Below are 52,922 nucleotides of genomic sequence, written 5' to 3'. Positions count from 1 at the left end.
CGAGTTGATGACCCGCGGCGAGTCCATCCGCGGCGTCGTGCTGTACTGACCTCCACGGCGCCGGAAGGAGGGGGGAACCCTGCCGCCCGGCGCCGCGTTCTCCGGACCGATCCAAACCGCACGAGGTCCCGGAACCCATGATCCGCCACCTGACCCTGCTCGGCCTGCTGCTGGCCGGCGCCGCCCTGCCGAACCCCGCCGCGGCGCGCGAGCCGAACCGGGACGAGGCCGCCGCCATCGCCCAGGCGCTGGGCGCCGCCGGATATCGCGACTGGCGGAAGGTGGACAATGCCCGCATGGCCGATGGCAGCCGCCACGACTTGGTGCTGGAGCGCGAATCCCTGCGCATCCTGCACCGCGAACGCGAAGGCTGAGGGAGCACCGCCATGAGCATCGATGGCCTGGACGACGACACCATCCGCCGCCTGCTGCTGAACACCCGCCGCATCGCCGTGGTGGGCGCCTCGGGCAACCCAATGCGGCCCTCGAACGGCGTCACCGGCTTCCTGGTGGGGCGCGGCTTCGAGGTGACGCCGGTCAATCCCGGCCTGGCCGGGCAGACACTGCACGGTGCCACCGTGGCCGCCTCGCTGGAAGACGCCGCACCGCTGGAGCTGGTGGACATCTTCCGGCGCTCCGAGGAGGCCGGAAAGGTGGTGGACGAGGCGATCCGCCTGGGAGCCAGGGCGGTATGGATGCAGTTGGGGGTGGTGGACGAGGCGGCCGCGGCGCGGGCGCGGGCCGCCGGCCTGGTGGCGGTGATGGACCGCTGCCCGGCCATCGAGTGGCCACGGCTCGGGCTGTCCGCCGGTGCCTGAGGCTGAGCATCTCCAAAAGATGTACAGATTGTAATTTCTATCTTGAAAGCCACTGCTGTCCGGTCCAAGTCCGGTGACGCGTCCGGGGCCGCAGGGTTCCGGGCGAGGTGACGCCACCGTCTGGAAAGGCCCCTCAGGGGAACGGACATGACCGAAGAAGAACGCCGCATCATCTCCGCCTTCGTCGAGCGCATCGCCGGGGTTTCCGCCCTGGCGCCAGCAGCCTCGCCCTGGGGCGGCGGCAGCGTGCCGGCCACCCAGGCCCGCCCGCCCCTGCCGCCGGTGGATCCGGAGGCGGACCGGCTGATCGGCGACCTGTTCGCGCGCTACCCCGAGGCGCGCTACCGCCTCACCCAGACGGCCTTTGTGCAGGAGCACGCGCTGGTGCAGGCGCAGAACCGCATCCAGGACCTGGAATGGCAGCTGGAAAACGCCCAACGCCAGGCGCAGGCCCAGCCGCAGCAGCGCGGTGGCGGCCTGTTCGGCGGCATGTTCGGCGGTGGCCAGCAACAGCAACGCTCGATGCCGATGTCCCCGCGGCCGCAGCCGATGATGCCACCCCAGGGCATGAACCCCGCCATGATGCAGCAGGGCCGCGGCTCCGGCTTCCTCGGCTCGGCGCTCACCACCGCGGCCGGCGTCGCCGGCGGCATGGTGATGGGCAACATGCTGATGGGCATGTTCTCCGGCGGCGCCGCCGAGGCGGCGACCAGCGCGGTGGACCAGGCCGGCGCCTTCGGCGAGGAAGCGGTCGGCGCGGCCAGCCCCTGGACCGATCCGGGCGCTGCCGACCCGGGCGCCAGCGATGCCTATGCTGACCACACCGGCTACGCCGATGATGGCGGCTTCGCCGATGACAGCGGCTTCAGCGACGACGAGGACATCTGATCCGAGGCCGGCCCGGCGCCCTGCGCCGGGCCGGATCGCATGGCATCTTCTGGCATGGCAGCCCGGCGCCCGCGTGGTTTGACAGGGCTGCCGCCGGCGCGCAGCCTCGGGCTCCTTCGCTTGCGCAAGAAGTGACCCGAGGAACGCCATGTCCCAAGACGGCGAAACCGCCGCTGCCCTGCCCCGCCCGAATCGTGACTGGCGCATCATCGGGCTGATCGGCACCGGGCATTTCCTGTCGCATTTCTACATGCTCTGCTTGGCGCCGCTGTTTCCCGTCTGGCGCGAGGAATTCGGCGTCTCCTATGCCGCGCTCGGTCTGTCCGTGGCGCTGATGAGCGCGGTCACGGCGCTGCTGCAGACGCCGGTCGGCTTCCTGGTGGACCGGCACGGGGCCCGCCCCTATCTGATCGGCGGCACGCTGATCATGGCGCTGTCGATCTCCGCCATGGCCTTCGCGCCCAGCTACTGGGTGATCCTGGTTCTGGCCCTGCTGTCCGGCATCGGCAACAGCGTGATCCACCCGGCCGACTACGCCATCCTGGCCGGCAGCATCGACAAGGCGCGCATGGGCCGCGCCTTCGCTTGGCACACCGTCACCGGCAATCTGGGCTTCGCCCTGGCGCCGCCGGTGATCGCGCTGCTGTCGGTGGCCATCGGCTGGCGCGAGGCGCTGCTGCTGGTGGGCCTGCTGGGCATTCCGGTGATCGGCGCCATCCTGCTGCAAAGCCGCATCTTGGTGGACCAGCCCAAGGCGCGGGACAAGACGGGCGGCGGCGCCTCGGTGCTGTTCAGCCGCACCATGCTGCTGTTCTTCGCCTTCTTCCTGCTGTCCTCCATCGCCGGCTCGGGCATGCAGGCCTTCCTGATCACGGTGCTGGACCAGCTCTGGGGCATTCCCGTGGCCCTCGGCGCGATGGCGCTGACCGGCTATCTGGTGGGCTCCACCCTGGGCGTGCTGGTGGGCGGCTGGTTCGCCGACCGCTACAGCCAGCACGCCCTGTTCGTGGTGTCGCTGACCCTGGCCGCCATGGCCCTGATCCTGGCGCTAGGCGTGCTGCCGGTGTCCGGTCCGATGGCCATCGCCGTGGCGCTGGCGGCGGGGCTGGCCCTCGGCGCCAGCCGCACGCCGCGCGACGTGATGGTGAAGGATGCGGCGCCGCCGGGACAGATCGGCAAGGTGTTCGGTTTCATCTCCGCCGGGCTGCCGCTGGGCGGCACGCTGACCCCCCTCTTCGGCCTGCTGATGGATGCCGGGCTGGCGCATTGGGTGCTGCCGCTGGTGGCCGGGATCCTGGCGCTGTCGCTGTTGTGCATGGGCACGGCGCGCGGCAGCGCCCGGGCCGCGCGGCCGCTGCCCGCGGAGTAGGATGCCGCTCGCCCTGCTGCTGGAGGCGCTGAACTGGATCGGCGCGGCCGCCTTCGCCGCTGCCGGCGCGCTGACCGCGTCCCGCAAGCAGATGGACCCGGTGGGCTTCGTGCTGATCGCGGCGCTGACCGCCTTTGGCGGCGGTTCGCTGCGCGACGTGCTGCTGGGCCGACCGGTGATCTGGCTGAGCACCCCGGGTCCGGCGTTGATGGTGGCGCTGGTCGCCCTCGGCGTGTTCTTCGCCGCGCCGCATCTGGAGCGCCGCTTCATTCCGCTGCTGTGGGCCGATGCCGTCGGCATGGCGCTGTTCGCCGTGCTCGGCGCCGAGGCGGCGATCGAGGAAGGCGCCAGCCTCTGGGCCGCCATCCTGCTCGGCACGGTCACCGCTACCTTCGGCGGCGCGTTGCGGGACGTGGTCTGCGGCGAGGTGCCGCTGATCCTGCGGCGGGAGATCTACGCCACCGCCGCCGCGCTGGGCGCCGCGCTGTTCGTGACGCTGCAGGGGCTGGGCGCGCCGCGGGATGCCGCCGTGGTGTGCGGCATGGCCGCCGCCTTCGCCCTGCGCGCGGCTGCACTGCGGCACGGCTGGTCGCTGCCTGCCTACCGGCCTCGCCCCGGGCGCGATTATCCCTGAAATCTGCTGCGCCGCGCAATCGGCGCTTGGCAAGCGGCCACGCCTGCGGCACCTCCTGCCGCAACATGACCCCTGTTGATTCCTTTCTGGCCGCGCAGGGCTATGCGGCCGCCACCCGCAGCCCGCTGCCGCAGGATGCCGGCCACCGCCGCTACACCCGCCTCGGTGGCGGCCCGCGCCCGGCCCTGCTGATGGATTGCACCGACGCACCCAGGGTGGGCGTGACGCCGGAGGAGGACCTCCTCCCCTTCCTGCGCCTGGCCCGGCACATCGCCGGGATCGGCCTCTCGGCCCCCGCCGTGCTGGCCGAGGACCTGCCGCACGGCCTGCTGCTGGTGGAGGATCTCGGCCCCGACACCCATGCACGGCTGCTGGATGCCGGCGCCGATCCCCGCCCGCTCTATGAGGCCGCTGCCGAAACGCTGGCCGCCCTGCACGCCGCGCCGCCGCCGGCCGGCCTGCCGCGCTGGGAAGCGGAGCGCATGGCCGAGACGGCGGGGCTGACCTTTCTCGACTGGTGGTGGCCCGCCACCTTCGGTACCAGGCCGGATGGCGCCATCCGCGCCAAATTCGCCGAAGCGATGCGCGCCATGCTGGCCCCCTTCGCCGACGCGGGTTGCCTGGTGCACCGCGACTACTTTCCGGCCAACCTGATCGACCTGCCGGACCGGCCGGGACCGCGCCGCACCGGCATCCTCGACTTCCAGGACGCCGCCGAGGGCCACCCCGCCTACGACCTGGTCAGCCTGGTGGAGGATGCCCGCCGCGACGTGGCGCCGGAGGTGCGGGACGCCGCCATCGCCCGCTACCTCGCCGCGCGGCCGGACCTCGAGGCGCCCGCATTCCGTGCCGCCTTCGCCGCCATGGCGGCGCAACGCCACCTGCGGGTCGCCTCGCTCTGGGTGCGGCTCGACCGGCGCGACGGCAAGCCGGGCTATCTGAAGCACGGGCCGCGCTGCTGGGCGCTGCTGGAACGCGCCTTGCAACACCCCTCGACGCGGCCGCTGGTGGAGTTCCTTCATCGCCATGTGCCGCGCGGGCTGCGCCGCAACCCGGACCCTGCCGCCGCGAAGGATCTGCCCGCGTGATCACCCTCCACTCTGCCATGGTGCTGGCCGCCGGCCTCGGCACCCGCATGCGGCCCTTGACCGAGGCGACGCCGAAGCCGCTGCTGAAGCTGGCCGGGCGCTCGCTGCTGGATCACGCCCTGGACCGCATCGCCGATGCCGACATCCGCGACACCGTGGTCAACGCCCACTGGTTTCCCGAGCAGGTGGAGGCCGCCTGCGCCCTCCGCCGCGACCCTCCCAAGGTGCTGCGGGAGGACACGGTGCTGGAAACCGGCGGTGGCGTGCGCAACGCCCTGCCCGATCTCGGCCCCGATCCCTTCCTGGTGGTGAATGGCGACGCCTTCTGGCTCGACGGCCCACGCCCGGCGCTGGAGAAGCTGGCCGAGCGCTTCGATCCCGACAGCATGGACGCGCTGCTGCTGGTGATGCGCGCCGCCTCGGTCGAGGGCGAGGTCGGGCGCGGCGATTTCCGCATGGACCCGATGGGCCGCCTGCTGCGCCCGCGAGAGCGGGAGATCGTGCCCTACATGTTTGCCGGGGTGCAGATCGTGCATCCGCGCCTGTTCGAGGATGCCCCGGACGGCGCCTTCAGCACCAACATCCTGTGGGACCGCGCCATCGAGACGGGGCGGCTCTACGGCCTGGTGCATGACGGCGCCTGGTTCCACCTCTCCACCCCCGCCGATCTGCGCAAGGCGGAAGGGTTGCTGGCCAGCAACCTGGTGAAGCCGCAGTTCTGAACCACCGGCCCGAAGGAGGCGCCAGGCGGCTGGGCGGCGCGATCAACTTCGGCAATCCCGCGCTGGCACAGCCCGGTCCGGTCGCCGAGCCCGGCCGCCGCCATGGTGGCCCCGCGCCGCAAGGCGCCGCAGGGTCCCCGGCGGGTAGCCCGGCCGTTCTCAGGCCGTCGTGGCCGGCGCCTGCACCACACTGGTCCAGCCATGCGGGTCGGCCGCTTCGCCATACTGGATGCCCATGATGCTGTCGTAGAGCTTCTGGGTCAGCATGCCGGTGTGGCCGTTGCCGATGGAGATCTTCTCGCCCTTGTAGCCCAGCTCGCCCACCGGGGAGACCACGGCGGCGGTGCCGGTGCCCCACATCTCCCGCAGCGTGCCGTCGCGCCCGGCCTGCATCACCTCGTCGATCGAGATGCGGCGCTCGGACACGTTATGCCCCCAGTCGCGCAGCAGCTGCAGGATCGAGTTGCGGGTGACGCCGTCCAGGATCGTGCCGGCCAGCGGGGGCGTGATGACCTCCTCGCCGATCTGCATCATGATGTTCATGGTGCCGACCTCGTCGATGTATCTGCGCTCCACGCCGTCTAGCCACAGCACCTGGGTGTAGCCGGCGCGCTCCGCTTCCTGCTGGGCGGACAGGGAAGCGGCGTAGTTAGCGGCCGTCTTGGCCTCGCCCAGCCCGCCCTGCACCGCCCGCACATGGGTGTCGGTGGCCAGGATGCGGACCGGCTTCACGCCTTCCTTGTAATAGGCGCTAACCGGCGAGCAGATCACGAAATAGGTGTAGCGGTGGGCCGGATGCACGCCCAGCATCACGTCCCGCGCGATCACGGTAGGGCGGATGTAGAGCGATGTGCCACGGGTGCGCGGCACCCACTCATGGTCGGCGGCCACGATCGCCTCGAAGGAGCGGCGGATCAGATCCGCGTCCATCTCGGGGATGCACAGGGCACGGCAGGATTTATTCAGCCGCTCCGCGTGGCGCTGCGCGCGGAACAAGCGGATCTGGCCGTCGCGGCCGCGGAACGCCTTCAGCCCGTCGAACACCGCCTGGCCATAATGCAGCACCGATGTCGCCGGATCCATCACCAGCGGCTCGTAAGGCACCACGCGCGGGGCGTGCCAGCCCTTTCCGTCCTCGTAATCCATCAGGAACATGTGGTCGGTGAACACCTTGCCGAAGGACAGGGTGGCGTCATCCGGGCGGGAAGCCGGGCGCTGGGTGCGTGTCACAGGGATCGGCGTGTCGTTCTGGGAAGTCATGGCGTTTCTTCTCGCAGGATTGTTGCGTCTCTGAGGCCAGTATCGCAACACCTGCACAGGTTAGCCTCCGGAACCTTCACATTCCACCCATGCGCCCAGGTTCTGATAGGTCAGGCAGGCTGACGGTTCTGCCGATCGGTTGGCATGGTGGAAGATCTTGTTCCGCTGTGAATTCCCCGCATGATGACGAATCCGTGTCAGCCTGCCGCCCGCAGCGGCTTGACCTCGCGCCGCCGCAGGCAGAGGAACGGCGATCCAGTGGTCCCTGCCGTCATGGGGCCCTCACAGGACCGGGAGACCAGATCCTTGCACCACGGCGCCACCCCATCCGGCGGAGCGGACGAGCCCCGGCAGACCTTCGGTACCGCCGACATGGCGCCGATGGAGCGTGCCAGCGCCGTCACCCGCTTCTTCATGTCGGTCGTTGCCTGGGCCGAGCGGCTGAATCTGAAATATTCCAAGGTCGGCAATCCGCCGGTCTACAGCAACGGCACCTTCCCCTGGGCCGCCGAGGTCGAGCGCGAATGGCCCCTGATCCGCCGGGAGCTGGAGCAGGTGCTGGTGCGGCAGAGCGAATTGCCGAGCTTCCACGACATCTCCACCGACGTGCAGACCATCAGCAAGGACAGCGCTTGGAAGACCTTCTTCCTGGCCGGCTACGGCCTGTCCTCGGCCGAGAACATCAAGCGCTGCCCCGAGACCTGGCGGATCGTGCAGAAGATCCCGGGATTGAAGACGGCCATGTTCTCGATCTTCGAGCCGGGCAAGCACCTGCCGGCGCATCGCGGCCCCTATAACGGCGTGCTGCGGCTGCATCTTGGCCTGATCGTGCCGGAGCAGAGCGACCGCCTGGCGATCCGCGTCGATAAGCAGGTCTGCCATTGGCACGAGGGACAGGCGCTGATCTTCGACGACGCCTACGAGCACGAGGCCTGGAACCACACCGACAGGACCCGGGTGGTGCTGTTCGTGGATTTCGTGAAGCCGCTGCGCTTCCCGGCCCGGCTGGTGAACTGGATGCTGCTCAACCTGGCGGTGTTCACCCCCTTCATCCGCGAAGGGCTGGACAATCACAAGGAATGGGAAAAGAAGTTCTATGCGGAAGCGGAGCAGCTGCGGAACCGTCCCAACTGAGCCTTCCGTGTCCAGAGAAGGAATCGCTGATGTCCCGCTTCACGGTTGACCACATCCATCTCCGCTCGCCCGATCCCGATGCCGCGGCGCGCTTCTACGTGGAGATGCTGGAGGCCACCGTGGCGGACCGGCTGGAAGGCCCCGATTCGCTGCGCGTGGTGGTCGACCTCGCCGGGCTCAAGCTGTTCATCGAGCGCGTGCCGCCCGGCACCGCCACCGTGCCGCCGCCGCCCTTCATGGGGCTGGAGCATCTGGGCTTGTCGGTGAAGAACATCGACGCCGTGGCCGCCGAGCTGAAAGGCAGGGGCGTCGAGTTCACGCTGGAGCCGACCTCGCCCAAGCCCGGCATCCGCATCGCCTTCTTCAAGGCGCCGGACGGCGTGCGGATCGAGATCCTGGAGCGCAGCTGATCCCCGCTTCCGCGGCGTGACTTGTGCGGCGCGGCATCGGACACTGCGCCGATGCCACCCCTTCCGCTGAAGCGCCCGCCCCTCTGGCTGCTGGTGCTGGTCACCACCTCCGGCACGCTGGGCATCCACATCCTCGTCCCCGCCCTGCCGCAGGCCGCGGCCGAGCTGGGTGTCGGCAACGGCACGGCGCAGCTCGCTATCAGCCTCTACATCCTGGGGCTGGCGCTGGGACAGCTAGTCTACGGCCCACTATCGGACAAATTCGGGCGGCGGCCGGTGCTGCTGGCCGGCCTCGGCCTCTACACCGTCGCGGGCCTCGTCGCCGCGCTGGCACCGGATGCCACCTCGTTGATCGCGGCGCGGCTGCTGCAGGCGCTGGGCGGCTGCGCCGGGCTGGCGCTGGGCCGTGCCATCGTGCGCGACACGGCGGAAACATGGGAAGCCGCCTCCCGACTGGCGACGCTGAGCATGGTGGTGTCGGTAGGGCCGGGCATCGCTCCGCTGATCGGCACGCTGTTGTCCGAGTCGGTGGGATGGCGCTCGATCTTCGTGCTGCTGGCGGCGCTGGGCGCGGCCACCATGGCGCTGGTGGTGTGGCGCCTGCCGGAAACCCGCTCCGGGCGGCGGGGCCGCAGCGCCGCCGCCCTGCTCGCCGACTACACGGCGCTGCTGCGCTCGCCACGCTTCCTGGGCTTCGCCATCGGCGGCGGCTGCGCCACCACCTCCTGGTACGCCTTTCTGGCGGCGCTGCCCTTCATCCTGGTCCAGCAGCTCGGCCGCCCGGTGCGGGAGGTCAGCTTCTGCTACATCCTGCTGGTGGCCGGCACCGCCTTCGGCAACCTCCTGGCCAATCGCCTGGTGGCGCGCTTCGGCTTCCGACCGCTGATCCTGGCCGCCAGCCTCACCGGGGTGGCCGGCGCCGCCTTCTACCTCGTGGTGGTGCTGGGCGGCTGGATGAGCATCGTGTCAGTGCTGCTCGGTCCGCTGCTGTTCACCCTCGGCATCGGCCTGGTCAGCCCCCTGGCGCTGACCCAGGCGGTGAGCGTCAACCCGCAGGTGATCGGCTCGGCCTCGGGCCTGTATGGCTGCACCCAGATGGCGGTGGGGGCGCTCTGCGCGTCCCTGGCGGGGCTGGGGCGCGATCCCGCCCTGGCCTCGGCGGTGGTGCTGATGGGCGCGGCGCTGCTCGGACTCGGCGCCTTCGCGGTGGCGCTGCGCCGGCCGCGCTGAACCGCGGCCGGCAGCGATCAGCCCATCTCCCTGAGGCGGTGGATGGCGGGCGGCGTGGCCAGCAGCTCGTCGAACCGCGCGATCAGCTGCTTCATGTGTGGCTGCCCGAAATGCGCATCCAGCGCGGCATCGTCGCGCCATTGCTCGCGCAGGATCAGGTGGTCGGGCTGGGTGGAGTCGGCCAGCAGCGTGTATTCGTGGCAGCCATCCTCGGCCCGCGTCGGCGCCAGCACGTCGCGCAGCGCCTGACGCAGCGCATCCTCCTGGCCGGAGCGGGCGGTGAATTCGGCGATCACATGCAGCATCGGGCAGCCTCCCTGCGGGCCGGCCTTGTTGGTGGCTTCGCGGCGCGCCGGCCCGGGCCTAGTCTGCGCGGCATTGTTCGATGGCGGCAAGGAGCCAGCGATGACCACGGAGAAACGGGCGATGCGGATCGCGGTGCTGAAATTCTCGCATGAGACCGTGACCTTTCTGCCCTTTGACACCACCGCCGAGGATTTCATCTTCCCCGGGTCCCCGGCTTCCGGCGAGGCGCTGCTCGGCTCCGAGCCACAGGGCTACATCGGCGGTTTCGTCCAGGTGGCACGCGAATATGACGGCGTGGAGCTGGTCGGCATCGAGAGCCCGCTGGATTCCAAGCGCGGCTCCGGCTCCGGCTGGATCACCAAGGAAGCCTTCGAGCGCTTCGTCGGCCGCATGGTGGAGGAGTTGCGCTCGCAGGGGCCGTTCGACGGCGTCTACCTGTCGCTGCACGGCGCCATGGGCGTGCGCGGCGTGCCCCGCCCCGAGGCCGAGATCGCCCGCCGCGTGCGCGAGGTCGTGGGCCCGCAGACGCTGATCACCGCCACCTTCGACCCGCACGGCAATGAGGACGAGGAATTCCTCCGCCACGCCGACATGGCATTCACGGTGAAATATTACCCGCATTACGACGCGCACCTGCAGGGGCAGCGCGCCGCGCGCATGCTGGTGCGCGCCATCCGCGGCGACTTCAAGCCGAGCCACGCGACGGTGAAGGTGCCCATCATCTCGCCCACCGTGCTGCAATGGACCGGCGGCAGCTCGCCCTGGGCCGCGCTGGTGCAGCGCGCCCTGGTGTGGGAAGCGCGCGAGCCGGACGTGTACGTCAACGTGTTCTTCGGCTTCCCCTGGTCCGACGTGCCGGATGCCGGGATGTGCTTCCAGGTGATCACCGACAACCGGCCGGAGCTGGCGCAACAGGTCGCCGACGACATGGCGCGCTTTGCCTGGCGCCAGCGCGAGGCGCTGCTGAACGCCGCCAAGATCTGGCGCATCGGGGAAGGCGTGGCGCGCGCCGCCGCAGCCGTGGCCGAGGGCAAGACCCCCGTGGTGCTGTGCGACCACAGCGACCGCTCGGGCTACGCCACCTGGCTGCTGCGGGCCATCCTTGACCAGGGTCTGAGCAACGCGCTGGTGGCGACGCTGGCGGACGCCGCCGCGGTGGAAGCGCTGCTGGCCGGCGGCATCAAGGCGGGCGACGAGTTCGACATGGCGCTGGGCGGCCGGGCCGATGAATCCTCGGGCGAGCCGGTGCGCATCCAGGGGCGTGTGCGGCAGGTGGTCGAGGGGCCGCGCCGCTCCTCCACCCAGACCTGCATCAGCATCGAGTTCGGCGAAGGCAATCTGCTGGTCCTGACCCCGTTCCTGACGCAGATCATCGAGCTGCACACCCTGCACGGGATGGGCATCGACCCGGCCGTCTTCGACGTCATCGCGATCAAGTCGCGCGTGCATTTCCGCCGCGGCTTCGACGACAACGGCTTCGCCCGGGAAATCCTGCTGGTGGAGCCGGACCAGCCCTTCCTCGGCACCGTGAGGCTGGACGGGCTGCGCTACGAGAACCTCACGCTGGGGAACTACTACCCCTATGGCAGCCCCCCTTTCGGCTGACGTGGGTCCCGGGCGGAGCGCTCAGCTCCGCTCCACGGCCTGGGCCGCCGCGTCCAGCGCCGCCGCGATGCCCTCGGCGGTGGCCTGGTCGAGCGGTCCCTGCCGCAGCCGCAGGCGCAGCGCCACCTTGAGGTTCTCCATCGCCCGAACCACCGGCGCCGGCACGCCGCCGCGGCCGCCTTCCCCGCCGGAGCCGATGCGGGCGAACAGCGTGTCCACCGCGGCGCGGTTGCCGGCCAGGAAGGTCTCCCCTTCGGCCGTCAGCCGGTAGCGCTTGCGCCCGGCCGCCTCGGCCTCGACCACCGCGTAGTCCATGTCCTCCAGCCAGGAAAGCATGGGGTAGATGACGCCGGGACTCGGGCTGTAGCTGCCCCCCATGCGCTCCTCGATCGCCTTGATCAGCTCGTAGCCGTGGCGCGGCGCGTCCGCGAGCATGGCCAGCACTAGCAGGCGCAGCTCCCCGTGGTCGAACAGCCGCCCGCCGCGATGGCCGCCGCCACGGCCGCCTCCTTGATGGCGCTCCTGCGGATGATGATGCCGGCGATGCCCGCCGCCCTGCCGCCAGAACAGATCCCCAGGGGTGTTGAAAGCATGGCCGTGATGGCCGCTCCGATGATGTCTCATGCAGCCGATATGGATCGAGATATATCGCCGTTCAAGATATATCTTGATGGGTTTTCTCCAGGAGTCACAACCCGCCCGTCGCGGCAGCGCGCTCCGGATGAAGCTCACAGCCGCCGAAACCGCCGCCGCCATTGTCGCGCGTGCTTTCCCCCGACCCTGCACGCGTGCTAACCCGCTGATCCCAAAGGATCACCAAGCTCCCTTGCCCAGCTTCCGCTTTCTGCACGCCGCCGACTTGCACCTGGACAGTCCGTTGCGCGGCCTCGATGCCGATCTGTCCGCTCCCGCCGCCCGCATCCGTGGCGCCAGCCGGGAAGCATTGTCGGCCCTGGTGGACCTCGCCATCGAGGAGAAGGTGGATTTCGTGGTGATCGCCGGCGACCTGTATGATGGCGACTGGTCGGATTTCCGCACCGGCCAGGCGCTGGTCGCCGCCCTGGCGAAGCTGACGCGGGCCGGCATCCGCGTGGTCGCCATCCGCGGCAACCACGACGCCGAAAGCCAGATCACCCGCGACCTGCGGCTGCCGGAAGGCGCCACCCTGCTCTCCACCCGCCGTCCGGAATCGCTGGTGCTGGAGCAGCACGGCGTGGTGCTGCACGGGCAAAGCTTCGCCAGCCGCGACATCACCGACAACATCGCCATGAGCTACCCGGCGCCGCGTGCCGGCCTGTTCAACCTGGCGCTGCTGCACACCGCCGCCACCGGCCGCCCGGGCCACGCCTCCTACGCGCCCTGCACCGTGGAGCAGCTGGCGCGGCACGGCTACGACTATTGGGCGCTCGGCCATATCCACACGCGGGAAGAGGTGCTGCGCGATCCCTGGATCGTGTTTCCCGGCAACCTCCAGGGCCGCCACATCAACGAGGCCGGCGCCAAGGGCGCCAGCCTGGTCACGGTGCGCGACAACCATGTCGTCGCCGTGGAGCACCGGACGCTGGATGTGGTGCGCTGGCAGCGCGTGCTGGTGGATTGCGCCGGCGCGGCGGATGACGGCGCCGTGCTGGACCGCGTGCTGCGCGCGGTGGGCGAGGCGGTGGATGCCGCCGGAGGCCGCCTGCTGGCGCTGCGGCTGGAATTGTTCGGCGCCACCGCCGCGCATGCCACCCTGTCGCGCGACCGCGCCGGCACCCTGGGGCGGCTGCGCGCCGCCGCGCTGGAAGCGGCGTCGGAGGAGGATTTCTGGATCGAGGCGGTGCGCCTCGACACCCGCCCGGCGGCCATGCCGGTGGCGCGCTCGGATGCCGCCGGGCGGCTGCTGGCGGCGATCGCCGCGCCGCCGCCCGAGGCGCTGGAGGAGCTGGCCGACTATGCCGCGCAGCTGCTGTCCCGCGCGCCGGGGCTGCGCGATGCGCTGGGTCCCGATCATCCGGCGGTGCAGGCGGCGGACGGCCGGCTCGGCGCCGAATGGCTCGACCGCGCGCGCGACCTGCTGTTGACCCGGCTGGCCGAGGATTGAGATGCGGCTGACCCGCCTGCAATTGCGGCAATACGGTCCCTTCGCCGACGCGTCGCTGCGCCTCGACCCGGCGCCCGGCCGCGTCAACCTGGTGCTGGCGCCGAACGGCGCCGGCAAGTCGGTGCTGCGCGGCGCGCTGGGCGACCTGTTGTTCGGCATCGGCGCGCAAACGCCGATGGGCTTCCGCCACGGCTATGCCGGCATGCAGATCGCCGCCGAGGGCGTGGCGCCGGACGGCAGCCGCTTCGGCTTCACCCGCCGCAAGGGGCGTGCCGGCACGCTGCTCGGCCCGGATGACGCGCCGCTCGATCCCGCCCTGTTGCCGGGCCTGCTCGGCGGTGCCGACCGACCCCTGCTGGAGCGGCTCTTCGCCCTCGACACCGCGCTGCTGCGCGAAGGCGGCGCCGGGCTGCTGGCCTCCGGCGGCGCCCTGGCCGAGGCGCTGCTGCAGGCGGCCGGCGGGCTGCGCCAGGCGCGCGCCCTGGGCCAGGAACTGGCGGCGGCACGCGACAAGCTGGCGCCCACCCGCAAGGCGGCGCAGCGCCCCTTCTATGAGGCGCTGGATCAGCTCCGCTCCAGCCAGACTGCGCTGCGTGGCAGCCTGCTGCGTCCGGCGCAATGGCGGGAGCGGGAACGCCTGCTCGCCGAGGCCAGCAGGCGCCGGTCGGCCGCCCGCGCCGCCGCCGCTGCCGCCGCCGCCGCGCTGCGCCGGCTGGAACGGCTGCGGCGCCTGGCCCCCGCGCTGCGCCGGCACGACGCGGCCGAGGCGTGGCTGGCGGCGCATCCGGACGCGCCGGTGCTGCCGGAGGATCTCGCCGGCCGTCTGCAAGCGGCGCGCGAGCAGGCGGCGCAGGCGGCGCGCGGCGCCGAGGAAGCGGCGCGGCAGCATCGGCACCTGCTGGCCGAGGCTGCGGAGCTGGCGCCCGACGTCGCCTGGCTCGGCCGCGCCGACCGGATCGCCGCGCTGCGCGATGCCGCCGGCACGGCCGAAAGGGCGCGGCAGGATCTGCCTGCCCTGCGCCAGGAGCAGCGCGACGGCGAAGCCCGGCTGCGCGACAGGCTGCGTGCCCTGGGCGTGGCGGATGATGCCGACGTGGCAGCGCTGCTGCCGCCCCAATGGCTGCTGGACAAGGCGCGGCGCCTGCTGCGCGAGCACGCATCGCTGGCGGAGGCGGAAGCGCGTGCGCCTCAGCTTCTGCAGCGCCAGCGCGACCTGCTGCGCGAGGCTGAGGCCGCCCTTGCCGCGCTGCCGCCGCCGCGGGACCTGGAGGCGCTGGAAATGCTGGTGGCGACGCTGCGCGCCGAAGGCGACCCCGCCATCCTGATGGCCCGCGAAAGCCGTGCCGTGGCCGAGGCCGAGGCCGCCTGGACCAGCCGCGCCGCCCGCCTGCCCGCCGCCTGGCGCAGCGCCGGCATGCTGCGCGCCCTGCCCCTGCCGCCCGGTGACGCGCTGTTGCGGCTGGGTTCCGCGATGGCCGAGGCCGAGGCCGCCTTGCGACAGGCCGAAGCGGTGCTGGCGCAATGCTCCGAAAACCTTGCCGGGAGCGAAGCGCGCCGCGCGGCGCTGGAGGCCGCCGGCACCCTGCCCGACGCCGCCGCCCTGGCCGCGGCGCGGAACCGCCGGCAGGAAAGCTGGCTTCGCCTGCGCCGCGCGGAAGCGGGCCCGGCCGAGGCCACGGCCTTCGAGGTGCTGGTGGCGGAAGCCGACCGTATCGCCGACCTGCGCTTCGCCGAAGCCACCCGGCTGCGCGATGCCGAGGTGCTGGCCGCCACCCTGGCCCGCGACCGGGCGGAACACGCGGCGGCCCTGCGGCACCGCGATGCCGCATCCCAGGCGGCGGAGGCCGCGAACCAGGCGTGGGGCACCGCGCTGCATGCGCTGCAGCTGGAGGCCGCCATCCCTCCGGCGGCGTTGCAGGCCGCGTTGGCGGCCCGCGAGGCCGCGCTGGATGCCGCCGAGATGCTGGACCGGCAGCGCGCCGCCGCCGCCGAGCGCGCGGAACGGCAGGCGGCCGGCGCGCTGCGCCTGTGTGCCGCCCTGGGAGAGCCGGTGCCGGCGCCGCTGGTGGTGGCGCTTGACCGCGCCGAAGCGGCGCTGCGCGCCGGCCGCGCCGCCGACAATGCGCGCGCGCAGCAGCAGCGCCTTCTGGCCGATCGCCGGCAGGCGCTGGCCGAAGCCGAGCAGGAGGCGGCATCGCAACGCAGGCGCCTCCTGGCCTGGCAGGCGGAATGGCGCAGCGTGCAGTCAGCCCTCGGCCGCCCGCCGCAGGAAAGCCCGGATGACGGCGCCGCGGTGCTGGACCTGCTCGGGCAGCTGGGGCCGCTTTTGCAGGGCGCGGCGGCACTGCGGGTGCGCGGCACGGCGCTGCAGGCGGAGCTGGCGAGCTTCGAGGCCAGCTGCCGCACCCTGTGCGCCGAGCTGGGCGAGGCGGAGCCGGCGGACCCGGTGCTCGCCGCCCGTCGCCTCGGCGCGCGGCTGCAGGCCGAACAGGCGCTGCAATCCCGTCGCGATACTTTGCAGCAGCAGGCGGAGAAGGCGGCCCGCAGTGCCGCGACCCTGACGCTGGAGGCGGAGAACTGCGCCGCGGCGCTGCGCCGCGCCCTGGCCGAGGCGGGCGCGGCCGATCCCGATGCGGCACTGGCACGCCTGGCCTTGTCGGCGGAGCGGGCGGCCCGCGTGGCGGCGCGGGACACGGCGCTGGCCGAGCTCCTGGCGGATGGCGACGGGCTGGACCTGCCGACGTTGCGCGCCGAGCAGGCGGCGCAACCGCCGGACGTGCTGGAGTTGGCCCTGGCGGACGCCCGCGCGGCCGGCGACGCGGCGCAGCGCGCGGCGGAGGAGGCGGCGCAGGACTGTGCCCGCGCCGAGGCCGAGATGCAGCGCCTGAGCCAGGATGGCGCGGCGCGCGAGGCCGCGGCGGATGAGCAGGCGGCGCTGGCCCGGCTCGGTCAGCTGCTGGAGGAAGCGGTGCTGCTGCAGGCTGCCCGTTCGCTGCTCGGCGCCGCCATGGGGCAGGTGCAGCAGGCGGGGGATGATGCGCTGCTGCGACGCATCGGCGGCGTGTTCGCGGCGCTGACCGATGGCGCCTATCCCTCCCTGGTGGCACGGGAGGATGACAAGGGCGTGGCCCACTTGATGGTTCGCCGCGCCGCACCGGAGGGCGAGGAGGCCGGGGTCGACGCCTTGTCGGAAGGCACGCGTGACCAGCTGTTTCTGGCGCTGCGGCTGATCGCCATCGAGGACCACGCGGCAACGGCGACGCCCCTGCCCTTTCTCGGCGACGACATCCTGCAGAGCTTCGACGATGCGCGTGCCGCCGCCGCCTTTCGCGCCTTGTGCCGACTCAGCCAGACCACCCAGGTGATCCTGCTGACGCATCATCGCCATCTGGTGGAGGTGGCGCGGGTGGCGCTGCCGGACGGGACGCTGCATCTGCAGGAACTGGCCTGAGGCGAGCCCTTCTGGCGTCAGCCCGGCGGGAGGGCAGGCTCCGCAGGGCCGTGCTCATGGTGGTGGCAATGGCCGTGCCCGAAATCGGCCAGGGTTTCCAGGATGCGGCAATCGCCGGCGGGACCGCCCTGGCAGGACTGGGCCATCTCCGCCAGCTCGGCGCGCAGCGCCTGAAGGCGGCGCAGCCGGAAATCGATGGCGGCGATCTGGTCGGTGGCCAGGGCGTGGATGGCGGCGCAATCCTCGCGCGGCTTTCCGGCCAGGCCCAGCAGCGCGCGGATCGCCGGCATCGCGAAGCCCAGCTCCCGGGCGTGGCGGATGAAGCCGAGGCGGCGCAGGTGATCCGCATCATATTGCCGGTGGCCGCCTTCGCTGCGGCCGGGCGGGGGCAACAGCCCTTCCGCCTCGTACCAGCGGATGGTGGTGGCCTTCACCCCGGTTCGCCGCGCCAGTTCCCCGATGCTGTGGTGCATGCCGGTTCCCCGAATGTCCAGTCGCTGGAGGATGCTTAGGGCAGCGCGGCGCGGGCTGCAAAGTCCTGCCCTCCCGGTTTTGCCCTCTCGATCCTGCCTGGCCTTCCGGAGCGAAGGCGCGGCGCCGGGTCATGCGGCGCCCGTTCAGGCCGGCACAGGGCGTGCGAGAAGGCGGCTCCACGGGCCTGCGGCAAGGGCTGCACGGCTGGAAAACAGCGCCGGCGGAAGGGTCGTGGGCGTTGTCGGGACGAGGCTCCGGTGATCGAGTCGCCCGGGCTGTTCGCGGCGGCCTCTGCCGGCAGCATCTCCTTGGTTTGTTACTGTTTCCTCACTCTTTGACACGATTTTTTTTCGCTCTCGCAGCGATGATTCTCGTGACTTTTGCAGGCCGCAAGTCGGACACTGGCTGCGTGGAGCGCCGGCGCCCCAAGAACGGGAAGCGCCCTTCACGCCCGAGAGGCAAGCCAGGAGCGCGAATGGCCCAGCTTGACGACATCTTCTCCCTTCACAGCGCGATGCGGGAGCAGCGGCGCGAGGTCGAGATGAGCCTCGCGGACTACCTTGAACAATGCCGGACGGACCCCGGCTGCTACGCTTCGGCCGCCGAGCGCATGCTGCGCGCCATTGGCGAGCCGGAAACCATCAACACCGCCAAGGATGCGCGGCTCGGCCGCATCTTCCTCAACCGCACCATCCGCGTGTACCCGGCCTTTGCCGAGTTCCACGGCATGGAAGACACCATCGAACGCATCGTCGGCTTCTTCCGCCACGCGGCGCAGGGGCTCGAGGAGCGCAAGCAGATCCTCTACCTGCTCGGCCCGGTGGGCGGCGGCAAATCCTCGCTCGGCGAGCGGCTGAAGGCCCTGATGGAGCAGGAGCCGATCTATGTATTGAAAGCCGGCAAGGAGGTCAGCCCGGTCTTCGAGAGCCCGCTCGGCCTGTTCGATCCCGAGAGCATGGGCCCGGCCGTGGCCGAGAAATACAACATCCCGGTGCGCTACATGACCGGGCTGGCCAGCCCCTGGGCGCTGAAGCGGCTGGACGAGTTCGACGGCGACCTGCAGCGCTTCCGGGTGGTGAAGCTGTATCCCTCCCGCCGCCGGCAGATCGCCATCGCCAAGACGGAGCCGGGCGACGACAACAACCAGGACGTGTCCGCCCTGGTCGGCAAGGTCGACATCCGGCAGCTGGAAACCTTCAGCCAGAACGACCCGGACGCCTACGGCTTCTCCGGCGGGCTGAACCGCGCCAACCAGGGGCTTCTCGAATTTGTCGAGATGTTCAAGGCGCCGATCAAGATGCTGCACCCGCTGCTGACCGCGACGCAGGAGGGCAATTACGTCGGCACCGAGAACATCGGCGCCATTCCGTTCAACGGCGTGATCCTGGCGCATTCCAACGAGGCGGAGTGGCAGAGCTTCCGCAACAATCGCACCAACGAGGCCTTCCTCGATCGCGTCTCGGTGGTGAAGGTGCCGTACTGCCTCCGCGTCACGGAGGAAACCAAGATCTATGAGAAGCTGATCCGCTCCTCGGCCCTGGCGGAAGCGCCCTGCGCGCCGCACACGCTGGAGATGCTGGCGCGCTTCGCCGTGCTGTCGCGGCTGAAGCCGCATGCCAATTCCCGGCCCTTCATCAAGATGCGCGTCTATGACGGGGAAAACATCCGCGAGATGGACCCCAAGGTGAAGACGATGCAGGAGTATCGCGACACCGCCGGTGTCGATGAGGGGATGGACGGCATTTCCACCCGCTTCGCCTTCAAGGTGCTCTCGGCCACCTTCAACCACGACCCGACGGAAGTGGCGGCCGACCCGGTGCACCTGATGTACGTGCTGGAACAATCGATCAAACGCGAGCAGTTCCCGCCTGAGGTGGAACAAAGCTACCTGACCGCCATCAAGTCGGAACTGGCTTCGCGCTACGCGGAGTTCATCGGCAACGAGATCCAGAAGGCCTATCTGGAAAGCTACCATGACTACGGCCAGAACCTGTTCGACCGCTATCTCGACTACGCGGATGCCTGGATCGAGGACCTGGACTTCAAGGATCCCGACACCGGGCAGATGATGAACCGCGACCTGCTGAACGCGGAGCTGACCAAGATCGAAAAGCCGGCGGGCATCGCCAACCCGAAAGACTTCCGCAACGAAGTGGTCAAGTTCGCGTTACGTACCAGGGCCAGCAATGGCGGGCGCAATCCGTCCTGGACCTCCTACGAGAAGATCCGCGACGTGATCGAGAAGCGGATGTTCTCCCAGGTCGAGGACCTGCTGCCGGTCATCAGCTTCGGCTCGAAGAAGGATGGCGAGACCGAGCGCAAGCACAGCGATTTCGTCGAGCGCATGGTCTCCCGCGGCTACACGGAGCGCCAGGTGCGCCGGCTTGTCGAATGGTACATGCGCGTCAAGCAGTCGGCCTGAGCGCTTCGGGGGACGGGATCGGCTTTGGACATCATCGACAGACGACCAAACCCGCATGGCAAGAACCTGGAAAACCGCCGCCGCGTCCTGACCCGGGCGCGGCAGGCGGTGATCAAGGCGGTGCGGGACGCCGTGGACAGCGGCACGCTGCGTGAAACCGGCCATGGGGAAGCGGTGACCATCCCCGCCGACTCGCTGCACGAACCCGCCTTCCACGAGGTGTTCACCAGCGGCAAGCGCGACATCGTGCTGCCCGGCAACAAGGAGTTCTCCGTCGGCGACCGTCTCAAGCGCCCGGACGGCAAGGGTGGCGGGGGCGGCGGTAGCGGGAGCGGCGCCTCCGGCGAGGGCGGCGGTGGCAGCGAGGACAATTTCCGCTTCGTGCTGACCCGCGACGAGTTCCTCGACCTGTTCTTCGAGGATCTGGAACTGCCGGACCTCGTCAAGCGGGACATCCTGGACACCGAAACGGTGTCGCCGATGCGCACCGGCATTTCCACCGATGGCTCGCCGTCGCAGATCGACTTGGCGCGCTCCATGCGCCAGTCCATGGCCCGCCGCATCGGCCTGAAGCGCCCCAAGAGCCAGGCGGTGCGCGAGCTGGAGGCCGAGATCGAGGCGCTGGAAGCCTCCGGCGAAGCACCGGAGCGTCTCGCCGCTGTGCGCGCCGAGGTGGTGGAAGCGCGGCGGCGCCAGGCCCGCATCCCCTGGGTAGATCCGGTGGACCTGCGCTACCGCCGCTTCACGCCGACGCCCAAGCCCTCGGCGCGGGCGGTGATGTTCTGCATGATGGACGTTTCCGGCTCCATGACCGAGAGCATGAAGGACCTCGCCAAGCGGTTCTTCCTGCTGCTGCACGTCTTCCTGGAGCGGCGCTACAAGCGGGTGGAGCTGGTGTTCATCCGCCACACCGAGGCAGCCGAGGAGGTGGACGAGAAGACCTTCTTCACCGACCCGCGCACCGGCGGCACCATCGTCTCCTCCGCGCTGGAGGAGCTGATCCGCATCCAACATGAACGCTACCCGGCCTCGTCCTGGAACATCTACGCGGCGCAGGCCTCGGATGGCGACAATTACGGCGGCGACACCGCCCGCGCCGTCGGGCTGCTGGAGAACGACATCCTGCCGCTGGTGCAGCACTTCGCCTATATCGAGGTGGCGCCCTCGGGCGCGGTGATCCGCGGCGAAACCGATCTGTGGCGCGGCTACGAGCCGCTGGCCGGCCGGTCCGAGCAGATGGCGATGCGCCGCGTCAGCGACCGGCGCGAGATCTTCCCGGTGTTCCGCGACCTGTTCGGCAAGCGCCCGGTCAGCGGCCTGGGCGCGGGATAACCACCATGGACAGCGGCTCCTCCCCCCTCCTGTATTCCGGAACGGCCTGGGATTTCGGCACGCTGCGCCGCGCCTATGACGCGATCGAACGGATCGCCGAGACCGAGCTGGGGCTCGACGTTTATCCGAACCGGATCGAGGTGATCACCTCCGAGCAGATGCTGGACGTCTACACGGCGCATGGCATGCCGATCACCTACCGGCACTGGTCCTACGGCAAGCACTTCCTGCAGCACGAGAACGAATACAAGAAGGGCTACAGCAACCTCGCCTACGAGGTGGTGATCAACGCCAATCCCTGCATCTCCTACCTGATGGAGGGCAACACGGCGACCATGCAGGCGCTGGTGATCGCCCACGCCGCCTTCGGCCACAATCATTTCTTCAAGAACAACCACCTGTTCCGGCAATGGACCGACGCGACCTCCATCCTGGATTACCTGGAATTCGCCCGCGGCTTCATTTCCCGCTGCGAGGACCAGCACGGCGTCGCCGCGGTGGAGCGGGTGCTGGATGCGGCGCATGCCCTGTCCCGCAACGGCGTGCACCGGCATGGCGGCAAGCAGCGTTCCCTGAACCTGCAATCCGAGGAGCAGCGCGAGCGCGAGCGGCGGGAATACGACCAGAAGGTCTACAACGACCTGTGGCGCACCGTGCCGAGCGGCAAGGCGTCCATCGGTGCCGATGGGGTGGCCGAGCGCCGGCGCCGCCTCGGTCTGCCGGAAGAGAACCTGCTCTACTTCCTGGAAAAGACCTCCCCGGTGCTGAAATCCTGGGAGCGGGAGCTGATCCGCATCGTCCGGCTGATCGCGCAATATTTCTACCCGCAGCCCCAGGCCAAGGTGATGAACGAGGGCTGCGCCACCTGGGTGCACCACCAGATCATGACCCGGCTGCACGAGACGGGGCAGATCGACGACGCCGCCTTCCTGGAATGCATCCATTCCACCAGCTCGGTGATCCAGCAGCATGGCTTCGAGCATGTGGGGCCGAACCTGAACCCCTACGCGCTCGGCTATGCGATGATGAGTGATATCGCCCGCGCCTGCACCGATCCTTCCGCCGAGGACCGGCGCTGGTTCCCGGACTTCGCCGGCAATGGCGACGCCATCGGCACGCTGAAGCATGCCTGGGCCAATTACCGGGATGAGAGCTTCATCCTGCAGTTCCTGTCGCCGGCGGTGATCCGCCGCTTCCGGCTGTTCCGCCTGCTGGACGACACCGCCGAATCCAGCCTGCTGGTGGATGCCATCCATGACGAGGATGGCTACCGCGAGATCCGCCGCTCCCTGGCGCGCTCCTTCGATCCGGGCCTCAGCACGCCGGACATCCAGGTGCTGGACGTGGACCTGAGCGGCGACCGGCGCCTTTTGCTGGAGCACCGCACCAAGCCCGGCCAGTTGCTGCACGCCAAGGACGCCGCGGCCACCATGCGCTACCTCGCTTCCCTTTGGGGATACGAGGTGCGGCTGCAGGAGGTCGACATGGCCACCGATAACATCCTGGCGGTGCATTCCGCCGGACCGTGACGGCGGCGAGCCGGCGGAAGGAAACCGGCGCCGCCCGGCTCAGGCCGAGGCGGCCTGCACCGTTCCGATCTCCAGCACCTGCACCGCCTCCAGCGCCGCCATCACCGAGGACAGCACCACGCCGGAACTGTTCTCGGCATGGATCAGCACCGCACCCTCGGCATCGCGCACGATGATCCAGGGCAGTTGCGGCTTCTGGCTCGGCAGCCTGGGCCGGCAACGCGGGGGCGAAATGCCGAGCGCGATCTCCGCATCGGCCAGCCGGATGGCCTCGACATGCCAGCCCTCGCCCTGGCGCGCCGCCCATTGCTGCGCCGCCCGGAGCTCGGTTGGCGAGACGCTGGGGGCGGCGGAGATCGGCACGGCGCGGACCGGGGCTTGGCCGAATGGCACGATGATGGCGGACATGGTTTCGGAGCCTCCCCGGCAGCGGCAGCAATGGACCGCGTCAAGCTCCACCAAAATCCTTCCCAAATCCTTATCCGGGGCGCGGGCGGCACGAAAAAAGGCGGGGCATCGCTGCCCCGCCTTGTTCGCCTCGACGGCAGAAGCCGGTCAGCGCGAGTAGAACTCAACCACCAGGTTCGGCTCCATCTGCACCGGATACGGCACGTCCGACAGCTTCGGCGCGCGCAGGAAGCGGCCCTTCATCTGGCGGTGGTCGATCTCGATATATTCCGGCACGTCGCGCTCGCCGCTCTGCGCGGCATCCAGCACCACCACCAGCTGCTTCGACTTCTCCTTCACCTCGACCACGTCATTGTCGCGGATCAGGTAGGAGGGGATGTTGACGCGCTTGCCGTTGACCGTGATGTGGCCATGGTTCACGAACTGGCGCGCCGCGAAGGGCGTCATCGCCAGCTTCATGCGGTACACCACGGCGTCCAGCCGACGCTCCAGGAGCTCGATCAGGTTCTCGGAGGTGTCGCCCTTGCGACGCACGGCCTCCTCGTAATACTTGCGGAACTGCTTCTCGCCGATGTTGCCGTAGTAGCCCTTCAGCTTCTGCTTCGCCATCAGCTGAACGCCGAAATCGGTCGGCTTCTGCTTGCGGCGCTGGCCGTGCTGGCCGGGGCCGTATTCGCGCTTCGCGACCGGGGACTTGGCACGGCCCCACAGGTTGACGCCGAGGCGGCGATTGATCTTGTACTTGCTTTCCGCGCGCTTCGTCATGCGGCGGGCTCCTTCTTGTTGTGCGCCCCGGCCTTGTGGCCATGGTGTCGCTGATGTCCCGGTAGTCCCGATTGCCGCAATGAAAACGGCAAAAGGGCGGGCGCGCGGGCCCAGGAGCCCACGTCCGCGTTCCCGGAAGGGAGCCGCGCTTTACCCGCCGGTCCTTCCGCTTGTCAAACGCGGATTCCCTGCTACTCCGCAGGCATGGTGACACGCGCGGAAATCCTGGTGCTGGGGCTGACGGCGGGCGTGGCCGGCAGCCTCGTGGGCGGGCTGATGCTGGGCATCGGCCTCGGGCTGGTGGTGAACGGCGTGCACGCCGCCTGGGCGCTGGTGCTGCCCGCGGCCCCGCTGGGCGGCCTGATCGGCTATCTGCTGTCCAGGCGGCTGGCGCGGCAAGTCGAGTCCTGACGCCGCAACCCTGGCCCGCCGGCCCCTGTTCTGCTTCCCGTGTGCTGCAATGCGGCAAGCACCAGCGGAAAGGCCCTGCATCATGTCCAACACCCGAGGCGGGCGCGTCGTCGTCATCACCGGCGCCTCCAGCGGCATCGGCCGCGCCACGGCCTATGCCTTTGCCGAGAACGGCGACAACGTCGTTCTGGCCGCCCGACGGGCCGACCGGCTGGAGGAACTGGCCCGCGAGTGCGAGTTGCTGGGCGTCCAGGCATTGGCCGTACCGACCGACACCACGGACGAAGCCCAGGTCCAGTCCCTGGCCGACCGTGCGCTGCAACGCTTCGGCCGCATCGACGTGTGGTTCAACAATGCCGGCGTCGGCATCTTCGGCCGCTTCGAGGACCTGCCCTCCGATGCCTGGCGGCGGGTGATCGAGACCAACCTGTTCGGCTATGTGCACGGCGCCCGCGCGGTGATGCCGGTGTTCCGCCGGCAGGGGCACGGCGTGCTGATCCAGAACGCCTCCATCGTCGGCCGCACCGCCAAGCCGGATTCCACCGCCTACGCCACCAGCAAATTCGCCGTGCGAGGCTTTTCCGAAGCCCTGCGGCAGGAGGTGCTGGACCAGCCCGGCATCCAGATCTGCACCATCCTGCCATCGGTCATCGACACCCCCTTCTTTCAGCACGCGGCCAATTACAGCCACCACCGGGTGCGGGCGGCGCCGCCGGTCTATACGCCGGAGAAAGTGGCCCACACCGTATTGCGCCTCGTGGACCGGCCGCGGGCGGAAACCATTATCGGCGGCTTCGGGCAATTCGCATCCCTGGTGAAGCGCATCGCCCCCTCGCCGGTGGCGACGCGGCTGATCGGGCGGGTGCTCAACGCCGGTTTCCTGGCGCGGGAATCGAGCCCCGAGACGTCCGGCGCTTTGTTCGCTCCCGCGGCCGACGAAGCCCGCGTCAGGGGCGGCTGGCGGCACGGGCTGAACAATGGCGGCGTGCCGATGGCCGCCTTCGGCGTGCTGGCCGCCGTGCTGGTGCTGCGCCGGCTGACCCGCTGAACCATGGAACAGCCTTTCCACGCTCTGGTGCTGTCGGGCGGCATCGCCCTCGGCGCTTATGAAGGCGGAGCCTATGCCGCCCTGGTGGCCGGCGGCCGCGCGCCACGCTGGATCGCGGCCGTCTCGGCGGGCGCCATCAACGCCGCGCTGATCGCCGGCAACCCGCCGGAACGCCGGCTGGAACGGCTGCACGGCTTCTGGCAGGCCGCGGTGCGCGAGCCGGCGCCGCTGGCCCCGCTCTGGTTCGGCGCCCCGCTGGCCGGACCCTGGCGCGAGGCCGAGGCGATGGCGGCGGCGCTGCAATCCCACCTGTTCGGCTCCCCCGGCGTCTTCCGGCCGCGAATGGGCCTGCCGGGCGCCGGCGCGGCAGATGTCCCGGCGCTGTATGATTTGCAGCCGCTGCGGGCGCAGCTGGAGGCGCTGGTGGATTTCGACCGGCTCAACAGCGGAGAGATCCGCCTGTCCGTGGGCACCACCGACATCCTCAGTGGCGAACGCGTGGTGTTCGACACGGCGCGCGGCGACCGCATTGGCCCCGATCACCTGCTGGCTTCGAGTGCCCTGTTGCCGTTGTTTCCGCCGGTGCAGATCGGGGAAAGGCTGCTCGGCGACGGCGGCTTGTCGGCCAACCTGCCGATCGACCTGATCCTGGACGACCTGCCGGCGCAGGATGTGCTCTGCTTCGCGGTGGAGCTGTTTGCCCGGTGCGGCAGCCGCCCGCACACCCTGGCGGCGGGAGCGGCGCGCGCCGGCGACATCGCCTTCGGCAACCAGACCCGCCGCTTGCTGGAAGGACGCGAGCGCGAGCACCGTCTGCGCCGCCTCATCGCGGAGCTTCCGGACCCGGTGAGGGAGGCCCCGGAGTTGGCACCGCTGCTGGCGGAAGGCCGGGCCGCCCGCACCACCATTCTCTGCCTCAGCTACCGTGCCGCGCTGGACGAGGCCGGCCTGGGCAAGGCGTTCGATTTTTCCGCCCAGACCCTGGCGTCACGCTGGAACGCCGGCGAACAGGACATGCGCCTGGCCCTGGAGCAGGTCGGGGCGCTGCAACAGCAGCCGGGCCTGGTCTTCCACGAGATCGCCCGCCCCGCGGAGCAACGCTGAGCCGGACCTGAAAAGAGGGGCGCCCGCGCGCCCCTTCAGCGGTCAACCGGCGTCCGGCGCCGATCCGGCTCAGGCCGCGACCTGCAGCGCTTCCGACTGCCGGCGCACCATGTCCTGGTAGGGACCGGCACGACGCATCAGCTGGTCGGGAGGACCGTCCTGCACCACCTGGCCCTGATCCATCACCACGATGCGGTCGAAATTGGTCAGGGTGGCCAGGCGATGGGCCACGGCGATCACCGTGCGGCCCTCCATCAGGGAGTCGAGGGCCGTCTGCACCTCGGCCTCCGACTCGCTGTCGAGAGCGGAGGTCGCCTCGTCCAGCAACAGGATCGGCGCGTCCTTCAGCAGGGCCCGGGCGATCGCCAGCCGCTGCCGCTGGCCGCCCGACAGCTTGGCGCCGCGGTCGCCGACGACGGTGTTGAAGCCTTCCGGCAGCGCCTCGATGAATTCGCGGCAGCGAGCGGCCTCGGCGGCGCGCAGCACCTCCTCGTCGCTGGCGTCGGGGCGGGCGTAGCGGATGTTCTCCAGCACCGTGCGGTGGAACAGGGACACATCCTGCGGCACCACCGCGATCTGCTCCGCCAGGCTTTCGCGCGTCGCCTCGGCGATATTCTGGCCGTCGATGTTCACCTCGCCGGCCTGCGGCGCGGACTGGCGCTGCAACAAGGTCAGCAGGGTCGACTTGCCAGCGCCGGAACGGCCGACCACGCCGACCTTCTGGCCCTTCGGGATGGACAGGTTCAGGCCGCGCAGGATCGGCGGCGCGCCCGCAGGCGCCTGCGGGTAGCTGAAGGTCACGTCGCGGAAATCCACCGCGCCGCCCTTGCCCAGCAGCCGGTGCGCATTCTCCACATCGGGAAGGTCATGCGGCACCAGCAGGGATACCAGTGCTTCCCGCATGCGGGCGACGTACTGGGTCAGGTCCACCAGCGCCATGGCGAGGTCGCGCGAGGCGTGCAAGATGGTGAAGCCCAGGGTGCAGACCAGCACGATGTCACCGGCCGTGGCGCGCCCGGCCTGCCACAGCGTCACCACCCACCACAGCAGCACCGCGGTGAGCACGGCGGTGGCCGCGCCATGCACCAGGCGCAGCTTCTCCAGGTAGCGCAGGCTGGCGCGCCGGGCGGCGGTTTCGTCGGCCAGCGCCTTGTCCAGCAGCATGCGTTCCCGGCCAAAGGCGCCGAAGGCCCGCACCAGGGAGAAGTTCTGCACCACGTCCACCAGCTGCCCGTCCACGGTGGCGGCGCGGCCGGCGAAGCGGTCATGCTTCTCCTCGCCCTTGCGGCCCAGCCAGGCGACGCCGATCGCCAGCGCCGCGGCGGCGATCACCAGGCAACCGGCCATGATCGGGTCCACGCTGCCCAGGAAGGCGATGGCCAGCATCACCGCGACGGCGGGCGGCACGGTGTGCCAGGTGAAGTTCTGCAGAACGGTGAAGCCGGCGGTGCCGGTGGCGCTGATGCGTGCCGCCAGCGTGCCGGCCGAGCGGTTGGCGAAGTAGCCCGGCGAATGGCCGGACAGGTGATGGAACAGCTCGGCACGCATGGAGGCGGTGGCGCGCGGAAAGCGGTCCGCCGCGATCCAGCCGCCGATGCGCCACAGCATGTTGTCGGCGGTGATGATACCGGCCAGGATCGCGAAGGCCGTCCACACCGCCGTGCCGCTGACGTTGGACGGCCCGCCCGCCAGGGTGTCGATCAGGTTCTTCACCGCGTAATTGGCGCCCACCGAGCAGGCCACGGCGCCCAGCACCGTGATCATGATCGTGACATGGCTGCCGGCATAGGGCCGCAGGTGGCGAAGCAGGAACCCGATGGGACGCCGGGACAGGCGGAGCAGGTCGCTGGTATCGGACCGCTGCATGGCGCGGAAGGCCTCCTGAACGTGAGCACAAGCGCGTGATAATGATCCGCCGGTGCGTTGATGCAGAGGTAACAGCAGCAAGAAGACCAAAACGTGGCGAAGTTTGCCGAATCCAAACCTCAATCGGATGCGATCTTCAATCCAGTTAAGACAAACTGGAGATCCGGCCCGATGCGTATCGCTCAGATCGCCCCCCTGACGGAAGCCGTGCCGCCGAAGCTGTATGGCGGCACCGAGCGGATCGTGTCCTACCTCACCGAGGAGCTGGTGGAGCTGGGGCACGATGTGACGTTGTTCGCCAGCGGCGACTCGATCACCAAGGCCACCCTGGCGCCGATGAGCGCCAAGGCGCTGCGCCTCGACCCGTCCGTGCGCGATGCCGGCGCGCCCCTGACCCTGATGCTGGAGCAGGTCTACCGCCGCCGCCATGAGTTCGACCTGCTGCACTTCCACCTGGACTACCTGCCCTTCCCGCTGTTCTCGCGGCAGAGCGTACCCTTCGTGACCACGCTGCACGGCCGCCTGGATCTGCAGGAATTGCAGCCGGTGTTCGATGCCTTCCCGAACGCTCCCGTGGTGTCGATCTCGAACGACCAGCGCCGCCCGCTGCCGCAGGCGAACTGGGCCGGCACGATCTACCACGGCCTGCCAAAGAACCTGCTTCGTCCCGACCCGGCGGCGCAGCCCGGCTACCTAGCCTTTCTCGGCCGCATCGCGCCGGAAAAGCGCTGCGACCGCGCCATCGAGATCGCCATCGCCACCAACACCCCGCTGAAGATCGCGGCCAAGGTGGACAAGGTGGACGTCGACTATTTCGAGAACACCATCAAGCCGATGCTGAACCATCCGCTGATCGAGTTCATCGGCGAGATCAACGAAACGCAGAAGCAGGACTTCCTGGCCAACGCCATCGCCCTGCTGACGCCGATCGACTGGCCGGAGCCGTTCGGTCTGGTGATGATCGAGGCGATGGCCTGCGGCACCCCGGTGATCGCCTTCCGCCACGGCTCCGTGCCCGAGGTGGTGGATGACGGCGTCACCGGCTACGCCGTGACCAGCATGGCGGAAGCCATCGGCGCAGTGGGCCGCGCCAGGCAGCTGCCCCGCGCCGCGGTGCGCGCGCAGTTCGACAAGCGCTACACCGGCCGCCGCATGGCGGAGGATTACGTGTCCCTCTACGAGGGGCTGTGCCGCCGCGAGGCACCGGTGCTGGCCGTCGCCGCCGAGTAGGCGGACGGGGCGCCGCCCTGCTGAATTCGGCCGGGGAGGCAGGCGCCTCCCTGGCCTGTTGTCCCGGTTGCGCTTTGATTCCCGGCTGTCATGCCTTATCTGCTGCGCTGAACTCGGCGGGTGCGCTCCGCCTCGACCTGCCGCCGGAACAGCATGACCGACACACCCCTCTCCCGTATCCGCAACTTCTCCATCATCGCGCATATCGACCATGGCAAGTCCACCCTGGCCGACCGGCTGATCCAGGCCACGGGCGCCATCTCCCAGCGGGAGATGAAGGAGCAGATGCTCGACAGCATGGAACTGGAGCAGGAGCGCGGCATCACCATCAAGGCCGCCTCCGTCCGGCTCGACTACAAGGCGCAGGACGGCAACGATTACGTGCTGAACCTGATGGACACGCCCGGCCACGTGGACTTCGCCTACGAAGTCTCGCGGTCGCTGGCCGCCTGCGAGGGCTCGCTGCTGGTGGTCGATGCCTCGCAGGGCGTCGAGGCGCAGACGCTGGCGAATGTCTATCAGGCGATCGACGCCAACCACGAGATCGTCCCGATCCTCAACAAGATCGACCTTCCGGCTGCCGAGCCCGAGCGGGTGAAGCAGCAGATCGAGGACGTGATCGGCCTCGACGCCTCGGAGGCGGTGGAGATTTCCGCCAAGTCGGGGCTGAACATCGAGGGCGTGCTGGAGGCCATCGTCACCCGCCTACCCGCGCCCCAAGGCGATCCGAACGCGCCGCTGAAGGCGCTGCTGGTGGACAGCTGGTACGACCCTTATCTCGGCGTCATCATCCTGATCCGGGTAAAGGACGGCACCATCCGCCGCGGCCAGAAGATCCGCTTCATGGCCGAGGGCACCACCCAGACAGTGGACAGCGTCGGCGTGTTCCGCCCCAAGATGACACCCGTCGACTACCTGGGCCCGGGCGAGATGGGCTACCTCAACGCCGCCATCAAGACGGTGGCCGAGACCAATGTCGGCGACACCATCACCGATGACCGCCACCCGGCGGCCGAGCCGCTGGCGGGCTTCAAGCCCTCCATCCCGGTGGTCTGGTGCGGCCTGTACCCGGTGGACGCGGATGATTTCGAGAAGCTGCGCGAATCGCTCGGCAAGCTGCGGCTGAACGACGCGTCCTTCCATTTCGAGGCGGAAAGCTCGGCCGCGCTCGGCTTCGGCTTCCGCTGCGGCTTTCTCGGCCTGCTGCACCTGGAGATCATCCAGGAACGCCTGTCCCGCGAGTTCGACCTCGACCTGATCGCGACTGCCCCGTCGGTGGTCTACAAGCTGACCAACAACAAGGGCGAGACCGAGGACCTGCACAACCCGGCCGACATGCCGGACCCGACGCTGATCCAGTCCATCCAGGAGCCCTGGATCAAGGCCACCATCATGGTGCCCGACGAGCATCTGGGCTCGATCCTGACGCTGTGCTCCGAACGGCGCGGGCAGCAGGTGGAGCTGACCTATGTCGGCAACCGCGCCATGGCAGTCTACCGCCTGCCGCTGAACGAGGTGGTGTTCGACTTCTACGACCGCCTGAAATCGGTCTCCCGCGGCTACGCCTCCTTCGACTACGTGATGGACGGCTATGACGAGGGCGACCTCGTGAAGATCTCCATCCTGGTGAACAACGAGCCGGTGGACGCCCTGTCCTTCATGGCGCACCGCGCCCAGGCGGAGCGGCGCGGCCGTTCCATCTGCGAGAAGCTGAAGGAGCTGATCCCCCGCCAATTGTTCAAGATCCCGATCCAGGCGGCGATCGGCGGCCGGGTTATCGCCCGCGAGACCATCTCGGCCATGTCCAAGGATGTCACCGCCAAATGCTATGGCGGCGACATCAGCCGCAAGCGCAAGCTCCTCGAGAAGCAGAAGGAGGGCAAGAAGCGCATGCGGCAGTTCGGCAAGGTCGAGATCCCGCAGAGCGCCTTCATCGCCGCGCTCAAGATGGACAGCTGAACGTCGGCGGAACGCACAAGGCAAAGCTTGGTGATTTCCCGCCGCGGTTGTGGCGGGGCCTTGCTCCGATGCGTTAACGTTCTTCCGTGCCCGCGCCGCCATCCTGGCGGCCCTGCACCCACCCGCCCCAGAAGCGGGCCGTTCTGCCGGAAGGACTTACTCCATGGACCGACGCCGCCTGCTCCACGCCATTCCCCGCCTTGCCCAGCTGGCCCTGGCGGCGACAGGTCTGGCTGCCCTGGGCTTCGCGCCCGCCCAGGCGCAGGGCACCTATCCCACGCGCACCATCACCGTGGTGGTGCCGTTCGCCGCGGGTGGCCCCACCGACACCGTGGCGCGCCTGGTGGCCGAATCCATGAGCCGCGACCTGGGCCAGACGGTGGTGGTGGAAAATGTCGGCGGCGCTGGCGGCACGCTGGGTGCGGCGCGGGTGGCGCAGGCGCGCCCGGATGGCCAGACCCTGCTGCTGCATCACATCGGCATGGCCACCGCGCCGACACTGTACCGGCGCCTGTCCTATGACGCGGTGGGCGCCTTCGCACCGATCGGCTTGGTGACCGAGGTGCCGATGACGGTGATCGCCCGCAAGGACCTTCCGGCCAAGGACCTGAAGGAACTGGCGGCGTTGATCCGCAAGGAAACCACCGGCATCAACTACGCCAATGCCGGCATCGGCGCGGCCAGCCACCTGTGCGGCCTGCTGCTGCAGAAGGCGGTCGACGCGCCGATGACCACCGTACCCTATCGCGGCACCGGACCGGCCATGACGGACCTGATCTCCGGCACGGTGGACGTGATGTGCGACCAGACCACCAACACCACCGAGCAGATCCGCGCCGGCGCGGTGAAGGTGTTCGCGGTGACCACGCCGGAGCGCCTGCCCTCCATGCCGGACGTGCCCACCGCCGCCGAGGCCGGGCTGCCCGGGATGGAAGTCACCATCTGGCACGGCCTTTATGCGCCGAAGGGCACCGATGCCGCGATCCTGGAGCGGCTGTCGAAGGCGCTGCAGACGGCGCTGCGCGATCCCAAGGTGAGCCAGCGCTTCGCCGATCTCGGCACCACGCCGGTGGCGCAGGAACGGGCCACCCCGGCGGCGCATGCCAGCTTCTGGCAGGCCGACATCGCCAAGTGGAAGCCGGTGATCGAGGCGGCGGGACAATACGCCGATTGAGGAATCCTTAAGGAATGCCCGGTACTGAACACCCGATGACCGCTGTCCGCACATGACCCTCCGGCTGGCCCGGCGCCAATCCGCGCCGGTTCCGGCCGGCAGCCGGCCTGATGCCGGGGCGGAGGCTCTTGCGCTGCGGCCTGCGCCGCCGCATGGGGAGATGGAGGCAACATCGCCGCCGGCGGACCAAGGCAGGATGACCAGTCGGACGACCCGCCGGGCCCCTACTGTCCGGCTTTATCTGCTGCTGATCGCCCTGGCGGCGTTTCTTCCGGTCTGGGGCATGGCAGGCCACATCGCCGGCCGGATGGCCGAGGCGGAACGCGAGCGTCTGGCGAAGCAGGCCAGCGACGCCACGCGCGACCTCGCCTTCGGGCTGGAGCGGGAAGTGCTCGGCCTACGCGGTGAGCTGGCGGCGCTCGGCCGCTCCCCGGCGCTGCGCGACGGCGAGCTCGCGGCGTTTCACGAGCAGGCCCGCACCCTGCCGATGACCTATCGTGCGCGCATCTGGCTGACCGACGTGCAGGGCCACGTGGTGGTGGACAGCGGCCGCCCCTTCGTCGATCCCAACCAGCCCGGCGCGGTGTTGCCGGTGCTGCGCGACGCGCCCTACCGGGCCGGCATCTCCACCCGCCAGTCTCTGACCGCCGATGAGCCGCTGCGCCTCGACATCACCGAGGAGCTGCCGCAGCCGGGCGGCAAGCCGTCGCTGTTCCTGACCGCCTCCCTCGATCCCATGCCGCTGTGGCGGCCGCGGATCCAGCGCCTGGTGCTGCCGGCGGAATGGATCGTCGCCATCGTGGACGAGAATGCGCGGGTGCTGGCCCGCACGCCGCCGCTGGGCGGGCTGATCGGGCGCGAAGTATCGGCCGACAGCCCGATCCGCCGCGTTCTCGGCGGCCGCAGCAGCGATGGCTGGCTGGTCAACAGGAGCGTATCCGGCGAGCCGCTCTACAGCGCCTGGCGGCAGGTCGACGCGACGCCGTGGACGGTGGCGGTGTCGATGCCGATCGGCGTGCTCGACAATGCGCTGTACCGGGTGCTGAGCCCCATCGTGCTGATCGGCGGTGCGGTGCTGGTGCTGTTCACCCTGGCCCTGGCGCTCTGGGTCGATCGCCGGGTCGCCACCCCGCTGAACCGACTGGGCGAGATCGCCGCCGCCTTCGGGCGCGGCGCCGCCCTGCCCGAATTTCCGCCCACCGGCCTGCGCGAGATCGACGAGGCCGCGGCCGCGCTGCGCAAGGCGGCCGCCGAGCGCGATGCGCTGGAATCGGAGCGCGTCGCGCTGTCCGCCCGGCTGCATACCGTGCTGGAAAGCACCACCGACAGCGTGCTGGTGCTCGATCCCGCCGGCGTGCTGCTCTACATGAACGGCCGCGCCCGCGTCCATTCCGCCAACCCCGATGGCGGCATCGGCCGCAAGCTGGCCGACAGCTTCCCCGGCTGGGAGGAAGGCTCCTTCGCGCAGGCCTTCCGCCACGCCACGGAGGATGGCACGGCGCAATCGGTCACCGCCTTCCACCCCGTGCTGGGCCGCTGGGTGTCCGCCGACATCTTTCCTTCCGCCGAAGGGCTGACCCTGTTCTTCCGCGACGTCAGCGACGAGCGCGCGGCGCAGGCGGCGCTGCGCGAAAGCGAGGCGCGGCTGAAGGCGGTGATGGACAACGTTCCGGTCGGCGTGCTGCTGGCCGAAGCGCCTTCGGGGCGCATCCTGCTCGGCAACCGGCGGCTGGAGGAGATCCTGCGCCACCCGGTGGAACTGCTGGGCAGCATCACCGAATACCGCGCCAAGTGGGAAGCCTACCACGCTGACGGGCGGCGCATGGACGGACCCGAATTTCCGCTCGCGCGCGCCCTGCTCACCGGCCTGCCGGCCACCGCCGAGTTCCATTACCGGCGCGGGGACGGCAGCATGGTGTGGCTGCGCATTGCCGGCACCCCGATCCGCGATGCGCAGGGCCGCGTGGCCGGCGCCGTGGCCGCCATCACCGACATCGACGCCACCCGCCGCGCCGCCGAGGCGCTGCGCGAAAGCGAGCTGCGCTTCCGCACCCTGGCCGAGGCGATCCCGCAGATCGTCTGGTCCACCATGCCGGACGGGCGCATCGACTACGTCAATCCCCGGCTGCAGGATTTCACCGGACTGGCGCCGGGCGTCGCGGTGCAGTCGCTGGACCGCATCGTGCACCCGGAGGACCAGCGCCGCACCGAGCGCGCCTGGCGCCGGGCCCTGCGCCGCGGCCAGCCCTTCTCCGCCGAGCTGCGGCTGCGCCGCGCCGAGGGCGGCTGGCGCTGGTGCGTGGCCCGCGCCCTGCCCGCCCGCGCCGCCGACGGCACCATCCGCCGCTGGATCGGCGCCGTCACCGACGTGTCCGAGCTGGCCGAGGCGCGCGAGGCGCTGGCCCGCCAGGTGGCGGCGCAGACCGCCTCCCGTCAGGCGGCGGTTCAGGCGGCGGCCGACCTCGCCGCCTCCGAGAGTCGCTTCCGCCGCTTCGCCGAGGCCAGCCCGGACGTGATGTGGATGACCGATCCGACCGGCGAGATGCTGGAATTCCTCAGCCCCGCCTTTGAGCGGATCTGGGGCGTTGCCCAGGAGCGCATGGACCGGCAGCCCGCCTTGGTGCTCGACATGATCCACCCGGGCGACCGGGACCGGGTCGAGGCCGCCGCCGCGCAGGCCCGGCACAGCGGCATGATGGACACCGAATACCGCATCCTGCGCCCGGATGGCGGGCAGCGCTGGATCCGCGACGTCGGCTTCCCGATCGTCGATGCCCAGGGCCTGATGATCCGGCGCGGCGGGCTGGCGCGGGATGTTACAGATGCCAAGGCCGCCGAGGCGCGGCAGGCGCTGCTGCTCGGCGAGCTGAACCACCGCGTCAAGAACACCCTGGCCACGGTGCATTCCCTGGCGCTGCAGACCGCGCGCAACGTGGCCGGCGCCCCGGATGCGATCCCGCGCTTCCTGCAGGATTTCCAGGCCCGGCTGCTGACCCTGTCCCGCGGGCATGACCTGCTCACCGCCCGCACCTGGCGCGGCGCCACGCTAGAGGAAACTGCCCGCGCCGTGCTGGCGCCGTGGCAGGCCGAATCGAGCCAGCCCGGCGAGTTGCGCTTCCAGATCCAGGGTCCCGCCGTCTGGCTGGCGCCGAAGCAGGCGCTGGGTCTTGCTCTCGCCCTGCACGAACTGGCAACCAACGCTCTCAAGCATGGCGCGTTGACTCTGGTGGAAGGGCGTATTCTGGTGAAGTGGCAGGGGGAGCCTGACGGCATGGTGCGGCTCAGCTGGCAGGAGATGAACGGCCCGCCGGTGGTGATGCCTTCGCGCCGGGGCTTCGGCAGCCGCATGCTGGAGCGCGGCCTGCCCGCAGAGCTCGGGCCCGGCTCCTCGGTGAAGCTGGACTATGACATGGATGGGTTCCAGGCGGCCATTCGCTTCCGGCCGGTCAATGGACCCGTGGTGGAAGAGGATTCGGAATGAGCGGCTTGAACGGGCGGCGCATCCTGGTGGTCGAGGATGAGGCACTGATCGCCATGCTGGTGGAGGACGCCCTGCTGGAAGCCGGTGCCGTGGTGCTGGGACCTGCCGCCACGGTGGAGGAGGCCATGGCCCTGTTTGAGGCCGAGCGCCCGGAAGCGGCGGTGCTGGACATCAACCTCGCGGGCCAGGCCTCGACCCCGGTGGCGGACCTGCTCAACGACCACGCGATTCCATTCGTGGTGGCGACTGGCTACGGCGCCGCCGGATTGCCGGAACGGCACCGGGAGGTTCCCGTCCTGGCCAAGCCCTATGATCCGCGGGACCTGATCATCGCGCTGGAAAAGGTCTGCGGCTGAGCCGAGGCGGCCGGGAACGCCCGTGCCGCCCTGTCCGGGGCGGCACGGCCCTCGTTGCTCACTTCGCCAGTACGCGTCCCGCGACGGCATCCAGCTTGGCCATCAGTGCCGGGTCGCGCTGCTCCGGCGGCGTGACCAACGCGTATTCCAAGGCGCGGTCGCAGCCGGCCGGGCACGGACCGCGCGGGGCGCCCAGCATCGGCACCACCGTCTTCACCAGCGCCCGCGCCCGGTCGGCATTGGCGTGCATCACCTTGACCACCGCATCCACCGTGACGTGGTCATGCTCCGGGTGCCAGCAGTCGAAATCGGTGACCATGGCGATCGTGGCGTAGCAAAGCTCGGCTTCGCGGGCGAGCTTGGCTTCCGGCATGTTGGTCATGCCGATCACGTCGCAGCCCCAGGCGCGGTACAGCTCGCTTTCCGCCTTGGTGGAGAATTGCGGCCCTTCCATCACCAGGTAGGTGCCGCCGCGCCGGTACTTCAGCCCGACTTGGCGTGCCGCTTCCTCCGCCGCATCGCCGAGGCGCGGGCAGACCGGATGCGCCACCGAGACATGTGCCACGCAGCCCGTCTCGAAGAACGACTTGGCCCGCGCGAAGGTCCGGTCGATGAATTGGTCGACGATCACGAAATGGCCGGGCGGAAGGTCGCCGTTCAGCGAGCCCACGGCGGAGATCGACAGGATCTCGGTGACGCCGGCACGCTTCATCGCGTCGATGTTGGCCCGGTAGTTCAGGGCTGAGGGCGGCATGCGGTGGCCGCGGCCGTGGCGCGGCAGGAACACCACCCGCACCCCGCCCAGCCGGCCGAACAGCAACTCGTCGGACGGCTCACCCCAGGGCGATCCGACCTTGCGCCATTCGCGCTCCTCCAGCCCGTCGATGTCATACAGGCCGGAACCGCCGATCAGGCCGATAACGGGTTCGATGGTGTCGCCCATGCGGGTCCGCTCCCTTGCAACGGAAAAGGGCCGCCCGGTGCAGGCGGCCCTTCTGGAAGGATCCGGCCCCGGCGGCGTCGCCAGGGCTGTCCTTGAAGCAGGATGCGGCCGGCCGCAAGGCCGGCCGCCGCATCCGCCTCAGGTCACGGGGTCGCCGCCGACGCGGGCCCAGATCTTGCGCTTCACGGCGTAGGTCAGGCCGCCCAGCACGGTCAGGAACAGGATGATCCGCACGCCCATGGCCTTGCGGGTATCCGATTCCGGCTCCGACGCCCAGGCCAGGAAGGCGGAAACGTCATGCGCCATCTGGTCCACGGTGGCTTGGGTGCCGTCGGCCCAGGTCACCTGTCCGTCGCCAGTGAGCGGCGGCGCCATGGCGATCTGATGGCCGGCGAAGTACTTGTTGTAGTACATCCCTTCCATCAGGGTGACGCCCGGTGGCGGGTCCTCATAACCCATCAGCAACGCCTTGATGTAGTCGGCACCGCCCTGACGGGCCTTGACGATCACCGACAGGTCGGGCGGCAGGGCACCGTTATTGGCGGCACGCGCCGCGTTGTCGTTCGGGAACGGCCGGCGGAAGCGATCGGACGGGCGGCCCGGGCGCTCGAACATCTCGCCATTGTCGTTCGGGCCGTCCTGGATCTGATAGGATGCGGCGATGGCGGTGACTTCCGCCTCCGACAGGCCGATGTCGCGCAGGTTGCGGTACGACATCAGGTACATCGAGTGACAGGCCGAGCAGACTTCCTTGTAGACCTGGAAGCCGCGCTGCACCGCGGCCCGGTCATGGGAGCCGAACGGGCCGTCAAAGGAGAACTCGGTGTTCGGGACCTCGACATGGCCCTCCGCCGCCTGGGTTGCGGGCGCAGCCAGGCCAAGCGAGAGGGTGGCGGCCAGAATGGCCGCCTTCAGGGTGGGCACGCGCATCAGGCCTTCTCCATCGGCTTGGCCGTGGCGGCGGCCCCATGCAGGTGACCGCCGCCGCGCAGCACGGCGCGGCTGATGCTCTCCGGCAGCGGCAGCGGCCGTTCCACCTTGGAGAGCAGCGGCAGGATCACCAGGAAGTATGCGAAGTAATAGGCGGTGCTGAGGCGGGCGATGGTGACGTAGATGCCTTCGGCCGGCATGGCGCCCGTCCACATCAGCACGAAGAAGTTGACGCCCCACAGCAGCAGGAACCACTTGGCGATCGGCCGGAAGCGCATGGAGCGTACCGGGGAACGGTCCAGCCAGGGCAGCACGAACAGCACGGCGATGGCGCCAAACATCAGCAGAACGCCGCCCAGCTTGTTCGGAACCGCGCGCAGGATCGCGTAGAACGGCAGGAAGTACCATTCCGGCACGATGTGCGGCGGTGTCACCAGCGGGTTGGCCGGGATGTAGTTGTCGGTGTGGCCCAGGTAGTTGGGGGTGAAGAACACCAGCACCGAGAACACGATCAGGTAGACGATGATGCCGACGCTGTCCTTGGCCGTGTAGTACGGATGGAACGGCACCGTATCCTGCGGGCCCTTGGGCTCGATGCCCAGCGGGTTGTTGGAGCCGGTGATGTGCAGCGTGGCGATATGCAGGAACACCACGCCGGCGATCACGAAGGGCAACAGGTAGTGCAGGGAGAAGAAGCGGTTCAGCGTCGGGTTGTCGACCGAGAAGCCGCCCCAGAGCAGGGTCACGATGCTGTTGCCGACCAGGGGGATGGCCGAGAACAGGTTGGTGATCACGGTGGCGCCCCAGAAGGACATCTGGCCCCAGGGCAGCACATAGCCCATGAAGGCGGTGGCCATCATCAGCAGGAAGATGACGACCCCGAGGATCCAGAGCAGTTCGCGCGGCGATTTGTAGGAGCCGTAATAGAGGTTCCGCCAGATGTGGATCAGCACGACGATGAAGAACATCGAGGCGCCGTTCATGTGCACGTAACGGATCAGCCAGCCATAGTTCACGTCGCGCATGATCCGCTCGACGCTGTCGAACGCCATGCTGGTATGCGCCGTGTAGTTCATGGCCAGGAAGATGCCGGTGGCGATCATGATCACCAGGGTGATCACTGCCAGCGGACCGAAATTCCAGAAATAGTTGAAATTCCGGGGAGTCGGGAATGTCCCGTACTCCTTTTGCATCATGGTGAACACCGGCAGCCGCTGGTCGACCCAGCGGATGACGGGGTTCTGGATGGTGCTGTCGTGCAGGCCGGATGCCATGGGACTGGTCCTCAGCCGATACGGATCTGGGTGTCGGAACGGAAGGCGTATTCCGGGACAGCGAGATTGGACGGCGCCGGGCCACGGCGGATGCGCCCAGCCGTGTCGTAGTGGCTGCCGTGGCAGGGGCAGAACCAGCCGCCGAAATCGCCGCGCGGATCGGTGGGTTTCTGCCCCAGCGGCACGCAGCCCAGGTGGGTGCAGACGCCGACCACCACCAGCCAGGGCTCACGCTGCACGCGCGACTGGTCGGGGGCAGGATCGCGCAGTTCTCCCAGCGGGACTTTCTGGGCTTCCTCGATCTCCGCCGCGGTGCGGTGGCGCACGAACACCGGTTTACCGCGCCACATCACGGTGACCGCCTGACCCTCGGCGATATGATCGAGCGTCACGTCGGTGCTGGCCAGGGCCAGCACGTCCTTGGCGGGATTCATCGAGGCAATGAACGGCCAGGCAATGGCGCCCACGCCGACAACCGCGAAGGACCCGGTCACCAGTTTCAGAAAGTCGCGCTTCGTCCCCTGTTCAGGCCCATGGGCATTGCCCAGGTCCGGGGAACTGGCGGGCGCAAGCGTATCAGCCATGCCTCATCGTCCCTTTTGGCGGCGCGCCCTGAAAAGCCGACAGGCGGAGGCGCCGCTGATGTTTAGACCGCAACTGCGGTGACGCCGCCCCGTGCGCAACCTGGCGGGCTATTCCTCCGCGCGAAGCTACGGCGATCTATGCGCCAGCGACATATAAGGGCAGCCCCGACACGGAGGCAATCACCGCCCGCGCCCCGCATGCCGCAATGCAGCGTTTCCGTCGCCTTGCGATGACGCCATGCCCGGGCTAGCCCCCGCCGCGCGCCCGTTTGCCCACTGCGCGAGGACCATCATGCCCGAGACCCCCGCCCCCGCCGACCACCGCCTGGTCGCCCCGGCCCGCGCCTGGTTCGAGTCGCTGCGGGACCGCCTCTGTGCCGCCTTCGAAGACATCGAGGACGCCCTGTCGGAGGGGCCGCACGCGACGCTTGCGCCTGGCCGCTTCGAGCGCAGCGCCTGGCACCGGGACGGCGGCGGCGGCGGGGTCATGTCGGTGATGAAGGGACGTGTGTTCGAGAAGGTGGGCGTCAACGTCTCCACGGTGTGGGGCGAGTTCAGCCCGGAGTTCCGCCGCCAGATCCCCGGCGCCGAGGAGGACCCCCGCTTCCTGGCCACCGGCGTGTCGCTGGTGGCCCATATGCAATCCCCTCGCGTGCCGGCGGCGCACATGAACACCCGCTTCATCACCACTACGCGATCCTGGTTCGGCGGCGGCGGCGACCTGACGCCGATGCGGATGGATGCCCCCGAGTCGCTGGCCGATGGCCGGAGCTTCCACGCCGCCTTCCAGGCCGCCTGCGACCGGCACAACCCGGCCTATTACCCGCGCTTCAAGGCCTGGTGCGACGAATACTTCTTTCTGCCGCACCGCAACGAGCCGCGGGGGCTGGGCGGCATCTTCTATGACTGGCTCGGCCGCGAGGAGCCGGATGGCGCCGGGCTCGACGATCACTTCGCCTTTACCCGGGACGTGGGCGAGGCCTTCTTGGCCGCCTATCCCGCCATCATCCGCCGCCGCATGCACGAGCCCTGGACCGCGGCGGAGCGCGAGCACCAGCTGGTCCGCCGCGGGCGCTACGTCGAGTTCAACCTGCTGCACGACCGCGGCACGCTGTTCGGGCTGAAAACCGGCGGCAATGTGGAGGCGATCCTGATGTCGATGCCGCCCGAGGTCCGCTGGCCCTGAGCGACGGCGGCCGCGCCGCCGCCCGGCGCCCCGAGGCAGCCGCGGCCCGGTGGAGGCCCGGTGGGCGGAGCCGCACCCGGCCCGTCAGGCGGCCTGCTTGGCGAAGAAGCGGTTCTCCGGCCGCGGCAGCCCGAGGTTCTCGCGCAGCGTCCGGCCCTCATAGTCGCTGCGGAACAGGCCACGGCGGCGCAGGATGGGCAGCACGTCCTCCACGAAGCGCTCGAACTGGGTGGGGAAGAAGGGCGGCATGATGTTGAAGCCATCGGCCGCGCCGGCGCGGAACCATTCCTCCAGTGCATCCGCGATCTGCTCCGGCGTGCCCCAGACGATGCGGTGGCCACGCGCCCCGGCCACTAGATAATAAAGCTCGCGAAGGGTCAGCTTCTGCTTGCGGGCGAGGTCGGTCAGCAGCTTGGCGCGGCTCTGGATCTGGTCCGATGCCGGCAGGTCCGGCAGCGCGCCGTCGAGATCATAGCCCGAGATGTCGTGGCCGAGCCGGTCTGACAGCAGCCGAATCGCCGCCGCCGGATCGATGCCGCCCTGCAGCTCGGCGTAGAGCGCCCGCGCCTCGGCCTCGGTGCCGCCGATCACCGGGCAGACCCCGGGCAGCACCAGCAGGTGGTCGGGGTTGCGCCCGGCCTCGCGCACCTGCCGCTTCAGCCCCTGGGTGAAGGCGGTGCCCTCCTCCAGCGTCTGCTGCGCGGTGAACACCATGTCGGCCGAGCGCGCGGCAAGTCGCTGCCCGGGCGCCGAGGAGCCGGCCTGGATCACCACCGGATGCCCCTGCGGCGGGCGGGACACGTTGAGCGGCCCCTTTACCGAGAAATAGCGGCCCTCATGGTTCAGCGTGTGGATGGCGTCCGGCCGGACATAGGTGCCGCTGGCCTTGTCCTTCAGGAAGGCATCGTCGGCAAAGCTGTCCCACAGCCCGCGCACCACCTCGAGATATTCCTCGGCGATGGCATAGCGCTCATCATGCGACGGGTGCTCGCCGCGGGTGAAGTTCGCGGCGGAGCGGGCATAGGAGGTGGTCACCGCGTTCCAGGCCGCACGCCCACCCGAGATGTGGTCCAGCGAGGCGAAGACGCGCGCGGTGTGGAACGGCTCGCCATAGGTGGTCGAGGCGGTGGCGGCGAGGCCGATCCGCTTGGTGGACATCGCCAGCGCGGAGAGCAGCGACAGCGGCTCGAACCGCGCCACGGTGGACGGATGGGCATCGGCGCCGGTGGTCAGGCCGTCGGCCAGGAACAACAGGTCGAACTTGCCGGCCTCGGCGGTGGCGGCGATGCGCTGGATTAGCGGCAGGTTCTCGCCGCCCGATTCGGCCTCGGGGTGGCGCCAGCCGGCGACGTGGTGGCCGGCGCCCTGCAGGAACAGGCCCAGGCGCATGGGTGTGGCGGACATGTCTTCGCTCCCGGCGGCTCAATCGAGCTGCAGATTGGCGCCGTCCCGCAGCCGGGTCCACTTGCCGATCTCGGCATCCAGATGCGCGCCCAGCGCTTCCGGCGCGCCGCCGACGAACTCCACCCCTTCGGCGGCGAAGCGGGCGCGCAAGGCAGGGTCGGCGATCGCCTCGTTGAGGGCGGCGTTCAGCCGGGCGATCACCGGGGCCGGAGTGCCCGCCGGGGCGAATAGCCCATTCCAACTTGTGACATCGAAGCCCGGCAGGACCTCCGCCAGGGCCGGCACGTCGGGCAGCACCGGGCTGCGGTGCAGGCCGCTGACCGCCAGCGCCCGCGCGCCGCTGCGCAGCATCGGCAGGGCTTCCAGCGTCTGCGCGAAGGAGGCGTGGACGCGGCCGCCGGTGATGTCGAGCGCCGCCGCCGCGCCGCCCTTGTAGGGCACATGGGTCAGGCTGATGCCGGCCTGGTGCGCCAGCAGGTCCCCGGCCAGGCGCGGCGCGGTGACGGCGCCGGAATTGGCCAAGTTCAGAGCGGCCGGGTGGCGCTTCGCCCAGGCCACCAGCTCACCGACATCCTCCACCGGCAGGGCCGGTCCGGCCACCAGCACATAGGGCAGCGTCGCCACCCGGCCCACCGGCGCCAGCACGGTGCGCGTGTCGCCCGGCGGCAAATGCGGCTGGAACACCGGGTTGATGGAGCTGGCGGGCGTGCCGATCAGCAGCGTCTGGCCATCCGGCGCGCTGCGGGCCACCTGGGCCGCCGCCACCGAGGTCGAGCCGCCCGGCTTGTTGTCCACCACGATGGTGGTGCCGAGGATCGGCCCCATCCGCTCGGCCACGGCGCGGGCAATAATATCCACGCCACCGCCAGGTGGAAATGGCACCAGCAGGGTGACGGGGCCCTGCGGAAAGCCTGCGGCCGCCTGTGCCGGGCGCACTTCCGCCGTTTCCGCCAGCAGCGGCAACACCATGGCCAGTCCCATCAGACAGGCGGCGCGGCGCCGGGAAACAGAAGGGCTGCCAGGGTTGTGCTCGCGCATGGGGTCCACCATCAGGCTATTTCACGATACCATGTCGCGCATCATCGTGATGCACGACTGAAATTGGCTTATGCAGAAGGGGCGTTGCGTGGGTCAATTCATTTCACGATGATGCCGATGCAATCAGCAGCGCCGGAACCCTCTCATGGCCTCCTCCCCCTCTTTCCGCCCCGTGGGCCATCCCGTGGGCGGCGCCGCCGCCTGGCTCGGTCGCGATCTGCGGAACACAACCGCCTGGCAGCACACGCTGTCCGCCGGGGCGGTCGAGGAACTCGCCGCCGCCCTGGCCGCCGTGCAGGCGCGTGGCCTGACGCCGCCACGGATCACGCGGGAGGATTTCCCGCTGCCCCGCCTCGCTGCCACGCTGGACGGGCTGCTGTCCGAGGCGAGAGATGGCCGCGGCTTCTTTCTGCTGCGCGGCCTGCCGGCGGAGCGCTTCGACGAGGCGGAGCGGGAGATCCTGTTCTGGGGCATCGGCACGCATCTGGGCCGCGCCGTGTCGCAGAACGCGCATGGCCAGTTGCTCGGGCACGTGTTCGACCAGGGCCGCACCCATGCCATGGCGAACACCCGCGGCTACCAGACCAAGGCGGACCTGACCTTCCACACCGATCGCTGCAACCTGGTGGGCCTGCTGTGCCAGCGCGCCGCCATGCAGGGCGGCGAAAGCAGCGTGGTCAGCACCGCCGCCATTCACGACGAGATCCTGCGCCGCCGCCCCGACCTGCTGCCGCTGCTTTATCGCGGCTTCCATTACGGGGAGCGCGAGGCGGCGGACAATCCGCGCGGCGTCTCGGCCGCCCGCATCCCGGTGTTCAGTGAAACGGACGGGGTGGTCAGCTGCCGCTTCATCCGCCGCGCCATCGACCTGGCGGAAACGCGGGGCGTGTCCGTGACGCCGGCCGAGCGGGAGGCGCTCGACCTGATGACGGCGCTGACTGAGGATCCTGACTTCCGGCTCGACATGATGCTGCGGCCCGGCGATATGCAGTTCTGCAACAACTACCGCACCGCGCATGCCCGCACCGCCTTCGAGGACTGGCCGGAAGCCCCGCGCAAGCGGCTGATGGTGCGGCTGTGGCTATCCTTCCGCGAAGCCTGGCCGCTGGCCGAAGATTTCGGCGAGCACGAGGGCATCCCCTATCGCCCCGAGGCCGGCGCGGCGCCGGCCCCTGCCTCCGCCGGGTAGCACCTCCGGCGTCTGGCCCGGACCCCGCAGCCTGTTGTCCGGGCGGAGGCTGGCCGGCGGTGCCGGATTCCGCCATGCTCCCCCCCACAACAAAAAACGTCGGAGGATACCGCCCATGGCCACACGCCGCGGCCTGATTGCCGCCTCGCTCAGCCTGCCGGCCCTGTCGGGCGCCCGTGCCCAGCCCGCCTGGCCGACCCGGCCGGTGCGCATGATCGTGCCCTACCCGCCGGCCGGCTCCACCGATCTGCTGACCCGGCTGATCTGCGAAAGGCTGCAGCAATCGCTGGGCCAGACCTTTGTGGTGGAGAACCGGCCAGGCGCCGGCGGCAATATCGGCATGGACGCGGTCGCGAAATCGGCGCCCGACGGCTACACCTTCGGCGCCGCCACCATCGGCCATTTCGCGATCAACCAGTTCCTGTACCGCGACATGTCCTGGGACATCGACCGCGATTTCCAGCCGGTGTCGCTGACCTGGGAATTCCCCAACGTCGTGGTGGTGGCGACGCAGCACGTGCCCGCCACCACGCTGCAGGATTTCATCGCCTGGGCGCGGCAGAAGCGCGGCCTCGTGTCCTACGGCTCGCCGGGCGTCGGCACCACGCCGCACCTGTCGGGCGAGATCTTCCGCGACCGCCTGAAGCTGGACGCCACGCACGTGCCATTCCGCGGCGCGGCGCAGACCATTCCGGCCATGCTGTCGGGCGACGTGACCTTCGCCATCGACAATCTCGCCTCCTACGTGCCGGTGATCCAGGAAGGGCGCATGCGCGCGCTGGCGGTGACCGGCGCGCAGCGTTGGCCGACCCTGCCGGACGTGCCCACCATGGCCGAGGCGGGGATGGAGGATTTCGTGATCACCTCCTGGGGCGCCTTCGTGGCGCCGGCCGGCACGCCGCGCCCGGTGATCGACCGGATGAACGCGGCGCTGCGCCAGATCGCCTCCGACGAGGCGGTCAAGAGCCGCTTCCTGCAGGCCGGCGGCACGCCGCTCTGGTCCACGCCGGAGGACGCCGCGGCCCGCGGCAAGGCGGAACGCCCGCTCTGGCAGGAAGCGGTGCGCAAATCCGGCGCCCGCGCCGATTGAGGCGGACGGCGCCCTCCTTGCGGGGGCGCCGCCGCCCCGCCATACCGGAACGGTGCCGCACGACCTTTCCTCCGCCGCCGGGCGCCGCGCCGCCTGGATCAACAGCCTGTTCATGGACCACGCCGTGCTGCGCCTCGGCTGGCGCAACTGGGGCGTGGTGGAGAAAGGGCGGCTCTATCGCTCCAACCATCCGAGTCCGCGGCAGATGCGCCTCGCCGTCGAGCGAGAGGGTATCCGCTCCATCATCAATTTGCGCGGCCACCGCGAGGCCTGCGGCTCCGACGCGCTGGGCCGCGCCATGGCGGCGACGCTGGGGCTGCAGCATGTGGACGCGCCGCTGGAATCACGCGGTGCGCCACACAAGGACCGCATCCTGCGGCTGGCCGGCATCTTCCACGACCAGCCGGAGCCGATGCTGATCCATTGCAAATCCGGCGCCGACCGCACCGGCCTCGCCGCCGGGCTGTGGCTGATGCTGCAGGGCCGCCCGGTGGAGGAGGCGATGCGCCAGCTTTCCTGGCGGCATGGCCATGTTTCCTCCTCCAAGACCGGCATCCTGGACGCCTTCTTCCGGGACTATGCCCGCTTCACCCGCGCGCACGGCCCGAAGCCGTTCCTCGACTGGGTGCGGGAGGATTACGACGAGAACGCCCTGCGCAGCGCCTTCCGCAGCCGCGCCTGGGCGGATCGGCTGGTGGATGGCATCCTGCGCCGGGAATAAACCCGAGGGAGCGACGGCATGGCCGACATCCACTTCTATGAACCCGCCAAGGGCCATGGCCTGCCGCATGATCCGTTCAACGCCATGGTCGGGCCCCGCCCGATCGGCTGGATCTCGACGCGCGGCGCCGACGGCTCGCTGAACCTGGCGCCCTACAGCTTCTTCAACGCCTTCAGCTACCACCCGCCAATCGTGGGCTTCTCCTCCACGGGCGAGAAGGACAGCCTGCGCAACGCCCGAGAGACCGGCGAGTTCGGCTGGAGCCTGGCGACGCGCGACCTGGCCGAGGCGATGAACGCCACCTGCGCCCCAGTTCCCTATGGCCGCAGCGAGTTCGAGCTGGCCGGGCTGACCCCGGTGCCGTCGCGCACCATCGCCGTGCCGCGCGTGGCGGAGAGCCCGGTGTCCTTCGAATGCAAGGTCAGCGACATCCTCCAGCTCAAGGGCCATGACGGCCGCCCGGCGCAGGGCTGGCTGGTGATCGGCGAGGTGGTCGGCGTCCACATCGACAAGCGGCTGCTGAAGGATGGCATCTTCGACACCTTCGCCGCCGGGGTGATCCTGCGCGCCGGGGGGCCCTCCGCCTATGCCGCGATCGGGCCGGAGAACCGCTTCGACATGCAGCGGCCGCGCTGAACAGGGCAACTGCATCGCGGGGCGCCGCTTTCATCGGGTGATGACCCGAACAGCGGGACCCCCGCAGAGGTGCGTTGCGTGACATCCCCGAGCCCCACCGTCCAGCCGCCGCGGCCGGACCGGCTGAGCCATTCGCTCCGCCGCAACATCAAGGCGCTGGAGGCACGCCGGCGGCAGCAGGCCGCCCGCGCCACCCTGCAGGACCGGGTGGCCGATGCCATCACCGGCTTCACCGGCAGCATGCGCTTCGTGTACCTGCACCTGGCGCTGTACACTGCCTGGATCCTGGTGAACCTGGGCGTGGTGCCCGGCGTGCCACGCTTCGACCCTTCCTTCGTGGTGCTGGCCATGGTGGCCTCGGTGGAGGCGATCTTTCTGTCCACCTTTGTGCTGATCAGCCAGAACCGCATGGCGGCGGCGGCCGACCAGCGCGCCGACCTGGACCTGCAGATCAGCCTGCTGACCGAGCACGAGCTGACCAAGCTGGCGGAAACTGTGGTGGCCATCGCCGAGCGCCTCGACATCCCTGTCGCCGGCGATCCGGAACTGCGCGAGGTCCAGAAGGACATCGCGCCCGAGGCGGTGCTGGACGCCATCCAGGCGCAGCAGGGGAAAGGCTGACCATTATTCCACCGCGAAGGCCTGGGTGCGCACCATCCGGGCATAGAGCCCGTCGGTGCCCATCAGCTCCGGGTGCCGACCGCTTTCGGTGGCGCGCCCCTCCTCCATCACCACGATGCGGTCGGCCTCCTTCACCGTGGCGAGGCGGTGCGCCACCACCAGGGTGGTGCGGCCGTGGCGCAGCCGTTCCAGCGCGCGGCCGATGGCGGCCTCGTTCTCGGCATCCAGGGCGCTGGTGGCCTCGTCCAGCAACAGCACGCGCGGGTTGCGCAGCAGCGCGCGGGCCAGGGCGATGCGTTGCCGCTGCCCGCCCGACAGGCGCGAGCCGCCCGAGCCCAACACGGTGTCGTAGCCCTGCGGCAGGGCGGAGATGAAGCCGTGGGCGGCGGCGGCGCGGGCGGCGTCCTCCACCTCCTGCCGGGTGGCGCCGGGGCGGCCACAGGCGATGTTGGCCCGCGCCGTGTCGTCGAAGATCACCGCGTCCTGCCCGACATAGGCCATGGCGGCGCGCAGGCTTTCCAGCGACACCTCACGGATATCCGCGCCATCCAGGGTGATGCGGCCGGCGGTCACGTCATAGAGCCGCGGCAGCAGCGCGAGCGCGGTGGATTTGCCGGCACCGGACGGGCCGACCAGGGCCACCGTTTCCCCCGGCTCGGCGGTGAAGCTGAGGCCGGACAGCGCCGCCTGGGTACCCTCGTATTGAAAGCCCACCCCCTCGAAGCGGACCCGGCCCGGTCCCGGCGGCAGGTCGCGCGCGCCGGCCGGGGCGGCGATGGCGGGCTGCCGGTCGATCACCGCGAACACCCGGATCAGGCCGCCGAAGCCCTCCTGCAGGGCCGCGTTGAGCGAGCCGAGCGAGCGCATCGGCCGGGTTGCCATCAGCAGCGCGGTGATGAAGCCGGTGAACTCGCCCACCGTGCCGCGCCCGGTGGACACCTTCCAGCCGACGAAGGCCAGCACCCCGGCCACCGCGACGCCGCCCAGCGCCTCCAGGATCGGGTCCAGCTTCGAGCGGGTCCGGGCAATGCCGGAGAGCGCCCGGCGCAGATCGGCGAAGGCGCCGGCGGCGCGACGCTCCTCCTGTTCCTCCAGCCCGTAGCTGCGCACCACGCGGGCGGCGGAGAAGCTTTCCGTCAGCATCGCCGCCGTTTCCCCCACCCGCTCCTGCATGCCGCCCGAGGCACGGCGGATGCGCTTGCCGAGCCTCGTCACCGGCACCACGGCGATGGGATACAGGAAGGCCAGGATCAGGCTCATGTGCCAGTCCAGCCAGATCATCGAGGCGGCGAGGCCGATCACCGTGAGCCCGTCGGCCAGCGCGTTGATCGCCTTGGTCAGCGCCTCGCGGATCGCCTGGGCGTCCGCGGTGAAGCGAGCGGCGGCGCGGGCCGGTGCTTCCAGCGCCACCTGCGCCAGGTCGGCGCGGGTATAGGCACGGAACAGGTCGTTCTGCAGCCGCTCAATGACGCGCAGCACCACCGCCTGCACCGACACCGCCTGGCCATACTGCGCCGCGGATTTCAGCGCGGTGATGACGATGATCACCGGCGGCACCAGCCAGACGATGCGCTCGTCGCCCGCGGTGAACAGGTCGAAGGCCTGCTGGATCACCACGGGGTAGAGCGCGGTGAAGCCGGCCAGCGCCGCCGTGCAGAGCAGCGCCGCGAGAATGCCGCTGCGATGGTGCCGCACGTAGTGGCGCCACAGCCGGGCGATCAGGGCGCGGGTAGTTTCGGGAGGCGGAAGAACTGCGGCCATGCGCGGCGCATAATGCGGATCGCGCCGGCGGGGAAGCCGGCCCATTCCCCTCGGCAGGGCAGGCTCTCCTCCGTGCGCCACGGCTGGAACAGCAACAGCGAGCTGAGAATGATTATTATTACTCGCTACCTGCAAATAAGTCGCAGAATTTCCCACAACAACGGGATTCGATTTCTTGAAACGCAGTCGCTTACTGTGCGCTATACAGTCACAACCCTTGCCCAGGAGGCGATAACATGTCGTTCGCTGACAGCACCGATGCCGCCTGCACCAAGTGCAAGTTCTTCGACAACCACGCCGCCAAGGCGGGGGGCGATGAGGGGCTTTGCCGCTACAATCCGCCGGTGACCCAGCCGAGCGCCGAGGCCCATGGCCTCTGGCCCGTGGTGTCCTCGTCAGACTGGTGCGGGCATTTCAGCAAGGATGCCGTGACCACCGGCATGGCAGACTGAACCGGCCGCGATCCTGAAAAGGGCGCCATCCCGGCCGGGGTGGCGCCCTTTTTCATGTTCCGCCGCCAGGGTTCAGCGCGCGGCGTTCTCCGCTCCTGCCGGAACGGCACTGAGGCCCGGCATGGCACGGGCGTTGGCCACCAGCGTCACGAGGCCGATCAGCGCCACCGCCGCCACGTAATGGGCCGGGCCCAGCCGATCCACTGCCACGAGGCCGGACACCAGCAGCGGCGTCAGCCCGCCAAAAATGGCGTAGGCCATGTTGTAGCTGAAGGAGACGCCGCTGAAGCGGATCGGCGCAGGAAAGCTGTGGATCATGACGTAAGGCACCACGGCGATGACGCCGATGGTGGCGCCGGCCACCGCATAGAGCGGCACCAGCAGATCGGGTCGCGTGGCCACGCCGGTGTAGAGCCCGTAGGTGGCGGCGATCAGCGCCACGCTGCCGGTGACGCCGACCTTTACGCTGCCGAAGCGGTCCAGCAACGCGCCGACCAGCATGGCGGACACGGTGAGCGCAAAGGTGGCGGCGAGATTGCCGCGCAGCGTCTCGGCCGCGGTGAAGCCGTGCAGTTTCTGCAGCAACGTCGGCGTCATCAGGATCACCACCACGATGGCAGCGGTCAGCATCCAGGTCACCAGCATCGAGACGACCACGCCGCGGCCATGGCCGCGCAGCACCTGCTTGATCGGCAGGTCGCGGGTCAGGCCGGCGCGGCGGCGCATCTCCTCGAACACCGGCGTCTCATGCAGGAAGCGCCGCAGGTACATGGCGAGGAAGCCGAACACGCCGCCCACCAGGAAGGCGATGCGCCAGGCCCAGGCAGAAACCTCGGCGGGGGTGAAGGCGGTGTTGATGGCCGTGGCCATCAGCGAGCCCAGCATGATGCCGCCCGTCAGGCCGCTGGTCAGCATGCCGACGGCGAGGCCGACCCGGTGCGGCGGCACGTGTTCGGAAACAAACACCCAGGCGCCCGGCCCTTCTCCGCCGATCGCTGCGCCCTGCATCATGCGGAAGAGCAGCAGCAGGATGGGCGCGGCATAGCCCAGCGTCTCGTAGGTCGGCGTCAGGCCGATCAGCAGCGTCGGCACCGCCATCAGGAAGATGGAGAAGGTGAACATGCGCTTGCGGCCGAGCTTGTCGCCGAAATGCGCCATGATCAGCCCCCCCAGCGGGCGGGCCAGATAGCCGGCGGCGAAGATGCCGAAAGTCTGGATCTGCTGCAGCCAGTCCGGCATGCCGGGCGGAAAGAACAGGTGGCTGATCGCCGCCGCGAAGAAAACGAAGATGATGAAGTCGTAGAATTCCAGGGCCCCGCCGAGGGAGGCCAGGACCAGCGTGCGCAGATCCTGCCGGGTCAGGCGTTGATGCGGTCGGGATGCGCTGTGCTCGCTCATGCTTCGGGCCAATCCATGCTGCGGGCCCGCACACTGTTCCTTTCGTGTCGGGCAGTCTTGCCGCAACTTTAGGTCTCTGGCCCCGGCGGCAGGAGCATTCATTGGGTGACGCAGCAATGCGGTCAGATCAGGTCTGAGAACGATCCCAAAGCGCCGTTTCAGCTCGTGGCGAAGCGTTTCAGCGCCTCCCGGCAGGATTCGGCCGGGGCGGTGCAGCCGCCGTCCCACCACCAGCGGCGCGTCGCCGCCAGCGCCCTGCCCACCGCCGGGCCGGCCGGCAGGCCCAGGGCCAGCGCGTCGCGCCCCTGCAAAGGAAACACCGGACGCGGCGTGGCGGCGACGCGGCCGCGCAGGCCGGCGCGGTCCCGCCCATCGGCGGCCTCGGCGGCGCGGGCGGCATCCCGCGCGGCTTCAGGCGGAACATCGGCCAGCCAGCGGCGCAGATCCGCGCCCGCCAGGTCAGGATCGGGCGGCGGGGTGGACAGGAGGCCGCGCAACCGCCGGGCTTCCTCGCCCGACAGGCGCAGCCGCCGCGCCACCGCCTCCGCATCCCCCGCCGGCTGCGAGCCGCCGGCGCCGAGCAGGACCGCGAAGCGCAGCAGCGGATCGGCCTCGCCCAGGCGCGCCAGGGGCGGCAGGCTCCGCGCCTCGGGCAGCACCGCGCCGAGCACGCCCGTCTCCCGCATCAGCGCCAGGGACGGCACCGGGTCGGGTGCCTCCAGCAGCCGTTTCAACTCCATCCAGACGCGTTCGGCGGAAAGCCGCGCGAGGCCCGGCACCGCGGCACGGATCGCCGCCATGGCCGCCGCATCGGGTTCGCCGCGGCCGTAGCGCGCCTGGAAGCGGAAGAAACGCAGCAGCCGCAGGTAGTCCTCGGCCAGCCGGGTCGCGGCATCCCCGACGAAGCGGACACGCCCGGCGGCCAGATCGGCGCGGCCGCCAAAGTAATCCCAGAGCCGCCCTTCGGCATCGAGGGACAAGGCATTAATGGTGAAATCGCGGCGGGCGGCATCCTCGCGCCAGTTCTCGGTCCAGGAGACGGTGGCGTGGCGGCCATCCGTGGCCAGGTCGCGGCGCAGACTGGTGACCTCCACCGGCTCGTGGTCGAGCACGGCGGTGACGGTGCCGTGCTGCAATC

47 protein-coding genes (1 of these 47 running past the window's edge) are annotated in these 52,922 nt (G+C 70.0%); 31 read left to right on the top strand and 16 right to left on the bottom strand.

The window, feature by feature from the left end:
• Positions 1-137: 137 nt before the first annotated feature.
• The 7 genes from D2K64_RS12190 (at position 138) to D2K64_RS12160 (ending at position 5,519) form a co-directional block, all read left to right on the top strand.
• Positions 138-374 (top strand): hypothetical protein, encoded by a 237-nt coding sequence (locus D2K64_RS12190; protein ID WP_120008632.1) that lies wholly within the window; start codon positions 138-140, stop codon positions 372-374.
• Positions 375-386: 12 nt separating this feature from the next.
• The gene (locus tag D2K64_RS12185) at positions 387-818 is read left to right on the top strand and encodes a CoA-binding protein (RefSeq protein ID WP_120008631.1); all 432 of its coding nucleotides are present in this window, start codon (positions 387-389) and stop codon (positions 816-818) included.
• 147 nt (positions 819-965) lie between these two features.
• Entirely contained in the window at positions 966-1,706 is a 741-nt protein-coding gene (locus D2K64_RS12180) for a DUF2076 domain-containing protein (protein WP_120008630.1), read from the top strand.
• Positions 1,707-1,854: 148 nt separating this feature from the next.
• A complete protein-coding gene (locus D2K64_RS12175) occupies positions 1,855-3,075 on the top strand; it encodes an MFS transporter (RefSeq protein WP_120008629.1) in 1,221 nt (406 codons plus the stop codon).
• A 1-nt stretch (position 3,076) separates the two neighbouring features.
• Positions 3,077-3,709: a trimeric intracellular cation channel family protein gene (locus tag D2K64_RS12170; RefSeq protein WP_120008628.1), complete on the top strand. Its 633-nt coding sequence runs from the start codon at positions 3,077-3,079 to the stop codon at positions 3,707-3,709.
• Between the two features lie 65 nt (positions 3,710-3,774).
• Complete coding sequence (locus D2K64_RS12165) at positions 3,775-4,797, top strand: aminoglycoside phosphotransferase family protein (protein WP_120008649.1); 1,023 nt, start codon at positions 3,775-3,777, stop codon at positions 4,795-4,797.
• Positions 4,794-5,519 carry a nucleotidyltransferase family protein gene (locus tag D2K64_RS12160; RefSeq protein WP_202910642.1) on the top strand — a complete coding sequence of 242 codons (726 nt, stop codon included), beginning with the start codon at positions 4,794-4,796 and terminating at the stop codon, positions 5,517-5,519. The genes D2K64_RS12165 and D2K64_RS12160 overlap by 4 nt, the downstream gene beginning before the upstream one ends.
• Positions 5,520-5,678: 159 nt before the next feature.
• Here the strand turns inward: D2K64_RS12160 and D2K64_RS12155 are convergent, their stop codons facing one another.
• Positions 5,679-6,779: a branched-chain amino acid aminotransferase gene (locus D2K64_RS12155; protein WP_120008627.1), complete on the bottom strand. Its 1,101-nt coding sequence runs from the start codon at positions 6,777-6,779 to the stop codon at positions 5,679-5,681.
• A 306-nt stretch (positions 6,780-7,085) separates the two neighbouring features.
• Here D2K64_RS12155 and D2K64_RS12150 point away from each other — a divergent pair, with 306 nt between their 5' ends.
• Genes D2K64_RS12150 through D2K64_RS12140 form a run of 3 tightly spaced genes read left to right on the top strand, consistent with a single transcriptional unit; the run spans position 7,086 to position 9,553 of the window.
• Positions 7,086-7,913, top strand: a complete 828-nt coding sequence (locus D2K64_RS12150) for an ornithine lipid ester-linked acyl 2-hydroxylase OlsC (protein WP_238384154.1) — start codon at positions 7,086-7,088, stop codon at positions 7,911-7,913.
• 29 nt (positions 7,914-7,942) lie between these two features.
• Positions 7,943-8,323 (top strand): VOC family protein, encoded by a 381-nt coding sequence (locus D2K64_RS12145; RefSeq protein ID WP_120008625.1) that lies wholly within the window; start codon positions 7,943-7,945, stop codon positions 8,321-8,323.
• A gap of 51 nt (positions 8,324-8,374) precedes the next feature.
• Entirely contained in the window at positions 8,375-9,553 is a 1,179-nt protein-coding gene (locus tag D2K64_RS12140) for a multidrug effflux MFS transporter (protein ID WP_120008647.1), read from the top strand.
• 17 nt (positions 9,554-9,570) lie between these two features.
• Here the strand turns inward: D2K64_RS12140 and D2K64_RS24380 are convergent, their stop codons facing one another.
• Complete coding sequence (locus D2K64_RS24380) at positions 9,571-9,858, bottom strand: putative quinol monooxygenase (protein WP_157985823.1); 288 nt, start codon at positions 9,856-9,858, stop codon at positions 9,571-9,573.
• 121 nt (positions 9,859-9,979) lie between these two features.
• Between D2K64_RS24380 and D2K64_RS12130 the strand changes: the two genes are divergently transcribed.
• Positions 9,980-11,464, top strand: coding sequence for a M81 family metallopeptidase (locus D2K64_RS12130; RefSeq protein ID WP_120008624.1), 1,485 nt, complete (start codon positions 9,980-9,982; stop codon positions 11,462-11,464).
• A gap of 21 nt (positions 11,465-11,485) precedes the next feature.
• On the opposite strand, the gene D2K64_RS12125 is transcribed toward D2K64_RS12130, so the two are convergent.
• Complete coding sequence (locus D2K64_RS12125) at positions 11,486-12,088, bottom strand: PadR family transcriptional regulator (RefSeq protein ID WP_120008623.1); 603 nt, start codon at positions 12,086-12,088, stop codon at positions 11,486-11,488.
• A gap of 202 nt (positions 12,089-12,290) precedes the next feature.
• Here D2K64_RS12125 and D2K64_RS12120 point away from each other — a divergent pair, with 202 nt between their 5' ends.
• Positions 12,291-13,547, top strand: coding sequence for a metallophosphoesterase family protein (locus D2K64_RS12120; RefSeq protein WP_202910641.1), 1,257 nt, complete (start codon positions 12,291-12,293; stop codon positions 13,545-13,547).
• A gap of 1 nt (position 13,548) precedes the next feature.
• A complete protein-coding gene (locus D2K64_RS12115; RefSeq protein ID WP_120008621.1) occupies positions 13,549-16,998 on the top strand; it encodes an AAA family ATPase in 3,450 nt (1,149 codons plus the stop codon).
• A 17-nt stretch (positions 16,999-17,015) separates the two neighbouring features.
• Here D2K64_RS12115 and D2K64_RS12110 read toward each other — a convergent pair whose 3' ends face one another.
• Positions 17,016-17,471 (bottom strand): MerR family transcriptional regulator, encoded by a 456-nt coding sequence (locus D2K64_RS12110; protein WP_120008620.1) that lies wholly within the window; start codon positions 17,469-17,471, stop codon positions 17,016-17,018.
• A gap of 476 nt (positions 17,472-17,947) precedes the next feature.
• On the opposite strand from D2K64_RS12110, the gene D2K64_RS12105 reads away from it, so the two are divergent.
• Genes D2K64_RS12105 through D2K64_RS12095 form a run of 3 tightly spaced genes read left to right on the top strand, consistent with a single transcriptional unit; the run spans position 17,948 to position 22,755 of the window.
• A complete protein-coding gene (locus D2K64_RS12105) occupies positions 17,948-19,894 on the top strand; it encodes a PrkA family serine protein kinase (protein WP_120008619.1) in 1,947 nt (648 codons plus the stop codon).
• Between the two features lie 24 nt (positions 19,895-19,918).
• Positions 19,919-21,226 (top strand): YeaH/YhbH family protein, encoded by a 1,308-nt coding sequence (locus tag D2K64_RS12100; protein WP_120008618.1) that lies wholly within the window; start codon positions 19,919-19,921, stop codon positions 21,224-21,226.
• Positions 21,227-21,231: 5 nt separating this feature from the next.
• Positions 21,232-22,755, top strand: a complete 1,524-nt coding sequence (locus D2K64_RS12095; RefSeq protein WP_120008617.1) for a SpoVR family protein — start codon at positions 21,232-21,234, stop codon at positions 22,753-22,755.
• Between the two features lie 39 nt (positions 22,756-22,794).
• Here the strand turns inward: D2K64_RS12095 and D2K64_RS12090 are convergent, their stop codons facing one another.
• Positions 22,795-23,163: a hypothetical protein gene (locus D2K64_RS12090; RefSeq protein ID WP_120008616.1), complete on the bottom strand. Its 369-nt coding sequence runs from the start codon at positions 23,161-23,163 to the stop codon at positions 22,795-22,797.
• 147 nt (positions 23,164-23,310) lie between these two features.
• Positions 23,311-23,928 carry a 30S ribosomal protein S4 gene (gene rpsD / locus D2K64_RS12085; RefSeq protein ID WP_120008615.1) on the bottom strand — a complete coding sequence of 206 codons (618 nt, stop codon included), beginning with the start codon at positions 23,926-23,928 and terminating at the stop codon, positions 23,311-23,313.
• A gap of 204 nt (positions 23,929-24,132) precedes the next feature.
• Between rpsD and D2K64_RS12080 the strand changes: the two genes are divergently transcribed.
• From D2K64_RS12080 to D2K64_RS12070, 3 genes are all read left to right on the top strand, one after another.
• Positions 24,133-24,339 carry a hypothetical protein gene (locus D2K64_RS12080; protein WP_120008614.1) on the top strand — a complete coding sequence of 69 codons (207 nt, stop codon included), beginning with the start codon at positions 24,133-24,135 and terminating at the stop codon, positions 24,337-24,339.
• Between the two features lie 82 nt (positions 24,340-24,421).
• Positions 24,422-25,387 (top strand): SDR family oxidoreductase, encoded by a 966-nt coding sequence (locus D2K64_RS12075; protein ID WP_120008613.1) that lies wholly within the window; start codon positions 24,422-24,424, stop codon positions 25,385-25,387.
• Between the two features lie 3 nt (positions 25,388-25,390).
• Positions 25,391-26,491 carry a patatin-like phospholipase family protein gene (locus tag D2K64_RS12070; protein WP_120008612.1) on the top strand — a complete coding sequence of 367 codons (1,101 nt, stop codon included), beginning with the start codon at positions 25,391-25,393 and terminating at the stop codon, positions 26,489-26,491.
• Positions 26,492-26,560: 69 nt separating this feature from the next.
• Here the strand turns inward: D2K64_RS12070 and D2K64_RS12065 are convergent, their stop codons facing one another.
• Positions 26,561-28,357: an ABC transporter ATP-binding protein gene (locus D2K64_RS12065; protein ID WP_120008611.1), complete on the bottom strand. Its 1,797-nt coding sequence runs from the start codon at positions 28,355-28,357 to the stop codon at positions 26,561-26,563.
• A 171-nt stretch (positions 28,358-28,528) separates the two neighbouring features.
• Between D2K64_RS12065 and D2K64_RS12060 the strand changes: the two genes are divergently transcribed.
• From D2K64_RS12060 to D2K64_RS12040, 5 genes are all read left to right on the top strand, one after another.
• Positions 28,529-29,587, top strand: a complete 1,059-nt coding sequence (locus D2K64_RS12060; RefSeq protein ID WP_120008610.1) for a glycosyltransferase family 4 protein — start codon at positions 28,529-28,531, stop codon at positions 29,585-29,587.
• A 153-nt stretch (positions 29,588-29,740) separates the two neighbouring features.
• A complete protein-coding gene (lepA, locus tag D2K64_RS12055) occupies positions 29,741-31,546 on the top strand; it encodes a translation elongation factor 4 (protein ID WP_120008609.1) in 1,806 nt (601 codons plus the stop codon).
• A gap of 163 nt (positions 31,547-31,709) precedes the next feature.
• Positions 31,710-32,720 carry a tripartite tricarboxylate transporter substrate-binding protein gene (locus D2K64_RS12050; protein ID WP_120008608.1) on the top strand — a complete coding sequence of 337 codons (1,011 nt, stop codon included), beginning with the start codon at positions 31,710-31,712 and terminating at the stop codon, positions 32,718-32,720.
• A 196-nt stretch (positions 32,721-32,916) separates the two neighbouring features.
• Positions 32,917-36,201 (top strand): PAS domain S-box protein, encoded by a 3,285-nt coding sequence (locus D2K64_RS12045; RefSeq protein WP_162306183.1) that lies wholly within the window; start codon positions 32,917-32,919, stop codon positions 36,199-36,201.
• Positions 36,198-36,557 carry a response regulator gene (locus D2K64_RS12040; protein WP_120008606.1) on the top strand — a complete coding sequence of 120 codons (360 nt, stop codon included), beginning with the start codon at positions 36,198-36,200 and terminating at the stop codon, positions 36,555-36,557. Before D2K64_RS12045 ends, D2K64_RS12040 begins: the two co-directional genes overlap by 4 nt.
• Positions 36,558-36,615: 58 nt before the next feature.
• Here the strand turns inward: D2K64_RS12040 and D2K64_RS12035 are convergent, their stop codons facing one another.
• From D2K64_RS12035 to petA, 4 genes are all read right to left on the bottom strand, one after another.
• Positions 36,616-37,500 (bottom strand): S-methyl-5'-thioadenosine phosphorylase, encoded by an 885-nt coding sequence (locus D2K64_RS12035; protein WP_120008605.1) that lies wholly within the window; start codon positions 37,498-37,500, stop codon positions 36,616-36,618.
• Between the two features lie 138 nt (positions 37,501-37,638).
• Positions 37,639-38,430 (bottom strand): cytochrome c1, encoded by a 792-nt coding sequence (locus D2K64_RS12030; RefSeq protein ID WP_120008604.1) that lies wholly within the window; start codon positions 38,428-38,430, stop codon positions 37,639-37,641.
• Positions 38,430-39,704, bottom strand: a complete 1,275-nt coding sequence (locus D2K64_RS12025) for a cytochrome b (protein WP_120008603.1) — start codon at positions 39,702-39,704, stop codon at positions 38,430-38,432. Before D2K64_RS12025 ends, D2K64_RS12030 begins: the two co-directional genes overlap by 1 nt.
• Before the next feature lie 11 nt (positions 39,705-39,715).
• Positions 39,716-40,288, bottom strand: coding sequence for a ubiquinol-cytochrome c reductase iron-sulfur subunit (gene petA / locus D2K64_RS12020; RefSeq protein WP_120008602.1), 573 nt, complete (start codon positions 40,286-40,288; stop codon positions 39,716-39,718).
• Between the two features lie 292 nt (positions 40,289-40,580).
• On the opposite strand from petA, the gene hemF reads away from it, so the two are divergent.
• A complete protein-coding gene (hemF, locus tag D2K64_RS12015) occupies positions 40,581-41,474 on the top strand; it encodes an oxygen-dependent coproporphyrinogen oxidase (protein WP_120008601.1) in 894 nt (297 codons plus the stop codon).
• A gap of 84 nt (positions 41,475-41,558) precedes the next feature.
• Here the strand turns inward: hemF and D2K64_RS12010 are convergent, their stop codons facing one another.
• Both D2K64_RS12010 and D2K64_RS12005 read right to left on the bottom strand, forming a co-directional pair.
• Positions 41,559-42,878 (bottom strand): LLM class flavin-dependent oxidoreductase, encoded by a 1,320-nt coding sequence (locus D2K64_RS12010; RefSeq protein WP_120008600.1) that lies wholly within the window; start codon positions 42,876-42,878, stop codon positions 41,559-41,561.
• Between the two features lie 18 nt (positions 42,879-42,896).
• On the bottom strand, positions 42,897-43,928 hold the full coding sequence (locus D2K64_RS12005; protein ID WP_120008599.1) for a Bug family tripartite tricarboxylate transporter substrate binding protein: 1,032 nt from the start codon (positions 43,926-43,928) through the stop codon (positions 42,897-42,899).
• Positions 43,929-44,061: 133 nt separating this feature from the next.
• On the opposite strand from D2K64_RS12005, the gene D2K64_RS12000 reads away from it, so the two are divergent.
• The 5 genes from D2K64_RS12000 (at position 44,062) to D2K64_RS11980 (ending at position 48,173) form a co-directional block, all read left to right on the top strand.
• On the top strand, positions 44,062-45,105 hold the full coding sequence (locus tag D2K64_RS12000; RefSeq protein ID WP_120008598.1) for a TauD/TfdA family dioxygenase: 1,044 nt from the start codon (positions 44,062-44,064) through the stop codon (positions 45,103-45,105).
• Positions 45,106-45,220: 115 nt separating this feature from the next.
• Positions 45,221-46,195, top strand: a complete 975-nt coding sequence (locus D2K64_RS11995; RefSeq protein ID WP_120008597.1) for a Bug family tripartite tricarboxylate transporter substrate binding protein — start codon at positions 45,221-45,223, stop codon at positions 46,193-46,195.
• A 52-nt stretch (positions 46,196-46,247) separates the two neighbouring features.
• Positions 46,248-46,916 (top strand): dual specificity protein phosphatase family protein, encoded by a 669-nt coding sequence (locus D2K64_RS11990; protein WP_238384152.1) that lies wholly within the window; start codon positions 46,248-46,250, stop codon positions 46,914-46,916.
• An 18-nt stretch (positions 46,917-46,934) separates the two neighbouring features.
• Positions 46,935-47,552 carry a flavin reductase family protein gene (locus D2K64_RS11985; RefSeq protein ID WP_120008596.1) on the top strand — a complete coding sequence of 206 codons (618 nt, stop codon included), beginning with the start codon at positions 46,935-46,937 and terminating at the stop codon, positions 47,550-47,552.
• A 78-nt stretch (positions 47,553-47,630) separates the two neighbouring features.
• On the top strand, positions 47,631-48,173 hold the full coding sequence (locus D2K64_RS11980) for a DUF1003 domain-containing protein (RefSeq protein ID WP_120008595.1): 543 nt from the start codon (positions 47,631-47,633) through the stop codon (positions 48,171-48,173).
• A 3-nt stretch (positions 48,174-48,176) separates the two neighbouring features.
• Here D2K64_RS11980 and D2K64_RS11975 read toward each other — a convergent pair whose 3' ends face one another.
• Positions 48,177-49,934 (bottom strand): ABC transporter ATP-binding protein, encoded by a 1,758-nt coding sequence (locus D2K64_RS11975; RefSeq protein WP_120008644.1) that lies wholly within the window; start codon positions 49,932-49,934, stop codon positions 48,177-48,179.
• A 236-nt stretch (positions 49,935-50,170) separates the two neighbouring features.
• Between D2K64_RS11975 and D2K64_RS11970 the strand changes: the two genes are divergently transcribed.
• Positions 50,171-50,386, top strand: a complete 216-nt coding sequence (locus D2K64_RS11970) for a hypothetical protein (protein ID WP_120008594.1) — start codon at positions 50,171-50,173, stop codon at positions 50,384-50,386.
• 72 nt (positions 50,387-50,458) lie between these two features.
• Here D2K64_RS11970 and D2K64_RS11965 read toward each other — a convergent pair whose 3' ends face one another.
• Both D2K64_RS11965 and D2K64_RS11960 read right to left on the bottom strand, forming a co-directional pair.
• Positions 50,459-51,784, bottom strand: coding sequence for an MFS transporter (locus tag D2K64_RS11965; protein ID WP_120008593.1), 1,326 nt, complete (start codon positions 51,782-51,784; stop codon positions 50,459-50,461).
• A 158-nt stretch (positions 51,785-51,942) separates the two neighbouring features.
• Positions 51,943-52,922: the 3' portion of a CCA tRNA nucleotidyltransferase gene (locus D2K64_RS11960; RefSeq protein ID WP_120008643.1), read on the bottom strand. It continues 232 nt past the right edge of the window; only the last 980 of its 1,212 coding nucleotides appear in the window; its start codon lies off the right edge, out of view — the gene reads right to left on this strand; its stop codon occupies positions 51,943-51,945.

It is taken from the genome of Teichococcus vastitatis (genome assembly GCF_003604215.1).
Lineage (GTDB): Bacteria > Pseudomonadota > Alphaproteobacteria > Acetobacterales > Acetobacteraceae > Pseudoroseomonas > Pseudoroseomonas vastitatis.
Note: the sequence above shows the minus strand (reverse complement) of the source record. Positions and strands in the feature narration are given on the sequence as shown.

Coding starts and splice junctions, on each gene's coding strand:
- D2K64_RS12190 (WP_120008632.1), top strand. CDS start 138: ATGATCCGCCACCTGACCCTGCTCGGCCTGCTGCTGGCCGGCGCCGCC.
- D2K64_RS12185 (WP_120008631.1), top strand. CDS start 387: ATGAGCATCGATGGCCTGGACGACGACACCATCCGCCGCCTGCTGCTG.
- D2K64_RS12180 (WP_120008630.1), top strand. CDS start 966: ATGACCGAAGAAGAACGCCGCATCATCTCCGCCTTCGTCGAGCGCATC.
- D2K64_RS12175 (WP_120008629.1), top strand. CDS start 1,855: ATGTCCCAAGACGGCGAAACCGCCGCTGCCCTGCCCCGCCCGAATCGT.
- D2K64_RS12170 (WP_120008628.1), top strand. CDS start 3,077: ATGCCGCTCGCCCTGCTGCTGGAGGCGCTGAACTGGATCGGCGCGGCC.
- D2K64_RS12165 (WP_120008649.1), top strand. CDS start 3,775: ATGACCCCTGTTGATTCCTTTCTGGCCGCGCAGGGCTATGCGGCCGCC.
- D2K64_RS12155 (WP_120008627.1), bottom strand. CDS start 6,779: ATGACTTCCCAGAACGACACGCCGATCCCTGTGACACGCACCCAGCGC.
- D2K64_RS12145 (WP_120008625.1), top strand. CDS start 7,943: ATGTCCCGCTTCACGGTTGACCACATCCATCTCCGCTCGCCCGATCCC.
- D2K64_RS12140 (WP_120008647.1), top strand. CDS start 8,375: ATGCCACCCCTTCCGCTGAAGCGCCCGCCCCTCTGGCTGCTGGTGCTG.
- D2K64_RS24380 (WP_157985823.1), bottom strand. CDS start 9,858: ATGCTGCATGTGATCGCCGAATTCACCGCCCGCTCCGGCCAGGAGGAT.
- D2K64_RS12130 (WP_120008624.1), top strand. CDS start 9,980: ATGCGGATCGCGGTGCTGAAATTCTCGCATGAGACCGTGACCTTTCTG.
- D2K64_RS12125 (WP_120008623.1), bottom strand. CDS start 12,088: ATGAGACATCATCGGAGCGGCCATCACGGCCATGCTTTCAACACCCCT.
- D2K64_RS12115 (WP_120008621.1), top strand. CDS start 13,549: ATGCGGCTGACCCGCCTGCAATTGCGGCAATACGGTCCCTTCGCCGAC.
- D2K64_RS12110 (WP_120008620.1), bottom strand. CDS start 17,471: ATGCACCACAGCATCGGGGAACTGGCGCGGCGAACCGGGGTGAAGGCC.
- D2K64_RS12105 (WP_120008619.1), top strand. CDS start 17,948: ATGGCCCAGCTTGACGACATCTTCTCCCTTCACAGCGCGATGCGGGAG.
- D2K64_RS12095 (WP_120008617.1), top strand. CDS start 21,232: ATGGACAGCGGCTCCTCCCCCCTCCTGTATTCCGGAACGGCCTGGGAT.
- D2K64_RS12090 (WP_120008616.1), bottom strand. CDS start 23,163: ATGTCCGCCATCATCGTGCCATTCGGCCAAGCCCCGGTCCGCGCCGTG.
- rpsD (WP_120008615.1), bottom strand. CDS start 23,928: ATGACGAAGCGCGCGGAAAGCAAGTACAAGATCAATCGCCGCCTCGGC.
- D2K64_RS12080 (WP_120008614.1), top strand. CDS start 24,133: ATGGTGACACGCGCGGAAATCCTGGTGCTGGGGCTGACGGCGGGCGTG.
- D2K64_RS12075 (WP_120008613.1), top strand. CDS start 24,422: ATGTCCAACACCCGAGGCGGGCGCGTCGTCGTCATCACCGGCGCCTCC.
- D2K64_RS12070 (WP_120008612.1), top strand. CDS start 25,391: ATGGAACAGCCTTTCCACGCTCTGGTGCTGTCGGGCGGCATCGCCCTC.
- D2K64_RS12065 (WP_120008611.1), bottom strand. CDS start 28,357: ATGCAGCGGTCCGATACCAGCGACCTGCTCCGCCTGTCCCGGCGTCCC.
- D2K64_RS12060 (WP_120008610.1), top strand. CDS start 28,529: ATGCGTATCGCTCAGATCGCCCCCCTGACGGAAGCCGTGCCGCCGAAG.
- lepA (WP_120008609.1), top strand. CDS start 29,741: ATGACCGACACACCCCTCTCCCGTATCCGCAACTTCTCCATCATCGCG.
- D2K64_RS12050 (WP_120008608.1), top strand. CDS start 31,710: ATGGACCGACGCCGCCTGCTCCACGCCATTCCCCGCCTTGCCCAGCTG.
- D2K64_RS12045 (WP_162306183.1), top strand. CDS start 32,917: ATGACCAGTCGGACGACCCGCCGGGCCCCTACTGTCCGGCTTTATCTG.
- D2K64_RS12040 (WP_120008606.1), top strand. CDS start 36,198: ATGAGCGGCTTGAACGGGCGGCGCATCCTGGTGGTCGAGGATGAGGCA.
- D2K64_RS12035 (WP_120008605.1), bottom strand. CDS start 37,500: ATGGGCGACACCATCGAACCCGTTATCGGCCTGATCGGCGGTTCCGGC.
- D2K64_RS12030 (WP_120008604.1), bottom strand. CDS start 38,430: ATGCGCGTGCCCACCCTGAAGGCGGCCATTCTGGCCGCCACCCTCTCG.
- D2K64_RS12025 (WP_120008603.1), bottom strand. CDS start 39,704: ATGGCATCCGGCCTGCACGACAGCACCATCCAGAACCCCGTCATCCGC.
- petA (WP_120008602.1), bottom strand. CDS start 40,288: ATGGCTGATACGCTTGCGCCCGCCAGTTCCCCGGACCTGGGCAATGCC.
- hemF (WP_120008601.1), top strand. CDS start 40,581: ATGCCCGAGACCCCCGCCCCCGCCGACCACCGCCTGGTCGCCCCGGCC.
- D2K64_RS12010 (WP_120008600.1), bottom strand. CDS start 42,878: ATGTCCGCCACACCCATGCGCCTGGGCCTGTTCCTGCAGGGCGCCGGC.
- D2K64_RS12005 (WP_120008599.1), bottom strand. CDS start 43,928: ATGGTGGACCCCATGCGCGAGCACAACCCTGGCAGCCCTTCTGTTTCC.
- D2K64_RS12000 (WP_120008598.1), top strand. CDS start 44,062: ATGGCCTCCTCCCCCTCTTTCCGCCCCGTGGGCCATCCCGTGGGCGGC.
- D2K64_RS11995 (WP_120008597.1), top strand. CDS start 45,221: ATGGCCACACGCCGCGGCCTGATTGCCGCCTCGCTCAGCCTGCCGGCC.
- D2K64_RS11985 (WP_120008596.1), top strand. CDS start 46,935: ATGGCCGACATCCACTTCTATGAACCCGCCAAGGGCCATGGCCTGCCG.
- D2K64_RS11975 (WP_120008644.1), bottom strand. CDS start 49,934: ATGGCCGCAGTTCTTCCGCCTCCCGAAACTACCCGCGCCCTGATCGCC.
- D2K64_RS11970 (WP_120008594.1), top strand. CDS start 50,171: ATGTCGTTCGCTGACAGCACCGATGCCGCCTGCACCAAGTGCAAGTTC.
- D2K64_RS11965 (WP_120008593.1), bottom strand. CDS start 51,784: ATGAGCGAGCACAGCGCATCCCGACCGCATCAACGCCTGACCCGGCAG.